Genomic DNA, 41,633 nt, shown 5'->3' with positions numbered 1-41,633 from the left:
CCGAACGCCTTCGCCCAACAAACTCATCAAGCCCGGAAAGTTGCATAGGTCGTGGATCACATATGGCGGCAGGTCCACCCAACCCTGAATTAACATCACACCCGGATCACCTTCATGGGGCAGGCCACCGATGCTTTCTCCTACAATGAGAGCATCGAACGATGCGCTGCTCTATGAACGGATCATCGGATTGATCCCAAAAGGGCAAGTCCACTTTTCACGTCCGAGGCTCTAACGCTCAGCGTTCAACGACTGAAACAAGCCAGCGGCGTCATAACTTGAACATGGCTTGCCCAGATGGAGCGCCAGTGACAAAACCCGGCTACTTTGCGGCAGCCGAGTTTCGGGACTACGGGTAACGGGGTCAGTTGACCCGTCGCGGCAGGATTAGAGAAACAGTGGCAGATAAAGTCCGCCGATCACGAGCATCAGCACAAGCACTGCAGTAGCGGACGCCCAGAAGGAGCCTTGGTCATTGTCGCGGTCCATAGGCTTTTCCTCACTCGTGTAACGGCGGCGCAGCTGTGCCGATCCGGGTATCGGCTTCATGCGCTGCGCTCACGATCATCGCGACAGCAGCAGCCAGTTCGTCCTCGCCGAACTCGTAGCATCCGATACTGTCGATGGATGCCTGGTGCGGCCAGTCGAAGACCTCGATCCAGAATGGCGGCAGGCCATGATTGGCTTCTGGCAGACGCAGTTCGGCGAGGCGGACCTCAAGCGACCCGAGCCGCATCACGACAACAGATCGCGAGCTGTCTGTGTCAACCGCCTGAAACACGAGCTGGATATAGGCCCGGACGATGCGCTGCTCGATCTCATCGGCGCAGAGATCGGACAAGAGAGGGTAGTCGACGCATGCTTGCTCTGCGACTGTGTTGGTGAACTGTACAACTGCGGGGATGAACATTGTTGGTCTCTCCAAATGCGATATCGAAAGTGCCGAGGGCTATCGCTGCGAAATTCATTGGATCGCCTGCTGCCGATGGCATCTTGATTACCTGTCGACTGCTGATGTCACGACGACCTGATTGCGCAGCCAGACCCATGCGAGGCTCATGTCGCCTTCGCTCTTGATGTAGACGTACCCGGTCTGATGCCACGGCAGGACGGCATCTCGCTTGTTGTCGAGGATGAAGTCCCCCCGATCGGTGCGGGCGGCTAGCACGGCATGACCCTGCCCTAATTCATCCAGCACCACGACCATGCGCAGGGCGCGACGCGGCAGGCCGGCTTCGACCAGCAGGCGGCGCTTGAGAAGCTGGTAGTCCTCACAATCACCATAGCCATCATCCGGGTAGTCCCAGCGGTCGATCGCGCCCCAGTGATCCATGTCCTCACGCGGAGACACGGTGGCGTTGACCCGCTTGTTGATCGCTGTGATCGCATTCCACGCGCGCTCATCGAGTTGGATCGTGGCAGGCTCGGCCGGATCGACGGCGCACTCGCCAGGGCTCCGCTCGCAGAACTCACTCCAGGCAACAGTTGGCTGGGCGCTCCCGTCCGCGACCGGAATCCAGGTCGCGTCGAGATGACGGGTCTCGGCCGCGCTGGCATGCGAGCCATGGACGAGGGCGAGAAGCAGAAGGGTGGTGATCGCGACCGTCCGCAGAAGCCAGACAAGCTCCCCGCGGGAAGCGGCGTTAGACTCAGCGGCGGGGCTACGCTCGTACTTTCCTCTGACGATCCAGGGCATGTGAGCCTCCGTAGCAGGTGAGGATCCGGCCTTTCGGTCGAGCCCTAAACGATACAGGTTTGTATCGTATGGAGGCACAAGTAAACCGATCTGTATCTTTTAGCAAGACCGTAACCGCTGGCAAAAATCACAGGAAAGCCTTGCAAACCTGCAGAGCCAACTCCCGTCACCGTCGCTAAGCTTCGCTTCAGGATGCCGTCATAACAATACGGACTTGTTTCTTTTCGTGCCCTGAGGCAGGCGGACGACGCCAAGCCCTACAATCCCTGGTCAAGACTCGCCTTGGATCCGACGGTAGGTGTCCGTGGACTCTCGACGAAATGAGCCTCATGCGGCCCAGAGCAAGCGGGAATGGTCTCACTGATCACGACCAAAGGTTCGTGGCGGCCGCAGCGAATCTGGTACTTGGTGCCAAGCGGCATCGTAATCGAAAATCCGAGCGCGACCTCCACGACATCATCGTAGTCGTCCCGCTGAGGCCACATGCGACCGTGGCCGGACAGGAAGTACCAGACTTCATCAACGGTGTGGTGGGCAATGGCGCGTGAGACGGCTTTCGGCGGAAGCAGAAACGTGGCTAATCCTCCACGCTCCAAGCCGCGCAGGATGCGAACCTCTGATCCGTCGGGCGCGATAGCCATTGCATTCTCCCTTGGTCGTAGCAAGACGGAATGCGGCTGATCGGGCTTCGATGCTTGGTCCATCCTTCAGGCTGCGAACCGGGAGCCCAACTCGTCCAGTTCCGCATTCATCATCGCCATGGCACGGGCGCGACAGGCGACCTCCATAGCCGGGCCAAGATCCGGGTGAAGGAGCTTGGCGACGCGCCGGCGGATCCGGTTGATGTCGGACCGGGTTGTCGGGTGTTCCGCATCAATGATGGATCGCGCCGTGGAATAGTACTGCTGGACGCAGGTGGAGGTCGCGGCGTTGTCGTCGGAGGATGCCACAGCGTTCGGAAGCGTACCGGCGACCGCAATCCTGCAGGACCAGGGCTTCATCTCGAATTCCAGGCTTGTGCCTCTTGTGTCGCCAACAAAGACGATCAGACAATGGCGGCCATCCGTGATGAACCGGGCGGAATAGGCGGTGGAGGTCTGATCAATGACTGTTGCCCCGTAAATTCGTGTGCCATGCCAGAAGGAGGGATGCGGCATCAGATACAATCCGAAGGAACGGGTCTCGCCCGAGTTCGGGATCGTGATGTCGAGCGTCAGAAATCTCTTTGCACGCGGACGAATGTTGCCGCCGGCGACTCGAGGCCTTTGGCGATGCACGGACCACGACATCTTGCCTGCCACGCGAGAGTGACGTTCAAGCCGTGCGATGCGTGTCAGAATGGAACCAATCAATAGCATGATAACGTCCTCGAACCCGCTTGCTGAAAGCCAGATTGCCTGCACACATTTGGCATCCTTTGACGTTACCCAGTCGTCACGTTCTTGCGACTTTGCCTTCCAGAGTGTCGCAGATCTTGGATTGCCTGTTGTCGCGGGTCTCCTGTAACGCAATGGACAAACACAATAGCAGGGATACGCTCTGCCTTCCCTTTTGAAGTCCAAGGAATGGATGCCTTCATAGCCGGTGAAGGTCGGGTCCTGGCTGCCAGTTCATCAGAGCGGCCGGTTTGCGACATGCCGTGAATTGCGCTTCCTCAGTGCAATCGGGTATTGGCATGTGACTGCCTGCCCGTTGCTCCCCTGCGATCACCGCGACAGAGGTCTGTCGGAGGAAATTGGCTGCGGCCATCGGGCCGCGAGCCACCGGCTACGATGGCCCGAATTCTTCCTTCAGCGAAATCGGCCAGCAAGCTTTGGCGCGATAAGGCCCGCAGGTCCTCCATGACGACCCGCGGTTCATCAACTGTTGCGCCCCGAACGAACTGGCGCTCGACGATCGATCTCAGGTCCTCACACCGCATACTTCCTGTCTCCCGGCGGAAATGGAGAAGTCTTCCACCCTTGACGATCATAGCGAAACGCTGCGTCCAAAGCTTGCGGCGCAGCCTCAATGGAGGTTTCCGCGCAGCGTATGACGGCAAGGGGCAAAATAGCGGATCTCCTTGCGTTGCAGAATCTCCGAAACCGGCACGAGACTATTGCGCTGGGAGGAATAGTTCTTCTTATCTCGGTCAGCCGGACTTCAAGCTGACCCAAGCGCGTCACCGTCACAGTACGAAAGCCAATGGTCTTTTCGGCTTCGAATACAAGCCGAATGTAAGCTCGAATAATGCGTTGCCCGATTTCGTCAGCGCGGAGTTCGGGGCACAGGGACGTTTCGCGGCAGCTTGCCATCTGAAGATCCGGTGCATGCTTGTTCATCTGGTAGACACCCTGCTTGGTGAGATCGTGGCCGAGGCGGCGGCGAATACGACTCCCGTGACGAGCAAGCTGCCCAATCCGGCACTCAGCAACTTCATGGCGCTTCTCCTTGTGTGGTTCTGCACGGGCGAGGCAATGGCGACGAACGGCCCATTGCGAGGGCTGCGACGATACCGAGCGTCGACACGACGGCAATGACGAGGCAGGCGTCATTGAACGCAAGAACCCATGCCTCCCGCGGTGCCGCGAAAGCTCCGGCAAAACTCGTGATCCGGTCGACATCGAAGGCGTGGTAGAGCGACGCGTTTTCGGTGATGACGCTGGCGTGGAGCTTCTGACGCTCCGCGACAAAGCGGGAGACGAGGCCGACGCCCGGGGTCGCGCCACTGATCGTGCTCACATTCAAAACAAGCGGGGCGGTTGGAAGGTCTGCGGGCTTCAGAATGCCAGTGCCGACGACCATATAGCGGCCGACGCGCAATGCCCTGATGAACAGGCTCAAGGTGACGATACCGGCGAAGCTGGCCATGATGTAGACGGTCAGAATCCAGGAGGCCTCGTCGGGAGTGGAGGAAAGTCCCTGCTGAATGTCCACGATATTGGCAGAGGGAAACTGCGCCGACAGGTTCACGAGGAAGGAACCTGCCAGACCGGTGGCGAGAAACAGAATCTTGTCTCGCGTCACGGCGGCGGGCGTGGTCATGTCAGCCCTCTTCGAGCGTTGCGTCGGGCCGACCCTCGGCCATCGGCCCGAACTCACTGGCCGTGACAGCCCGCAGGAGCGCCCGCAGGTTCGACGAACGCTCACCGCCGAAGATGGCCTCGAACCGGGCCTGGGCTTCGGCCCGGGCCTTGGTCGCATCCTCAAGCAGTGCGGCCCCTTTGTCCGTAACATGCAGCTCCTTGCTGCGGCGGTCGGTCCGTCCTTGCCGCACGGCAATAAGGCACTCCCGGTCAAGAGGCTGAATGTTGCGCCCGAGCGTCGTGCGATCCATCACCATCGCTTCGGCCAGCGCGTTGATGGAAGTCGGACCCATGCGCTGAAGCTTGCTCAGTATCGAGAACTGGGTGGTGCGTAGCCCTGCCGGCATTAGAAACCGGTCGTAGAATTGAGTGACATGCCGCGTCGCCTGGCGGAGCGAGAGGCAATTGCAATCCTCGGGGCGGAAGTCGCTCGCTGTGGCCATCGGGAAAGGTTCTTCGCATGACATGGGTGCATATGCACGCAAAGCAAGCGCATATACACTCATGTCAACTGGGCTGCGGTTTGCCAATGACTGAAAGATATCTCGAGGACTTCGCTGTCGGGCAGACCTTTGGCTCCGGCCGCGCTGTCGTCGACAGACAGCAAATCACGAGGTTTGCCGCCGAATTTGATCCGCAATCGCTCCACCTCGACGAGACGGCTGCCCAACAGACGATCTTCCAGGGACTGGCGGCCAGCGGCTGGCATACGGGTGCCCTTACAATGCGGCTCCTTGTCGACAGCGATCTCAAGCCCGCAGACGGCATCGTTGGCGCCGGGCTTGATGAACTCCGATGGCCACACCCGGTTCGACCAGGAGACGAGTTGCGCCTCGAATGCGAGGTGCTGGACGTGCGGCCATCAAAGTCGCGTCCGACCCAGGGCTTGATCAAGGTGCGCACGACCACACTCAACCAGCATCATGAACCGGTGCAGATCCAGATTGCCAGTCTGCCCGTCCTGCGCCGTCCATCCGTATAAAGGGTCGGTAGGAGGCCCACACGGGCATTGTTCAACGTCGGGTCGGCTTGTCCTCGACCCATGCCTCGACGGCAACAGGGCCGGCATTTTCGAACGCAAGCGTTACAGGGAACTTCTCGCCGACGAGGAGTGGCTGCCGCAGGCCGGATCACGCATCAGGAAGATATCGACAAAGCGGGCAGACGATTAGCCACTCTGTCGAAGAGACAGTTTTTCAGAACTGGGAACAATCCGACCCGCGTGCTCAGGTTAGAGACAAAAGCCTGCTAGCGAGTTTGAGGGACTAGTCCGGTTCCAGGTTCGTCTTGGACCAGCCGACCGTGATCGCCGCTGCCGATGAATTCTAACGTGCTTGGTGCACATTTGGATAAGCCGCTTCGAGGCACGCGGATCTCGCGGATCTGCTCCAGGTTGGCGGCCCTAGAAAATAGATAGTTAATGTGTCCTGGCGCTCTAAAGCTGCACCAGCATTCAATTTCGGTGGCTTGAGACACAAAGGAGATACTTGAGGTCGATCATCTCTCGCAGGGATTAAGCCAGTGGAGAGATGTATGTCTGACGAGATTAATCACCGCCGCAGCCGCCTTGTGGAGACGGCGGCCATGACAATCACCCGCGCCGATCAATCGTCAGTCTCGCGCACCGATTCATACTCTACACAATCTGTCGAGACACATGGGATGTCTGACAATGGTATGAACCGGATGCTCAGAACCGATAATACGCTCTACCCAGCAGCCGTATTGGCGGAGTTGAGCATCTTGGTGCGCAGCATACAGGCGACTTCACCGGATAGTGCTCTTGCGGCTATTGCTGAAACAAAGATCGGAAGAAGCCTCGCACTCAGTGACGGCTATAACCCGTCGAGGCAAGGGGGTTCCCAATGCACTGCGCAACCGGATCTCGTGTCTTGTTGAAAGGTAACGCTCGGCTACCTTCTGCGACGAACAGAGCTAACGTTACATACGGGGGTGGCTTTCAGAACAGGGATGAGGGAAGTCATGCAGGGCACAGAATCGTCCTACTGATTATTATCATTTTAGCGTTCGTGAACGTTGCCTCGACGGTGCTGATGCTGAGAAGTTGGTCAGATGGTCAATTTCCGCCCAACGATGTGACTGGAGCGATCCTCGGAGACGCATCGACCGAAGAACGACGCTGAGTTCAAGGACGCGTCAGGGTCTATCAGCCCTTAAACCCAGGCGAGGTTCTGTTGACTTCACTCCGGAAAGCGGAATGTGGAGCCTGCTCGCCTGGCTCGACAGACACTACCTCCTGTACTTGGCAAGTTTATGCAAAAGGGCTTCGCTTGACCCCTGCCTCTTTGTTTGTCGGGTTGTGCGCCGGTGCCCGCGATTCGGAAGTAAGTGATCAATAATCACCTAGAGCCTCGAACCCAAAAGCGGAATGCACTTTTGGGTCCGATGCTTCCTCCATAGAGTAGCGCATCGTTTTGCACGGAAGACCGGACCACGTTTCACTGGCGTGGCCCTTCGGGTCGCTGACGCGGACCTTCGGTTCCGCACGAGGCGCTAAGACGCCGGCGAGTGCAGCCATGGTGACTGCCGTCTGCGTGTCAGGCGCGATCAACATCCACCACGGCCTGAGCAAAGGCCTGCGGCGCTTCTTGCGGCAGGTCGTGGCCAATACCGCCGGTGATCAGCCGATGTTCATACTTGCCCGAGAATTTCTTCGCATAAGCCGCCGGGTCTGGATGTGGTGCGCCATTGGCATCCCCTTCCAGCGTGATCGACGGGACGCCGATCATCGGGAACTCGGCGAGCCGCTTTTCCAGTTTGTCATACTGACGCTCACCATCGGCCAATCCAAGCCGCCAGCGGTAGTTATGGATCGCGATCGCGACATGATCCGGGTTCTCGAATGCCGCCGCGCTGCGATCGAATGTGGCATCATCGAAGTTCCACTTCGGCGAGGCGATCTGCCAGATCAGCTTGGCGAAATCATGCCGGTATTTTTCGTACCCGGCGCGGCCGCGTTCCGTGGCGAAATAGTACTGATACCACCATTGCAGCTCGGCCTTGGGCGGCAAGGGCATCCTGTTGAGCTCAGGGCTGCCGATCAGATAGCCGCTCACCGAGACCATTGCCTTGCACCGTTCCGGCCAGAGTGCCGCCAGGATGTTGGCGGTCCGTGCACCCCAGTCGCAACCCGCGATGATGGCTTTCTCGATCCTGAGAGCGTCCATCAGGGCGATGACGTCCACGGCGATCGCCGATTGCTGGCCGTTTCGGGGCGTGTCGTCCGACAGGAAGCGCGTGGTGCCATACCCGCGCAAATACGGTACGATCACCCGATAACCCGCACCGGCGAGCAGCGGCGCCACATCCACATAGGTATGGATGTCGTAGGGCCAGCCGTGCAGGAGGATCACCGGGGCGCCATCGGCCGGGCCGGCTTCTGCATAGCCGACATTCAGGACGCCTGCGCCGATCTGCTTGAGCGAGGCGAACGACGTGTTCGTGCCCGGCGTGACCGCCAGAAGACGGGGCGGCGCCTGGTTGGCCGGTTGAGCTTGCGCGACATCCATAACCTCGAGCTGAGTAGCCGCAACGGTCAACGCTGCCGCCCCCACCAAGCGCCGGCGTAGATGGTTGATTTCCTCTGTCATCCATTTCTCTCCCGCTGATGAATCGGAGGCACAGAAACCGACGTCAATGTGTCTCCACTGTGTTCCCGCAGCGGAGTTTTGAACGATCGTGTACCAACGAGCCGGATAGATACACTGGGATACAGATATGATCCTTTTGAATTTGCTTGTCGGAGAATAGCCGAGAACGTTCAAGTTTCGGCGCCGCCATTGGCGATGCAGGAGCTTTTGTAAGATCTTGTATCAGATCCCCTGAAAGCGACGATGGCTTACATTTTGAGCCGATCTGAAAACATGCCGGATACTTGGACCGGACATTTGTCGGCTTCGCTGAAGATACGACCAACAGCGTCACAGCAAAGGAGCCTACACCATGACGAAAATTGAAAAGGTGCTCTATACAGGCAAGACCCGCACGTCCGGCGGCCGCGACGGCGCGTCCCGCAGCGACGACGGCCGTCTTGATATCAAGCTGTCCCATTTCGGGAGTACGGGGAGCGGCACCAATCCGGAGCAGCTCTTTGCAGCCGGGTGGTCGGCCTGCTTCCTCAGCGCGATAGGCATCGCGGCAGGCAAGAGGAAGATCGCTCTTCCCGAGGACCACGCGGTCTACGCGGAGGTTGACGTTGGACACACTGGCGACGCCTATTTCCTCCAGGCCCGTCTCAACGTGAGTCTGCCGGGCATCGACACTGCGACTGCGCAGGCGCTTGTCGACGATGCACACCAGACGTGCCCTTACTCCAAGGCCACGCGCGGAAACATCGACGTTGCGATCGCGCTCGTCTAAGTGACGGCGATTTGTGGAGCCGACATGTGCAATGTCGGCTCCGTCCGCGGATTCGTTTGAGGTTTCGAGTGGTAATCTGCTGAGCTACCCGTCACTACCGAGACAATGGACGACCGGGTGAATGCTGCATTTACCGACAAAACAATCAGCCTGATCGACCCGTACGAATGGTTCTTGCCCGAGATGCACTCTTCTTCCAGCGGCCTAATCGGAATTCATAACCTGGGAGAACTCTACCAGGAACCCGGACCGCTGGCAGTAGCCGACGTGGATCTCAAAATTCAAAGGGTAGGATTTTCATTCTCATGGGAACTTCTGGCAGCGGAAAATCCCCGCTGCTGAGGCATGTCACCCGATTGGTGGAGCCAACCTCCGGTTCAGTGCTCATCGACAGAGGAAGGGAAGCTCAATGCGCTTTTTCGTAGCGGCCATTGTGGTGTTAGCGCTTGCCGCGGCACCGTGTGCCTGGGATAGTGACCCGCGGGAACTGCCCGCGATCGTAGCGCTTTTTGCCAAGTAACTGCCTCTGGCCAACGCCAGCTTGGTGAAAGCGACGCTACCCCCGAATGAGGCCTCCCTGCCGGCTTCATGGATGTGGATTCCATCGCCGAAAACCCAAGAAGCGATTGAGTCTCAACTCTTGCGTGCCCGAAAGAGTGTCTGTCCGACAGTGCGTATTCGCACCGATATCGCCTCAGCTTAAAATTCGTCTCAGTGGTGTTCGGTGCAGGCCTACTCAGTCCACTTCGCTGCTATGGAGAAGATCAATGATGGCACCATCATCACACCTGAGCCGGCGCGACCTCCTGGCTGCCTCTGCTGCTGCGGGTGCGTTGAGCCTGTTTCCCACGGACTTGGCGAAAGCAGCCGACGACACCACAATTCGCCCCTTCACCGTCCACGTACCCCAAGCCGAGCTCGATGAGCTTCGGCGCCGAATCGCTGCGACACGGTGGCCAGACCAGGAGACGGTCAACGACAAGTCGCAGGGCATACAGCTCGCGAAGATCAAGCCGCTCGTCGAGTATTGGGGCACCGGCTACGACTGGCGGAAGGCGGAACCGAAGCTGAATGCCTTGCCGCAGTTCATGACCAGGATCGACGGCGTCGACATTCACTTCGTTCACGTTCGCTCGAAGCATCCCAACGCGCTTCCGCTGATCATGACCCATGGCTGGCCGGGATCGGTGTTCGAGCTGCTCAAGACTGTCGGCCCGCTGACCGATCCGACCGCGCACGGAGGCCGCGCGGAGGACGCCTTCGATCTCGTTCTCCCCTCGATGCCCGGCTACGGCTTCTCCGGCAAGCCAACTGACACCGGCTGGGGCCCTGAGCGCATCGCGCGAGCCTGGGCGGAGCTGATGAAGCGCCTCGGCTACACCCGCTACGTCGCCCAGGGCGGCGACTGGGGCTCGCCTGTCTCCAGCGCGATGGCACGCCATGCGCCGACTGGTCTGCTGGGCATCCATATCAACTTGCCGGCGACGATCCCGCCCGAGGTGGACCAGGCACTGGCCGCCGGTGGGCCTGCGCCGGCGGGACTATCCGAGAAGGAACGCGCGACCTTCGACGAGCTCAGCGCCTTCTCGAAGATGGGGAACAGGTCCTATGCTGTGATGATGGGTACGCGGCCGCAAACGATCGGCTTCGCCATAACGGATACTCCGGCGGGTCTCGCGGCGTGGATGCTCGGGCATCCGGGCTTCGCGAAATGGACCTATAGCCACAGCGATCCGGAAAAGACCCCAGACGAGGTCCTGGACGACATTTCGCTGTACTGGCTGACGAACTCCGCGACCTCGGCCGCACGGCTGTATTGGGAGAACAAGTCCAACATCTTGTCCGCGACCGCGGAGAAGGCCGCCGAGATCTCGCTGCCGGTGGCGATCACGGTCTTTCCGGGGGAGGTCTATCGAGCCCCGGAGACATGGGCTCGGCGCGCCTATCGCAAACTGATCTACTTCCACGAGGTCGACAAGGGTGGTCATTTCGCCGCCTGGGAACAGCCGGAACTCTTCAGCGCCGAGCTCAGGGCCGCGTTCCGATCGCTCCGTTAGCCATGGTCGTCAAGGCTAAGTCGGGATCGCTGGTGTGACGCCCGTTCTGAACCCTGATCCGGAATTGCCAGACGACGCATGGCTTCGATTACGCATGCTTGAAGGACGAAAGGAGATCCACATGAAAACGACTCGAATGATTGCGGCAGCGGTGCTGTTCTTCGGCAGCGGATTGACGCTGCAGCTGGCGCAGGCGCAGCAGCCAGAAAACCAGATGGCACGGCCTTCAGGCATCGGGCGCACCGAGGTCCTGCGGCACGATCTCGGCCAGCCCGGACGCGAGGTCATCCAGGTGCGTGTCGACTTCGCCCCGGGGGCGGCGTTCGGAATGCACACGCATCCGGGCGAAGAGGTCGCCTATGTCCTCGAAGGCTCGCTGGAATATCAGTTCGAGGGTAAGCCGCCGGTCACGCTCAAGGCCGGCGATTCCTTGTTCATCCCGGCTGGAACGCCCCACGCGGCAAGGAACGTCGGCAGCGACAATGCGGCGGAGCTCGCCACGTACCTAGTCGAGAAAGGGAAGCCGCTCGTGGCGATCAAGTGAGCGATACGGTCCTCGTCCGGCCCGAGTGCCTTTCCTCGCCCATGAAAGGTTCCTGACATCGTTGCCAATGTATAACCGGACATCCGCTTCTGGTCGCAAGATCAGCAGCACGCTAGCGCATCGTGGGGAACCGGAGGTCCGCGTCAGCGAAAAGTGGACCCGGTTCTCCGCACGATGCACTGCTCCAGAGAATGAGCATCGGCCCCAAAAGTAGAATCCACTTTTGGGGCCGATGCCCTTGGGCCCGCGTTCATCATGCAGTCGTTGCGTGCAACGGAGACAACTATGCCTGAGAGGATCGTTCGAAGAAACGCCGCCATCGCCTGCTCAAAGGTTGGTGAGATGCGCGTTCTTCTGCCTTAACTTCGGGTTGGAGAAGTGTTTATCCGTGAGGCTCACCATGCAAGGAGGGTTTCCTGATGTCAGTCCGCAAGTTTGCAGCAATCGCCGCTGCCGTGGCTCTCGCCGCTTTCACTCCTATCTCGCCGACCTTGGCCGATGAGCCCGTGAAGGTGAAAGTGTTCATCGGCTCGATGTTCGAGATCGGCCAGAACACCGGCGACCGGGCCGGCGAGTTCCAGCACTGGTACGAGCGCTACTTCAGCCAGAGCAAGCCGATCAGTGTCAAAGGGGCCATCAACCCGGTGTACTGCAACGATGAGGGTGTCTGCGGATCCGTTCTCGGCATGGGCAAGGTCGCGTCATCGGCGTCGGTGCAGGCGATCATCCTGAACCCGCAGTTCGACATGTCACAAGCCTACTTCATCATCAGCGGGGTCGCCGGCACGCCGCCCGAGCGTGGGACCATCGCAGATGTCAGCTGGGCGACCTGGCTGGTCGACTACGATCTTGGCCATCGCTGGGCTCCGGAGGAGGGACAACCTGGTGCCCCGACCTTCATGCCGCGCAAGGGCTATGAGAAGGTCCGGCTGTTCCAGCTCAATCCCGATCTCGTCGGCTGGGCGATGCACCTCACGAGCAAGACGAACCTGAAGGACTCAGAGTCGGCGCGATCCTATCGGATGCGCTACCCGCAGGAGGCGGCCCGGCGGGCTCCTACGGTGAAGACCGGCACCCATGTGACGGGCGACACCTTCTTTCACGGCCCCGGCATGTCAGCTCAGGCGCAGTACATCGCCAAGCTCTACGGAGCGGATGATTACCTCATCACCGAGATGGAGGTGGCCGGCATCGCCCAGGTAATCCAGCGGACGCTGGGGGACCGAAGGCTCCTGAGCTTGCGGGGAGCGGTGAACTTCGACCAAGGCAATCCCAACGAGACCACGCTTCAACATCTCGATCCGGCCCCAGGCCAGACGGCGGGCGGCTTCGCCGAGACCGTCGACAACATCGCCGCGGTGGGAAGCAGGATGGTGGATCACATTGTGTCCCATTGGGCGGAGTGGAAGAACAGCGTTCCTCCGCTGCCACGGCAGTAAAGGCTGCATCGGAGCCCGTGCTCGTCGAGAGGCCACGAGGCGGATGCTTTAGTGCTTGTGAGATCCAGCCTCGGGTACGGTGAACGTCACCGTCTGTCCGGTGAAGACCTGATGCTCAGGGCTGGCCAATTCGATCTTCACCTTGTGCTGGCCGGGCGGCAGCCCAACCACAACGATGGTATTGGTAGCATTCCCCGTATCCGCCCAGCGCCAAGGCGAATCGTCGACGGTGACGTGCAGATGCCCGACCCGTGGAGAGACATTGCTGGCAGCTGCCCCGAACACCGGCAAGATGCGGAAGTTCTCCGTCCGGTACGGGATGAGGACGGCGCCCCGGGCCAGCGGTTCGGCAAGTGGGGGATCCACGATCAGCTTGGGTGCGGGCTCGTTCTTGATGGGAAAGAACACAGGAGGATTGCCGGCATCCCCGGCGCTCTGGGCGAGGGCGCTCGTGGCGAGCACGGCGGTCGCCGCGGCTGCGGCAAGCGTCTTGATGAGCATGGTCATTGCATTGTCTCTTTCGGATTGAATTAGGAAATCCTTATGCCTCATGGACGAGCCCGTGACGGACATGCCCATAGACGTGGTCAGAGGGAGGCCGAACAGCCGTGTCTCGGGAGACACCTTTTCACTTATGAGCGAGTGGCTCTCGCGTGGTGACCCGGTCTCGCGGCCGCTGTTTCCTCAAACCTTCGGTGAGACTGACGCGCGCTCGTATCTCAAGTGTGTTCGGATACCCCAAAAACTGTATCGCCATGTAGAAGGAAAGCCGATCGGCTTCACACGGCAAACGGCGCTGCACCGGGATGCAGCGCCGCTCTCGTGAATTCCATGCACAGCCTCACACCTGTGTCGGCGAGTGACGCCGCATTCAATCGCGCTCCAGATCAGCCCGCGCGTCCCGCAGCCAGCACGGGTTGCGCCCGGTAGAGGGCAGGGAAGAGACGCCTCAGGGCTTCGATCTTCGGCCGCTCATGGACGGCGATGTAAGGCTGGCCGGGATTGTTGTACATGTAGTCCTGATGATAGCGCTCTGCCACATAGAAAGATCGTCCGGGCTCAACCGTCGTCGCAATCTCTGAGTTGAACGATTTGGCCTCGTCCAGTTGTTCGATGTAACTTTTTGCGACTTTCGCCTGCTGTTCGTCCAAAGGAAAGATCGCGGAGCGATATTGCGGACCAATGTCTGGCCCTTGACGATCCAGCTGCGTTGGGTCGTGGGCGGCCGAGAAGAATATGCGGAGCAGCGTCCCATAGCTGATCTTCTGAGGATCGAACACGACACGAACCGCTTCAGCGTGGCCAGTCAGCCCGGTTTCTGTCTGCTCGTAGCTGGCAGTCTCTGCACTTCCTCCGGCATATCCGGATGTTGCGCTGACGACGCCCTCGACATGCTGAAACACACCCTGGATACCCCAAAAGCAGCCTCCGGCAAGAACGGCCGTCTGCAAGCCGCCCTCCTTGGGTACGTCGACCAGGGCAGCTGGCGCCAGTCGCAAAGCCTCCGCGGCCGACGGTACCCGGCCGACGATGGCAAAGCCGATAAGTCCGAGCATTGCGCCAAAAACAACCGCTTTGCTCGATCTCCGGCGAGGAGTGGCAAGATGCCGATCGTCAATAAGCACTGTGTTTCCTCCTTAGCCGAACGTGAACACGTAGGCTTCGACGCCGGCATCGAGGAACCGGATTTCGAAGGTGCGCTCGCGTATGTCACCGTCCTGACGAACCAGCTGGTAGAGCCGGGTTTCCGAAACCATCCCATTCCCCGCTGTATCGATGTCCGCTCCATGGTTTGCTCCCGGGGCTTTGCCGTCGACGGTTACCTGGAACCGCACCGGTTTGCCGTCCGGACCGGGGCCGAGAACGAGATGCAAGTCCCTCGCGCGGAACTTGTAGGAGATGGCCCCTCCGGACTGATTAAGCGCAGCCTGCTCGGCCCCGACCGTCCAGTTCCCGGCCAGGCCCCATTCATTGAGCCGCAACTGTCCAGCGGTGTAGTCCTGCGCCTGGTCGGCGCCAACCTGTTCGGGTGAACTGAAATTTGACGCCCGCATGTAGCCGATATACGTCTCGCCGGACCGGACGCGGGCAAGATCCGGCGCGGCTTCCGCGCCCTGCGCGTCCGGCGTCACGAAGCCGCTGTCGTCCTTTCGGCTTCCCGCTTCCGCCAGCAGCTGCTGGATGACCCGCTCCGACTCCTCGTAGTCACCCTCACCGAAGTGATGGTGCCTGATCCGCCCCTCCGCATCGATAAAGTAGTGAGCAGGCCAATAATTGTTCCTGAATGCGCGCCAGATCTTGAAATCGTTGTCGACTGCTACCGGATAGGTGATCTCAAAGTTCCGGATCGCGCGCTTCACATTGTCGATCTTCTTCTCGAAAGCAAACTCAGGTGCGTGAACGCCGATCACAACGAGTCCCTGATCCTTGTACTTCTCAGCCCAGGCCCGCACGTAGGGGATTGTGCGAATGCAGTTGATGCAGGAGTACGTCCAGAAGTCGACGAGGACGACCTTGCCGCGTAGTTGCTGAGCGGTCAGCGGTTCGGAATTCAGCCATTGCACGGCACCATCAAGAGATGGAAACGTACCCTCGATCGGCAGGTTGCTGCGGTAGCCCTGGCGAGCGTCGTTTGCGGCCAGCCTCATGCTGGGGCCTGCGGAATTTGTTGAGGCTGCGTCGGAGTTATCATGAACCCGGTCCAGCAAGGATTGTTCGATCCCGGCTGTGCTCGCATAGGACAGGCGCGTCAGAAGTCCGGTGTCGAGGCCGAGGGTGATGGTCGCAACGCCCGCGAGAACGGCGGCGCCCACGCCCTGCCGAATGCGATGGCCGAGACCAAGAGAGCGTTTCATGGCCGCGAATACCCGTCCACCTGCCAAGACTGCCAGCGCCAAGGATGTCGCCGCGCCAGCGGCGTAGGCCCCTAACAGCAAAGACGTCTGCGGATTGGCTCCCTGGAGAGCGGCTCCTGTCAGGACCAATCCCAGGACCGGACCAGCGCAGGGCGCCCAAAGCAGGCCCGTCGCAGCCCCGAGCAGAAGCGATCCGCCGACACTCGGCTTGTCCGTAGCCGCTGTACCAGACAGCCGACCGCCGAGGGCAACGATCGGACGGGTCAGGACTGCGGCAGCGCGTGATGAGACGAGAGTCACGCCAAACACGGCCAGCAGCACAATGGCGGCAGAGCGTCCGATCTCGTTCGCGTGCACCGCCCAGCCTCCGCCCACGGCAGCGAGCGTCGCGACAGCGGCGAAGGTGGCCGCCATGCCGGCCAGCATCGGCAGAACGCTGCGGGCGAAGGGCTGGCCTGCCCGGGAAAAGACGAACGGTAGGATTGGAAGAATACAGGGGCTGACGATGGTCAGCACTCCCGCCAGATAAGAAGCGACAAACAATGTCATGGCTGATCCCTTCTGTGCGGCCAATGCAGAGCATTGATTTGGCCGGTGTTTGAACTTCATGCGCATGTGATCAGCACAAAGTATCCGGCATGTTTTTTGGCGGGGCAGAATTGTAACCAAGTGTAGGGGAAGCCACCCATCCGTCTATCGCGGGTCAATGATTGCCGACCGGTCGACACGATGTCTCGATCTACAGCAATAATACCCGTGACCCTGCGCCCCGCGGTGTCGGCGAACACACCATGCACAAGGATGGCTGTCTTGAACTCGGCGGCCGGGCGGACGACCAGGCACCAGCCCTCGACCACTTAAGACCAACGAATTCATGAGTGCCGCTGTCGTTCCGGTGGTGCACAACGGTGGGATCAACCGAGGATTATCTCGGCGGCAAGTCCCCCTTCAGGCCTGTTTTTGAGATTGAGCGAGCCGCCGATTGCCAATGCCAGCTGGTGAGCTATGGCCAGTCCGAGGCCGGTTCCACCGGTATTGCGGTTGCGGGACTGTTCGAGCCGATAGAATGGCTGCAGGACAGCCTCGAGCTGGCCTTCGGGAATGCCCGGCCCATTATCGAGCACGGTGATGCGGGTTCGTCCCTCAGGTGTTCTCCCGACGTCGACTTCTGCTTCCCCGGCGAACTTGAGCGCGTTATCGATGAGGTTCGTAACGATGCGCCGGAGTGCATGTGGCCGCGTCACCACCACGGCGTCGATCGTCTTCGGAGCCGTCACGGCCTTTCCAGTGTCCTGATAATCGAAGACGATGCTTTCGACGAAAGAACCGATGTCGATACGCGCCGGCTTCTCGCCGGTGCCATGGGCTGTTCTGGCATAGGTCACACCCTCGCGCACGAGCCTCTCGATTTCCGAAAGATCGCTGATCAGCTTTTCCTTTTCCGGACTTTCCTCCGCCATCTCGACACGAAGTTTCATGCGCGTAATAGGAGTCTGAAGATCGTGGGAAATGGCGGCGAGGATCTGCACGCGCTCCTCCAGGTAATGGGCGATCCGGTCCCGCATGGCGTTGAATGCCGTCGCGGCATAGGCGACTTCGGTCGGGCCGGTCTCCTCCAGCCGATCCGCCTTCTTGCTGGGATCCAATGCCTCGGCTGCATCGGCGAGCCGAAGAAGGGGTCTGATCGCCAGACGCACCGCAAACCAGGTGCAAAGAATGAGAAGCAGCAGCTGTGCGATCAGAACATAGGGAAGCCACGCCGCGAGAGGCATGATCTTTGGCCTTAGGTCGATCGTCACTTGCGTGCCGTCGCTGAGCGTCACATGGGCCTGTAAGCGTTGCGGGCTGCCGGGAATGGTTTCAACCGTGACCGGAAAGCGCCGTCCCGCCGCCTCATTGATGGTTTCGGCAATCTCGGTGCCCAGAGCGCTGAGCTCGGGAACACCGGGGAGACCTGGACCGAGTTCATATCGGTAGTTCCCCCGTTCCAGCATGGCGACCCATTGAGGGCGTTCGTTCGCGGGGAGGCGATCGAGCAGGGCAATCGAGGTGCCGACGTCCTTTTCCAGATTGCCAAGCATCATCGTCTTGGCGGTCATGTAGCGCTCGAGAAACAACACGCCGAAGGAAAGGGCGTGCGCGGCTGCCAGTCCGGCAAAGAGGATGAGAAAAAGCCGCCACCGCAGGGTCCGCGGAAGATGAAAAAGCCTGCGAAGCCAGCCGATTGCGTTCATGGTCGTGCCGTGGTGATCTCAACCGGCATGGCGAGGACATAACCTTCGCTGCGAACGGTTTTGATATAGGCTGGCTCGCGTGCGTCGTCGCGAAGGCGCTGTCGCAGCCGGCTGACGAGCAGGTCGATCGAGCGGTCGAACAGTTCGGCTTCGCGTCCTTGGGTCAGATTGAGCAACTGATCGCGGGAGAGGACCCGTTGCGGATGGTCGAGGAAGACGCGCAGCAGGCGGTATTCAGCGCCGCTCAGCGCAACAGCGGTTCCGTCCTTGTCGAGGAGATGCCTCATTGTCGTATCAAGTTGCCATGCGCCGAAAGTCAGCAATTGCCCGACTTCCGTCACCTGAAGGTTCGGCGGCAGCATGCGGGTGCGGCGGAGGACCGCCTTGATCCTGGCGAGCAGTTCGCGTGCGGCGAAGGGTTTGATCAGATAGTCGTCGGCTCCCATCTCAAGGCCGATGATCCTGTCGGTCTCATCGCTCCGCGCGGTCAGCATCAGGATCGGCGTGGATTTGTGCTTGCCCGCCCGGAGCTCACGGCAGAGCACGAGCCCATCATCGCCAGGCATCATCACATCGAGGACGATTAGGTCCACCCTGTCGGCTTCGAGAAATGACCGCATTTGCCGCCCATCCGCAGCGACAGTCACACGCAGGCCATTTTTCTTCAGGTAGCCGGAAACAAGTTCCCGGATCTCTCGGTCGTCATCAACGATCAGGATGTGGTCTGCATGCTCCATATCCATCACCCTCAGATTGGGCCCAACTCGCTTTAACAGTTCGGTCGATGATATAAATCCACCTGCTTTGAGAGATTTGTATCAGTATGTATCTGCTCACTTGACCGTTACAGAGGCTGACAAACTTCCCGTCAGTCCCTTGCCTCCGCCGGCTCACGTTGGCACCGATGAGCGGCACCGGAGGCCCGGGATCGCGGGCCGACGGGAGAGTTCCGCATCAGCGGAGGACCTTGAGGAGCTCCTGAGCGGCCGCACTCGACGAGGCGGGGTTCTGACCGGTAATCAGGCGGCCGTCGACAGTGACGAAGCTTTCCCAGTCGCCAGCCTTCTCATAGCGTCCTCCGAGCCGCTTCAGCTCGTCCTCGACGAGGAATGGCACGACATTGGTGAGCTGGACGGCCTCCTCCTCGGAGTTGGTGAATCCCGTGACGCGCTTGCCCTTGACGATTGGCTCACCCTGATAGGACACACGGTGTAGGACGGCTGGCCCATGGCACACGGCGGCGACGGGCTTGCCGGCATTGTAGATCGCCTCGATCAGGGCGATCGAAGTCGGATCATCGGCGAGATCCCACATCGGGCCGTGTCCGCCCGGATAGAAGACGGTGTCGTAGTCATCCGCCCTGACGTCCCTGAGCTTGACGGTGTTCGCCAGGACCTCCTGCGCCTCTGGATCGTTCTTGAACCGCGCCATGGCCTCGGTCTGGTTGCCGGGCTCGTCGCTCTTGGGATCGATCGGTGGCTGGCCGCCCTTGGGCGAGGCGACGGTGATCTCGGCGCCGGCGTCCTTGAAGACATAGTAGGGCGCGGCGAATTCCTCGAGCCAGAAGCCGGTCGGCTTGCCAGTATTGCCAAGCTGATCATGCGAGGTCAGCACCATCAGGATTTTCATGGGCGTACTCCTTGGTTGGATCGCATCTAACTGACTGACAAGGCCGTGCTTCAATGGTCCCGATCAGTCGAATAACCTCTCAAAGCCATTGCACGGTTCCTCGGATGGTCCGCTTGGAGGTTTCGGGCCAAGCGCGGCAAGTCATTGGAACACGGACAATCCTAAACCGTGCCGCCGCTCCCGGGAATGCCTAAGGATCGGCATTCACCGTTCCCCTCAGCGGAAAAATGGAGCGATCCAATCGACAGGACCGAGATCCTTGTCTGAGCCGCCCACGATCGCAGCCATCAGTGCCGGCGCAGGCTCATGATCGCCCCTGGCAAATCCGTCATGGGAGGCGCGGATCCTTGAAGACAGCGCCCTCCGCGATTGTTCCTCCTTGCGTAAGGGTCTCGTGCCAGCGTCGGGAATTCTATGACGCGACAAACGCCATTAAGTTGTTCCCGTCGCCAGTCGGTCGGACCAGGAGGTTGTCATGACACGCAATGTTCGGACGACCGCAAAGGCCCCCGAAATGCATCCATTCCCAGTAAGCATCCTTGAGGCATTGATTGTGGTGGCAATCTACGTGGCCTGGCTGATCGTCAGCCTGATGATGCACTGACATGCGAGCACCAAGCTCAGACCGGTCACCTCCAGATGGTGAAGACCAGAGTCGATGACATGCCGAGGAAGCGGATTCGAGCAGACCGAGGATCGTCGGCTCATTGCGGAGAAACACTATGAACGCCGCCAACCCACAACGTATTCTCATCGCAGATGATAACCCGGACTTCCGGGAAAGGCTCGCACATTGCCTGCGGGCCCGCGGCCATGACGTCATCACGGCGGAAACGGGAGAGCGAGCCTTCCTGGCGCTGCGCGACTGGAGACGCCCCATCGACTGGCTTTACACCCGGGCCACTCTGCCCGGCCTGATCGACGGCTGGATCCTTGCCGACGAATATCACGAGACGCACCAGAACAGAGCGGCCGTCATATCCGGCGCCGAGACCCGAATCTCGTCACGAGGCGACATCGTCCTGAAGCAGCCGATGCCCCCCACGGCGTTCGAAGCCATTCTTGGTGCCCTATCTTCGGCTTCGCAACAATAGCCAGAGAAGCGCACAATGAGCCCGGTCGAATGGGGCGGTCAGGCAGGAAGGCTGACGAACCGCGGTTCGCCACACGCCCCATGCTCCGTCGGCATGAAGTGATTATGACGGATCAGACTCAAAGCGCCGGGGCGCTCGTCATTACACGCGACAGACCGCCGCCCGTACGAGAGATCCTCGGTAAACCGCACCTCGCTGATATCGATCGAGACCAGCAGGACATCCAGATTAGGCCTGTGTCGGGGCCGCACAGATAAGAGGCACGGTCATGCGGCGCGGGTTCGGATCCTGGATCAGGCCCTTGAGGCCCCAGAGTTCCCGCCCGTGACGATCGTCGCTTCCCCAAGGATGACGGATCGCCAGCGGTCGAGGCCACCGTGAGCTCCCCCATGTTAACGTTATGCGAGCGAATGCTGTCTACCGCCTGTTCGAGTTTGGCCTGATCCCGGCCGGAAATGATGACGCTGGCCCCCTCGGTGGCGAGCTTTCGGGCGATCTCAAGCCCAATGCCGGCACTTGATCCAGTGACGAATGCCTTCTTGCCTCTGATCTGCAGATCCATGACGAATCTCCGTCGGTTTCTGTGCTTTACACCTGTGACACTCGAGGATGAGGACGCGGACGGCGGGAAGACGGGGAGGAAACCGTCCGCGTCCCCTCGCTCAGCGGAGCGATCTGAACGCCGTCCGCAGTTCCTGAGCGAAAATCATCGGTTGCTCCCAGGCGGCGAAATGGCCGCCCTTTTCAACTCGGTTGTAATAGATCAACTTGGGGTAGGCCCGCTCGGTCCAGCTCCGCGGAGCCTCATATTGTTCGCCGGGGAAGACAGTCACCGCCACCGGAATGGAGACACCCTTGGCGTCGAAGAAGCCACCCTTGTATTCCCAATAGAGACGCGACGCAGAGACACCCGTGTTCGTCAGCCAGTAGAGTGTGATGTTGTCGAGGATCTCATCCCGCGTCAGTTCGCCCGTGGTGCTCGTAGTCCGGTTCAGAGACGTGGCGACCGCCGCTGCCGGCTGGCCATCAGCGTCGTTGTGGTCGAGAAGCCAAGCGGCGAGGCCGACGGGTGAATCGGCAATGCCGTACAAGGTTTGCGGGCGCGACCCCATCAACCTGGCGTAGTCGACTTGCTTGAAAGTTCTCACCAGCTGCTCATAGGCGCGCTGTTCGTCAGCGGAGAGACCCGATGGCGCCGGGCCGCCGGCCAGGAGCGCCTTGTCGACGTCAGCGGGAACGGTCGCAGGCATATTGGTGTGAATGCCGAGCAATCCCGCCGGTGCCTGCAAGCCCATCTGGTCGACGACGAAAGCACCCCAGTCGCCGCCCTGGGCGACGTAGCGGGTGTAGCCGAGGCGCTTCATCAGCTCCGCCCAGGCTCGCGCGATGCGCTCAGGGCCCCAGCCGGTGCTCGTCGGCTTGCCGGAGAAGCCGTAGCCGGGCATCGACGGGATGACGACATCGAAGGCGTCTTCGGCCTTCCCGCCGTGCGCGGTCGGATCGGTCAGCGGCCCGATGAGCTTGATCTGCTCGAGCACCGAGCCCGGCCAACCATGCGTGATGATCACCGGCAGCGCATTCTGATGGTTCGAACGGACGTGGATGAAGTGAATGTCCAGCCCGTCGATCTCAGTAATGAATTGCGGTAGCGCATTGAGTTTCGCTTCGACCTTGCGCCAATCGTAATCGGTTGCCCAATAGCGCGCGAGTTCCTCCATCGTCGCGAGCGGCACGCCCTGCGACGAATCCGCGACGGTCTCCTTTTCGGGCCAGCGCGTGGCGGCAATGCGCCGGCGAAGCTCATCGAGCGCGGCTTGGGGCGCATGGAAGGCAAAGGGACGGACCGCGGTATCATCGGCCGCCGTGCTCAGAGTTGTGGGTGCTGCGGCCAGCGGCGTGGGCAGCAAGCTGACCGCACCTCCTGCCGCCGAGGTGGCAAGAAACACGGCCACCGATCTGGTTAGAAAGCTGCGCCGGGTAGACGGCAGTGATATTGCCGACATGTTCATTCTCCAAAATAGAAAGTGAGCCGTGACGGCCCAGTCGAACTTGGCCGTCGGGGCGAAACCTTCATCGGAGACATGAGATGACCGGTCCAAGTGTCCCGCGTGTTTCCAGACCGGTCAGGAGCTGTAAGACAAAGTCAGCTTCAGCGCGCTTGATACATGAGTGTACAAAGTTTTCAGCTTGCCTGTGGCAACACCGAAGCGACGCCACAAAGGGTGAGGGCGCCTGAAGAAGCTGAAGGCTGTAACACAGTGTGCCCGATGCGGAGGAGATCGCTGCACGAGCCAGGATGCGCGCGTCTGTTCCTGAACCGCTGCCACCTTGATACTCGCCCTACAGCAGAATTCCTCAAGTAACGCCGGTATGACGTTCGACTCGGAGGCGGCGCTTCTCGAGTCTTTCGACAACAGAGACACCCGGGGAGCTGCCGGGTGTCTCGCCGTTGATTTCACTGCCCGGGTTAAGGCAACGAACCCTCCGAAAGACGATGCGACCTCCGGAGAGCGGGAAGCCGTCCTGTGGCGAGAACGATCATGAATGCAAGGAGGGTCGGGACCGCTCCCGTCCAACCCAAGTCACCCGGCGTTCCAACATTGATCACCGCGCCGCCGACAACGGACCCGAGCGCCACGCCCAGATAAAGAGCCGAGGCGTTGAGCGACAGCGAAACGGGGGCGCTCGCAGGTTGGAGCGCAACAAGGCGGCTCGCCTGCGCCGGCAGCAGCATCCAGCCCGCGATCCCCCACAGAACGGTCAGCACAATGAGGACCGGCCCAGCAATGGTGGGACTGAGGAGCTTGGCGGCCAGCGATATGATCGCCAGGATCACGCTGAGGCCGAAAAGAGAGAAGATCGCGGTGGCACGCGCACCATACCGGTCTGCGGCTTGGCCGCCGATGAAATTGCCGAGAGCGGCGCCACCGCCCCAGGCAAGCAGCAGGCCCGGGATGACCATTGCCGGCAATCCCGTTCCGTCGACAGCAAGCGGCGCGAGATACGTGAAAACGCTGAAGCCCCCGGTCATGGCCAAGAGAGTCGTGGCCAGAATCGGCAGCATTCCGGGCTTCACGACCGTCATTGCACGCTCACGCAGAGGGATGCGTGTCCCCCGCAGATGAGCGGGAATCTTGAGAAGAATAGCCACTGCTGCGACGGCACTCAGGGCCGCGATGGCCGCGAACGTGCCCCGCCAGCCCGTCAGGGTCGCCAGCAGCGCGCCGATCGGAGCACCGAGCGCCACCGCCACCGTGGTGCCGCCCACCACCACGGAAATGGCGCGCGCACGCCGTTCGGGTGGAGCGAGCGCAATGGCCGTGGCCTGTGCGGTCGCAGCATAAAGGCCTGCAGATAGTGCCATGACCACGCGAGCCAGGAGCAGAGCCAGGAACGAGGAGGTCAGGGCCGCGGCCAGGTTGCTGGCCGCGAAAAGGACCATCGTACCGGCCAGAATGCGGCGCCGGTCGACCTCGCCGAGCAGGGTCGCAAGGACAGGTGCGCCGAAAGCATAGGAGAGGGAAAATGCGGTGACGAGAGTTCCGCCCTGAGCGACAGAAATCCCTGCTTCCGCGGCAATGTCGGGCAAGATGCCTGCGATCACGAAGGCTTCCGTCCCGACGGTAAAGGTGCCGAGCGCCAGCCAAACCAGAGGTGAGATCACATGAATTCTCCGTGCTAAAAGGTTACTGAACAGCGGCAATTCCCAGGCCTGGAGCATCAGACTCAAAAGTGGACTTGCACCTTTGGGATCGATCCGATGCTCATTCTCGAGAGGAGCGCATCGTCTTGTGCGGAAAACCGGGCTCCCTTTTCGCTGACGCGGTCCTTCGGGTCACTGGCGTGGCCCTTCGGTTCCGCACGATGCGTCAGTAGTGGGCAGGCTCCCAGGAGCCGCGGCTGCCCTTTTCACTTCCCACATTGTACCGGGTGGCCGGCTTCGTCCTTGAGAGCTTGCCGGCCATCGCCCGGCGGGCCGCGTCGTAGGCGTCCCACTCGGATTTATCTTCAAGTGCGGGGATGGTGACCGTCTCGCCTTGGTCCAGACCGGCGAGCGCGGCGTCGACCAGATCCTGCGCCGACATGACGATTTCCGCAGGGAGATTGTTCACCGGTAGTCCGGCGACGTCCCAGAACTCCGTCGCCGTGGCGCCAGGCAGAACCGCCTGGATTCGCACGCCCTTCTCAGCCAGTTCGTGCTGGAGGGACTGGCTGAAGGCCAGGACGAAGGCCTTGGATCCGCCGTAGACTCCATTGAGGGTTTCCGGCGAGATGGCGACGATGGATGCAATGTTGATGATCGTACCGCCGCCGCGCGCCACGAAGGCCGGTGCGGCCGCGTAGGTCAAGCGGGTCAGCGCCAGGACGTTCAACCGGATCATCCGGTCCATCGCGTCGACATCGGAGGCCAGGAGCGGAGCCGCTCCGCCGATGCCGGCGTTGTTCACGAGCATTGAGATCGTGTCGTTCGTCCGCAGGACCGTCTCGACCCGACGGAGATCGGCCTCGTCGTTCAGGTCGGCGGGCACGATCTCGACCGAACGGCCGGTCTCGTCGCGCAAGCGGGCCGCAAGCTCCTCGAGGCGGCTCTGGTTTCGCGCCACGAGGATCAGATCGTAGCCGCGCCGGGCCAGGCGATCGGCATAGATGGCACCGATGCCTGACGAGGCGCCGGTAATCAGGGCGGTGCCCTGGGAGGTCAGTGTGCTCATGTGTGTCTCCTAATGCTTGGGGTTCTAGCGGCCGTGGATCTTCACGGCCGCAATGAACGTGGGTTGCAGGTCCTCATCCTGTCCTGGTCGGCTGCGAGGGCGCGCCTCGCCGAACCGATGCCTCTTAGTCCGCCGCGCCGCTCCTTCGCCGGCGAAACTCTGCCACAGGAAGGCCGCCCCAGCCCCAGTTATCCGTCTCCACCTCCTCGATGATCACGAAGGTGGAATCGACGGGCTTGTTCAGGACGTTGAGCAGCAACTCACTCACGCCCTTGATGAGCGCGGCTTTCTCCTCGGCGGTCACGGAATTCACGCCGGGTTGTGTCCCCTCGCGGGTAACCTGGATCGTCACGATTGGCATTGTGGTTCTCCCTGCAAGTGTGTCCGGAGCGCGGGCCAGAGCCCCCGCTCCGGTGTGGAGTCAATGACCGGCGCTCTGGCCGCCGTCGACGTGGAGGATCTCGCCGGTCACAAAGCCGGCCGTCTCGAGGTAGAGGACCGCCTCGACGATGTCGGAGACCTCGCCCATGTGCCCGACCGGATGAAGAGCCCCGAAGGCCGCATGGGTTTCGACCGGGTGCATCGACGACTTGATGATGCCGGGTGAGACGGCATTCACCCGGATACCGCGCCTGGCATACTCGATCGCGAGTGACTTGGTCGCCGCGTTGAGGCCACCCTTGGTCAGCGACGCGAGTACGGAAGGCACGCCGTCAATGGCGTGGTCGACAAGACTCGTTGTGATCTGCACGATATGGCCGCTGCCCTGCTTCTCCATTTCGGCGAGCGCGAGCTGGGTGATGTGGAAGAAGCCGGCGGTGTTGGTGCGCAGAACCGCGGTGAAGTCGGCTTCGGTATACTCGGTGAACGGCTTGGCGATGAAGATGCCGGCATTGTTGACGAGCGTGTCGATGCGCCCGAAACGAGCCACACCTTCGGCGATCGCCCGCTCCGCCGTCTTCCGGTCGGCAATGTCGCCGGGGATGACGAGAACGTCGGGGTTGCTCGACGGCTTGACGGATCGCGCCGTTGCGATCACCCGGTAGTTGCGGTCGAGATATCCGTCGACGAGTGCGGCGCCGATGCCTTGCGACGCGCCTGTGATGATGGCGACTTTTCTGTCGATGCCCATGATAGAGTTCCTTCGTCCTTGCTGATGGTGGTGCTGCTGCCCGTCGGGCCATGCAGCGTTGTTGGGAACAGAGGTAGCCTCGTCCGATGCGGGTGCGAATAGCCGCTAATCGAGAGACACTCTTTCGTTGCGCGATAGAGTGCAGGCCGGTGAGGACGTTGGGCCGCGGATTGTTGCGCGCGGGCCATCTCGTGGAGGGTCGACCGATCCTCCACCATAGCCTCTCGATCAGGCCGGTCTTGCTCGGCTGTAAACTGACAAGCCGAGTCAGATGGGAGAGCCGTTTGTGGCTGACCCCATGCACGGCCCAGCGGGTCTTCGCCCGGAAACCCCGAATTATCTCAGCGTCAAGAAGGCTGTCGCGCAGTCATCCAGTGTCGCGGCTCGCATGGGCGAAGTGGCTCCGGAGCCGAGGGACAGCCAAGTCGACAAACGCACGCACTTTCGGCACGGAGAGCCGCCCTTGGGGCGCAATCAAGTGCAAAGGAAAAGGCCGGTCATCATGATTCTTGAGAATGATCTCCAATGACCCTTCGCGCACCTGGTCGGCAATTTGGTACGAGAAAATCCGCGTCACGCCGCGGCCGCTGACGGCCGAGACGATGGCTCCCCGGATGCTGTTGACGATGATCCGTGGTGTGAAATGCACGATGTGGGGAACAGACGATCCATCAAGCGGCGGGAAGCTCCAGGAATCCAACCCGAAGTCTGTGAACGCGATGATTTGATGTTTTGCAAGATCCGCCGGCTCCACAATTCGGGGATTCTGGGTGAGGTAGCGCGGTGCCGCCGCCACAACGCGCCGAATTTCGCCGACCCGGGTCGCTACTAGGCTTGAGTCGGCGAGTTGCCCGATACGCAGGGCAATGTCGACGCCCTCATCGATGAGGTTCACCGGCCGATCGAGCAGGTACAGACGGACTGATACGGCCGGGTAGGCATCCATGAAGGCGTTGAGGATCGGGCACAACACGGTCTCGCCCATGAACACCGGCGCGGTGAGGGTGAGCGTGCCACGCGGGGCCGAGCGCTCGCCGGCCGCCAGCAGGTCGGCCTCCTCAAGATCGGTGAGCACGCGCCGGCAGACGGCAGCGTAGCGCTCCCCCGCCTCGCTCAGTTTGAGCGATCGTGTCGTTCGGTGAAGGAGTTCGGCGCCGACATGCTCCTCCAGGAAGGCAATGGCCCGGCTGACTGCGGCCGGCGAGCGGCGGAGTTTGCGGCTCGCGCCGGCGAGGCTGCCTTCGTCGAGCGCCACCACAAAGACTTTCATGGCGTCGAGGCGGTCCACGTCTTCGTCCTCCCCTTATTCTTCCGGCCGGAGGAGTAATGGCCGCCAAATCATAGCTATTCACTCGCCTTGCGGCAATTCTGCGGTCCTCGTCGCCCCGCCACGGGATGCGCTCTGCGCACACCCTCACCGGATCTGATTGGATGAGAGTTGCTCCGGCTGTGCCTATGCGTTCGCACGTGACTGGGCAGGGTCAAGGCTGTCCTGCCTCATCGTGAAACGCCCGTCCCAGTCGGCCTGGAAGTGGCCACGCTGCCCGTCCTTCGGGGGCGTAGAGACTCTACCGCATGGGCACTTCTTCTCTAGGGCGAGTGACATCGCCACCGAAGCGTATTGATCAGGCGCTCAGTCCAGGCGGCATCCGACAGCTGCAATAAGGGAAATCCCATGGGAATGACATCGTTGCTGGTTCCCGGGGCAGCCCTGGAGCCATTCGCTCACAAGGTGAAAGGGTGTCTTCCAGGATCCGGCTATTCGGTCCCTCTCCGATCGCGCCCATGTTCACGTCCATCACCAGCCATTCCATGAGGCCAATGGCTTTTTCCGTTGATCCAAAGGAGAGACTGCAATGACTAGCCTCATCAAGACTACAGCGTCGGAACCAGAGGCATATGGGCTTGCAGGGCTTGGCGTCGTCGCAGCGGCTGCCGCCATTCGCAACGGCGACATCTCGTCGGAATCATATACGGCCGCGCTCCTCCAGCGCGCCCGGACGCACTCCGATCTAAATGCCTTCATCACGATAGATGAGGCAGCTGTGCTGGCTGCGGCCAGAGATGCGGACAAGGCTCGCGCCGCTGGTTCCACTGCTCCCCTTCTGGGCGTTCCGCTGGCGGTCAAGGACAGTTATCTAACCCAAGGACTCCGCACGACGCTTGGAGTGCGGAATTTGGAAGGTTTCATACCGGACGAGGACGCCGACGTCGTTAGCGCGATCAAGGATGCCGGTGGCATTGTCTTTGGCAAAAACAACCTCGTTGAGATGTCCTACGGCTTGACCGGCAACAACAGCCTCTATGGTCAGGTGAAAAACCCACATAACCGTGATCATGTCTCTGGGGGCTCCTCCAGCGGGTCTGGCGCATCTGTCGCGGCCCGGATCGTGCCCGCGGCCTTAGGAGGCGATACGGTAGGTTCGATCCGAGTGCCTGCGTCGTTCTGTGGTGTGGTTGGCTTCAAGCCGACGACGGGGCGGTGGCCGCGTAACGGGGTCGCCCCGATCTCCCATACCCTCGATACAACAGGCGTGCTTGCGCGCAACGTTGAAGATTGTGCACTGATCGATCAAATCGTCACGAAGGCTGAAGCGACCGCACACTCCGATCGGCCTGACCTGAAGGGCGTCAGATTCGCCTATGCGCCTCGGCAATATTTTGATCTGGTCGAGCCCGACATCGAGGCTCATTTCAAAGACACGGTCCGGCGCCTACGCGAAGCTGGTGCCGAGGTTGTCGAGGTCGATCTCGGAGAAGGCTTTTCCTCGCTCGCCGAGACGGCGACGTGGAGCATCTTTTTCCATGAGACGATGGAAGCCATCTCAGACTTCATTCGTCGCAACAACGTTCCGGCTACATTCGACGAAATCCATAATGGACTTAAACCCAATCTAAAAGAAGCGTGGGCGCACGTCGTCCTGCCAAGTGGGCCCGGATTTATTTCTGCGAACGCATATGAGGCAGCGGTATCTGTCGATCGCTCGGAGATCCAGCGCCGCTTCCGAGAAGCATTTTCTCGCAGCGGGGCTGAGGCACTTATCTTTCCAACCACTCCCCGCACGGCGCCGTTGATCGAGCATCAGTCGAAGTTCTTAATCGCGAATCAGGAGGTCAGCGACCTGGCTCTGGCCAGGCACACTGTCCCTACCAGCTTAGCGGGTTTGCCGGGCATCAGCATTCCTACGGGCCTGTCCAGCAACGGACTACCGATAGGCCTTGAGATCGACGGCGCGCACGGTCGTGACAGGAGCCTCCTTGACCTTGCACGTCGTGTGGAGGCAGCCGTTGGCGCGCTGTCATCACCGGTCTGAAGAACCGGCGTAGGCCCCACCCATAGTAGGCTGGATGAACAACAGCCTACACATCACAGCACTGAGTTGGAAAGATTTCTAGAATGGCAAGTCGAGCATATGTCCGCATGAGATCCGTATCTTGCGCTCAGCCTGGCTGTTCCGAACGCGTCTGCTCACGCCTGCCGCCTCCGCTTGCCTCAACGAGTTCCAGGAGCTTGATGCAGTCCTTCCTCAGCGTCCGCTCGGAATAGTTCGTGGCACCCAGCAGCAAGCCTCGCGGCGCTGGCGCCGACAGGTACCACGGTGATAGCGGCACAGGCGCCAGGCCGTATTGCAGGGCTCGTTCCGACACTGCGACATCATCATAGTAATCAGGAAGGATAAGACGCACGGCAAAGCCGCCATGGGCATCCACATCATAGCGTGATGGCGCCAGTTCGCGGAGCGTGTCGGCCAGCCTCTGTTGCAGGGCGGCATAGAGGCGCTTCATCTTCCTCAGGTGACGCAGGTAATGTCCCTCGCGAATGAACTCGGCGACGGTGTGCTGGACTGCAACGTTGGGTGCGGGAGCAAGGCAGGCGGCGGTCTCCGCGAATGTCAGCGCCAGATGGGACGGCACAACCGCGAAGCCCAGACGCAGAGACGGGCTGATGGTCTTGCTGAAGGTGCCGATATGCAGTACCCGACGATCCTGGTCGATGGAAGCCAGCGCCGGTGCAGCCCGCCCCCGCAGTTGCAGTTCGCCCAAATAATCATCCTCGATGATGTAGGCCTCATGGCGCGCCGCCCAATCGAGCAATGCCCTGCGCCGGGCGAGCGTCATGGTCATCCCGAGCGGGGCCTGCTGGCCCGGCGTGACGACCGCGAGCGCGGCGTGCAGGGAGAGCGAGATGCCTTGCCGGACGTCGAGGCCCTCGCCATCCACCGGCACCGGCACGATGTTCAACCCCGCAATCTGGAGCGCCTTCCTCGTCAGGGGAAATCCAGGATCCTCGAACCAGGCGCTGGCACCCTCCAGCTTCAGGGCTCGCACGGCGATCCCGATGGCTCCGGCGAAGCCCGCCGTCACCAGCACCTGGTCGGCGGTGCACTGCAGGCCGCGGGCTATCGCCAGGTATGAGGCGATCTCCTGCCGGAGCGCGGGGGCGCCCCGCGGGTCCGGGTAGCTGACCGGATGCAGGGCCGCCGTGCGGGCGTTCCGCAGCATCATGCGGGTCCATAACTTGAACGGAAAGGCGTCCTGCGAGGGAACGCCCATCTGGAACGTCGCAGGACGGTTGCTGAAATCCGGGAAGAAGTCAGGAAAGGGATGGTTGATCGACCGCTCCGGCGATGCCCGCGGGGCAATCGGTGCCTCTGAGACCCATGTGCCGCCGGCGCCGCGCGAGACGAGAAGCTGCTCATCGAGCAGGCGCTCATAGACGACCCGAACCGTGCCTCGCGATACCCCCAGCTGAACTGCGAGGTCACGCCAGGACGGCAACCGTGCGCCCTGGGTGAGGGTCCCTTGGTGGATGGCGTCGCGGAGGCCCGTGTAGATCTGGGACGAGAGCGATGCCTTGGCGTCTCGATCAATGCTGAAAGGCAGTGTGTTCATCGGGTTCACCTATCTTTGCATCGGAAGATAGAGACAGTCGCCGGACGCCAGCTCGGCAGGGCAACCGTGAAGCTGATCTCGACCACATTATTCAGCGTCGCGCCGAAATTAGCCAACAACTTGACGACGTTGGCACAGGTGCTGCGGGTATGCAGTTCCATGGTCGATCCATCCGTATTCTTTCTGGATGCATCGATGGGAGCCAGCCAGATTGCCTTCGTCATCGTGGCTGAGCTGGCCCGAAACATAGATCGCTCGACGATGGCTATGACATGCCCGGCTCAAGGCGCGGTTCAACACGTTGGCCGGGTCTCGTTTGCCCCCTCTTGAGACGGGCCACGCAGTGCCCATCTCGTCTCTTGCTTTGGCGATGCAGCCTTCGCCTGAACTGGCTGATACGTGCTCGATCCTAGAGCATCGTGCGGAACCGGAGGTCCGCGTCGGCGGCCCTTCGGGTCGCAATCAACGACGCGCTGCTCTATGAACGGAGCATCGGATCGATCCCAAAGGTGCAAGTCCACTTTTGGGATCGATGCTTTAGCCCCACGCGCCGATCATCTGCTCTTCACGCTTCTCGATCGGGCGGGTGATCGGATCAGGTGAATGCTCGGCAAGGAATTTATCGGCTTCCAAAGCCGCCATGCTCCCCATTCCGGCGGAGCTGATGGCCTGCCTGAACACCGGGTCGATCACGTCGCCGGCCGCCATGCACCCGGGGACGGATGTTCTCGTCGACCAGGAGCCGACTTTGATGTAGCCGGCTTCGTCCATCTCAAGCTGACCACGGAACAGCTTGGTTGCGGGATCATGGCCGATGGCGACGAAAAGGCCGTCCGTGGAGAGTTCCTGCGTCTCGCCCGTGTTCACGTCACGGATCCGAACGCCAGTCACCGACTTCATCGGCTCCAGTTTGCCGATCACCTCGTCGATGACGTGGTTCCAGACCACCTCGACATTCGGCTTGGCCAAGAGGCGGTCCTGAAGGATTGGCTCCGCACGGAAGCGATCACGGCGATGGATGATTGTGACCTTGGAGGCAAGGTTCGACAGGTAGAGCGCTTCCTCTACGGCTGTGTTGCCGCCTCCCACGACGACGACTTCCTTATTTCGATAGAAGAAACCATCGCACGTTGCGCAGGCTGAGACCCCGTACCCGTTGAAGATCTGCTCCGAGGGCAGACCAAGCCAGCGGGCTTGGGCTCCCGTTGCGATGATGAGGGCGTCCGCGATGTACGTATCGCCGGAGTCACCTTGGGCGTGGAACGGGCGTCTGGAGAGATCAACGGAGGTGATGGTGTCGTACACCAGATTGGTGCCGACATTCTCCGCCTGCTGCCGCATCTGCTCCATCAGCCATGGTCCTTGAACGGGATCCGCGAACCCAGGGTAGTTCTCGACATCCGTCGTGATGGTGAGCTGGCCGCCAGGCTGCAGGCCTGTCACAAGGAGTGGTTTCCGGTTGGCACGAGCAGCGTAGATGGCGGCGGTATAGCCGGCCGGTCCGGCCCCGATGATCAGGACCTTGGTGCGATGCGTGGTCATAGTGTGATCTCAAGAATCGAAGAGGTCGAAGGCAAGCGCCCGTCGAATGACGTGGGAGCCGCGCCTGCGACATGTGAAGATTTACCCGGCGGTATCGATCTCGTAGCGGGAGATGCCGAGGTCGACGAGTTCGCGGTCGGAGAAACGGGACAGCTCACGGACGGACGCGCGGTACCGCCGGTAGGCACTGATCCTGGAAAGAAGAAAAGCGACGAACATGGGGAATTCTCCTTTTGAAGTCGAAGTTGAAGCCGAAGCAATGGCTTCTTTTGACGGTGCCGATCCTGCCAGCGGGATGGGCTACAAGACAGGTCTAAGATTGAGTGAAAGAACTGTACCATCGCCCGCTCGATCGCAGCAGCGTATCCGCCTCGTTCTCAATCAGGGTATCCTCGCGCGATGGCATCAGGAATTCGAGGTTTCGACCTTCGTCACGACATGTGAGCGAGCCTCAAGAGTCCGGTGCACCGAGCACTTGTCGGCGATCTCTGCGATCTTCTCCGTCACCGCAGGCCCAGGATCGGCTTCGAAGGTGATCCGACGCTCGAACTGATCGATCTTGCCGCTTCGCCTATCCGCGCAACTGGTGCAGTCGTCAGCATGAACCTTGGCGTGCCGCACCTCGACCGTGTACGGCGGAAGCTGCCATCCCTTGCGCTCGGCATAAAGCTGAAGCGTCATCGACGTGCAGGCACCGAGCGCCGCCGACACGAAGTCGTAAGGACTGGGTCCAGTGTCCAAGCCGCCGTAGCTCTCAGGCTCATCGGCAAGCAGTCGGTGCCGCTTGGCTTCGACGATCTGCTGGAAGCGGCCTGCTCCCGACGCACGGACGAGGACGCTATCGTGATGGGCAGCCGGCCCTGCACTCGACCGCTTCGGCAAATACCGCCCGTACCAGGCGCTGACGACCTCGGCGACGAAGGCCGCATCTTCGTGGCGGGTCAGGAGATGGTCGGCACCGTCAAGGGAGATGAAGCTCTTCGGGTGCCGCGCGGCCGCAACGATGCGCCTGGCATTCTCGATCCCGACGATCTCGTCGCCGGGAGCATGCAGGACGAGCAATGGCCGGCCAAGGTCGTGGATCTTGGCTTCGAGATGCTGCCTGCGCACGTCGTCGAGAAACTGCCGCCGGATGGTGAAGTGACGTCCGGCGAGTTCCACCTCAGCCTCACCGTGGCTTTCGATGACGGCGACATGCGTGCGGAAGTTGTGGATCACGTGCTCTGGATCAGCCGGCGCCCCGATCGTCACCACCGCCCGGACTTCGGGCAGGTCCGCAGCCACCGCCAGTACAGCGGCGCCCCCGAGCGAGTGGCCGATCAGGAGTTCGGCGGGACCGAAATGTTCGGCGAGATAATGGGCCGCTCGCCGGAGGTCCTCTACATTGGAGGAGAAGTTGCTGTTGGCGAACTCTCCGCTCGACGCACCAAGGCCGGTGAAGTCGAAACGCAGAACCGCAATGCCCCGCTTGGCGAGCTCGGACGCGATCCGCCGAGAGGCGAAGAGGTCTTTCGAGCAGGTGAAGCAATGGGCGAAGATCGCGTAGGACCGGATCTGGCCGAGCGGGAGTTCGAGCCGAGCGGCAAGCTGATCACCGCCTGATCCCGGAAAGGCTACCTTGAGGCTTTGCATCTTACTCTCCTGTCAGCATGTGCGACGCGGTTCCTGGATTCGGAACGGTCGCGCCAGTCCGAGCGACATTACGGCCAAAAAATCAGTACCGATCTGTATCGATATCGAGGGAGGTATACAGATCTGTATCGTTTTTCAAGCCCCGTGCGTGAAAAAGATGATGGCGGTATGAAGAGGGTCGTTCAGATGTCTCATCCCTGGCGCGCGGGACCGGCTTGCCCCTGGAGGGAGCAGAGCCATACAGATACAGATCTGTTTCCCCTGACGAAGCGATCGGGCGCCCGCTTGCGGGCGGGTATTTCACCTTGAGCGGCTTCGTGGGAACGGACCGTCCACGCGGCCAATGGACGGGCAGGGATCGATCGCGGGGGCGCTCAGCTGGTCCTGGAACGCGTCGTGTGCCCCACGAACCGATCCAGCGACTGCGCCCGCGACAGGGGTGATCACGCGAGAGCCATTCGCTCACGAGGTGAAAGGGTGCCTTCCAGGATCCGGCTATTCGGTCCCCCTCCGGACACGCCCATGTCATGCCCCGTCACGAGCCATTCCATGAGGCCAATGGCTTTTTCTGTTGATCAAAGGAGAGACTGAAATGACTAAAGTCATCAGGACGCTTGCCGCGGCCGCGGCGGCCGCCGTGCTCGCTACGAGCGCCTTCGCCCAGAGCGCGAGGGAGATCCGCGGCCCTTCACCGTACGTCGCCGTCGAGAACGAGCCCGCACCCAAGCTGATCGTGGACCCCCCGCTTCCCGAGGGGCTGGCCATAGGCGTCTACTGGGCCCAGTACCGGGTGGAGAACCTGCGCATCGTACCAGTGTTCGGGGCGGGCGCTCTTAACGCATCCCCTCGTATTGGGCATCTGCACGTTATTGTCGACGACCTGCCCTGGTGGTGGGCGGATGCGAGCGACAACAACACGGTCGACATCGCCGGGCTACCGCCCGGCCCGCACAAGGTGAAGATCCAGTTGGTCGACGCCAACCACAACGTCTTCCCCGGACAGGTGGTCACTCATACGTTCACCATTCCTGACACTGCAACTCCTCACAAACACTGAGAATTGCGAAGGCTCTGCACGAGAACCAGGGCGACAAAGAACAAGCTCGGCGTGGAATCCGAACTCTCACGCCGAGTGTCAAACCGCTGCGTTCGGCGTGAGAGGCTGAGGAGGCTGTTTCTGCTGAACGCCCGTTACTGCGACGATACCGGGGTGCGGCCGCTGGCAATCAATGGTTTTCCAGCATTTCTGGGCAGTCGCGGCGCAATTTCGCAAAGCCGTGACAATGGAAAGACACCCGACAGGAGTAGAATGACTGAGGCTCGATCACGTGCATAAGGGCGATCCGCCCCACCCGTGATGATAAGAATTTGTATTGCTCTGAACCTGGATCCAATGGGGGTTCCATGAAAAACAATCTGCAAATGGATCGGCGCAGCCTTGTCGCAAAGCTTGGCCTGGCGGTAGCGGCCGCCGGATTGTCAGCGCCACCGGCAGCTCATGCTGCTCAAACGGTGACGCTTCCGAAAGGAGCCGTCACGGTCGTTGCATCTGTTCGGGCGCGCGGCGGCAAAGAAGCTGAACTCATTCGGCTGACTGAGGCTCTGGTCCCGAAGGTGCGACAGGAAGCAGGAAATCTCCTGTGCCAGGCTCACCAGGGTTTAGAAGAGCCGGGCCTCCTGGTGTTCTATGAGATCTTCGAGAGCGCCGCAGCGTTCGAAGCCCATAAAGCAGCCCCGCACACGAAGCAGTGGTCCGTTGATATCCAATCCCTGGCAGCAGGGCCGGTCGAAGTGAAGCTATTCGAAGCCTTAGCGTAGAGCCACCTCTGTTGCATGAACGTGTCGAGCCACAGGATCTAGCAGCTCCCGAGTTGGGTGAACATGCTTCAGTTCGTGCTTCAAAAAGTTGGTGCAACAGTGTCTTCACGGCAGCTGAAACTCTGAAGCAGTCCGTTTGCGACATAGCCTTCAACGTGCCGAGAGAAGGATGTCGGTGTAGAGCTCGGATGTGTCGGGCTCCGGATCGTGCGTGGCGAACTCGGCCGCCTCGTTGACGATCTCGCGCACCCGGCCGTCGATCGCCTTCAGCTCGTCTTCCGACAGCTTCCAGCTCTCCAGCAGACGGCGGCGCACCTGCTCGATCGGATCGCGTTCCTCGCGTATCTGATCCACTTCGTCCCTCGTGCGGTACTTCGCCGGATCGGACATGGAATGGCCGCGATAGCGGTAGGCCAGCATTTCGAGGATGTACGGGCCCTTGCCGGAGCGGGCGTAGTCGATGGCGCGCTGGCCGGCGGCGTAGACCGCGCGGACATCCATGCCGTCCACCTGCTCGCCCGGAATGCCGAAGGACACGCCGCGCTTCGAGAAATCCGTCTGGGCCGAGGCACGGGTCATCTCCGTGCCCATGGCGTAGCGGTTGTTCTCGATCACGTAGACCACCGGCAGCTTCCAGACAGCCGCCATGTTGAAACTCTCGGAAACTTGGCCCTGGTTGGCCGCACCTTCGCCGAAATAGGTCAGGCAGACATTGCCGTTCTCGCGGTAGCGATTGGCAAACGCGATGCCGGTGCCAAGTGAGACCTGCGAGCCGACGATGCCGTGGCCGCCATAGAAATGCTTTTCCTTGGAGAACATGTGCATGGAGCCGCCCTTGCCCTTTGACAGGCCGCCACGGCGGCCTGTCAGCTCGGCCATGACGCCTTTCGCATCCATGCCGCAGGACAGCATGTGGCCGTGATCGCGATAGCCGGTGATCATTTGGTCACCTTCCTTCGTGGCCATCTGCATGCCGACGACAATGGCTTCCTGGCCGATATAGAGATGGCAGAACCCTCGGATGAGGCCCATGCCGTACATCTGACCGACCCTCTCCTCGAAGCGGCGGATCAGCAGCATCTCGCGATACGCGTGCGATTCCTGATCCCTGTTGAATTTCGGTGCCATGATGTTCTCCCAACGTCTGGTGCCAGTTCAACGTCATTGAATTGAGGCCTCCGGCACGGGGCGGCCGAATTACTCCGCTGCGAGAGCTGGCTGGTGCTCACGCTGGTACAATGCAATCCGCTCCAGCATCATTGGGCGAAAGTGGCGGATAAGTCCCTGCACAGGCCAGGCGGCCGCGTCACCAAACGCGCAAATCGTATGGCCCTCCATCTGGCGCGTTACTCGCTCCAGCAAATCGATCTCTTCCGGATCGGCGCGGCCTTCGACCATTCGATACATGACTCGCATCACCCACCCTGTGCCTTCCCGGCAGGGGGTGCACTGGCCGCAGCTTTCGTGCTTGAAGAACGCGCTCAGGCGAGCGATGGCGGCGATCAGGTCCGTCGACTTGTCCATGACGACGATAGCGGCGGTGCCCAATCCGCTTTTGACGTCGCGGAGGCTGTCGAAGTCCATCAGCAACGTATCGCATAGACTCTTCGGCACGAGCGGCATCGAACCACCCCCCGGAATGACCGCCAGAAGGTTGTCCCACCCTCCACGCACTCCACCCGCATGGGTGTCAATCAGTTCGCGCAACGGGATGCTCATCTCTTCCTCGACATTGCACGGCCTGTTCACATGGCCGGAGATCGAAAATATCTTGGTGCCTGCGTTATTCGGTCGACCAAAGCCTGCAAACCAGGCGGCCCCCCGTCGCAAGATCGTCGGCACTGTCGCGATGGTCTCGACGTTGTTCACCGTTGTCGGGCAGCCGTACAGCCCGATCGCCGCCGGAAAAGGCGGCTTCATCCGGGGCATCGCCTTTTTTCCTTCGAGGCTCTCGAGCAGACCTGTCTCTTCCCCGGCAATATAGGCGCCGGCCCCACGATGAAGGTGAAGATGAAAGTCCCACCCGGAACCACAGGCGTTAAGGCCGATCAAACCAGCCTGGTAGGCCTCGTCGATGGCTTGCTGGAGATGAGAGGTTTCCTCAGCAAACTCGCCACGAACATAGATGTAACAAGTATGCGCGCCGATGGCGAACGACGCGAGCAAGCAGCCTTCCACCAGTTTGTGAGGATCATTGCGGAGGATTTCGCGGTCCTTGCAGGTTCCCGGCTCGGACTCGTCGGCGTTGACAACGAGGTAGCTGGGCAGATGATCGGATGACTTCGGCATGAAGGACCATTTCAGCCCCGTTGCAAATCCCGCGCCGCCGCGTCCGCGGAGCCCCGACGCCTTGATCTCATCAACGATCCAGTCCCGTCCCCGCGCAAGCAGAACTGACGTACCGTCCCAATCTCCACGCATCCGTGCAACGGCGAGTCGCCAATCGTGGAACCCATAGAGGTTCGTGAAAATCCGGTCCCTGTCGCTGAGCATAACCAGTTCTCCGCTTATCGTCCGAAGCCACCATGAGGACCGAGCGACCATTCTGGCGCGATGGTAACCCGATCACCCAAGGGACTGCGCTTCATCTTCTCCTCCGGTGCCGCCCGACCGCATGCTCACGGCGTGAATTTTCGGTCGCGTGGCCCGTCGGCCGTTCGTGATCGTTCACTTGGTGTCAACGGCGAGAACGATCTTTCCCTTCGGCGGACGGCGGATGCCTTCCATAATGAGATGAGCCTCGCGTGCATCAGCAAGGGGAATGACTGTGCCTACCCGTATTCTCAGATCGCCACTGTCGATCAGGCCTGCAATCTCCGTCAGGTGCCGGGTTGTGACGTTGACCAGGAAGAAGGTCGCATCGACGCCGTGGCTCTTTGCCAAGTCCTGATCCGGCTGGGAGACGGCCGAGATCAATTTGCCGCCGCGACGCAGGACTTGGAATGAACGCTTTTGCGTTTCGCCGCCGACCAGATCGAGGACCGCGTCCACATCCCGGGCCGCGTCCTCAAACCGCTCGGTCTGGAAGTCAACCACCGTGTCTGCCCCGAGCTCGCGCACGAATGCAACGTCGTCAGTGGCGGCCGTCGCGATGGTTCGGATGCCGGCGCGGCGGGCGAGTTGCACCGCGTAGGCTCCCACATTGCCGGCTGCCCCGTGGATGAGCACCGTCTGGCCGGCCTTGAGCTGCGCCTGATCGAACAGCCCCTGCCAAGCCGTCACGGCAATGACAGGAACAGAGGCGGCTTCGATGTAATCAATCGAGGCCGGCTTTCGCGCGATCATCGCTGCCGACGCCAGCGCATATTCGGCGTAGGCCCCGATGAAGCGTGAGTTCGTGACACCATAAACTTGGTCGCCGACGTGCGGGTCGATGACGTCCGGCCCGACGGCTTGGACCTCGCCCGCCAGGTCTGAACCCAAGGTGAGGGGGAGAGGTTGGGGCAGGGCGCTCCTTCCGGCCCTGATCCAACCGTCCCACGGGCCAACCCCGGCGGCGTACACCTTGACAAGAACTTCGCCGGGGCCGGGACTGGGCACGAGAACGCGCTCGAACTGCATGGTCTCGGGAGGGCCGAACTCATGCACACGCCAGGCCATCATGGACGATTGTGTTTGGTCCTGACCGGCGTCATGGACGATGCTGTTGGTGCCCATCTGGATCTCCTTGCATCTGTCTGGCGCGTCCTGGCAGTGCTCACGCCGCTGCGGCTGAAGTTGCGGCGAGCGGCGGAACGCGGAAGCTGATCGCCAGGCGGTTGAAGGCGTTCATCAGGCCGATGGCGATCGTCAGGTCGGCAAGCTGCTTTTCGCTGAAGGTGGCGCGGGCCTCGGCATAGGCCGCCTCGGGCACATGCGTGTCGCTGACCCGGGTGACCACCTCGGCCCACGCCAGCGCCGCCTTCTCCTGCTCGCTGAACAGGGATCCGGCCTCGTCCCAGGCCGGGACGAGGACGAGCTTCTCGATCGGCACGCCGGCCTTGAGCAGGTCGCGGCTGTGCATGTCGATGCAGTAGGCGCAGCCGTTGATCTGTGACACGCGAAGGTAGACGAGTTCGATCAGGGTGGCCGGCAAGCCGCTCTGGGCCACGTAGCTGTAGACGGAGCCGAGAGCCTTCATGCCGCCCGGGGCGGCGGCGGCATAGTTCATGCGCTGGGTCATGGTCGCGATCCTTACTTCTGTTCCGGGATGGTCAGGGTGTCTGTGGGATCGGTGACAAAGACGGCGAGCAGGCTGGCGGGTTCGCTGGCGCTGGCGTTCTCGCTGATCCTGTGGTGCGAGCCGGGGTTCTCGTAGAAGCCTTCGCCGACTTGGTAGACCTTGGCGGGCTCGGCATCGACCTGGCTGCGGATGGCGCCGGACAGCACGTGGGCGTAGACAAAGGCAGACTTGGCATGGAGATGCGGCGCCGACTTGCCGCCTGGCGGGTAGGTCACCTCAACAGCGATCAGGTTCTTGCCCGGGATGTTCGGAATGGCGCGCTCGAAGACGGGCTTCACCGTCTCGTCGAACCCCGGCACTTCCTTTTTCTGGGAGACAGGGATCACCGTCTTCTGCTCCGGCCCGTGGGCGGACACGGTAGTACTGGCGAGTGCGACTGCAATGCCGGCGGCGCCGATGAAACTGGTTAACTTGATCATCCTCATGGTCTTGTCCTCATGCTGGGATCGGGAATGAGGCGATCCTGCCGCCGTCATCGGCTGCAAAACAGGCCCAAGAATGAGCGAAAAGACTGTACCATCGGCCGATCAGGCGCCATGACGGAACCTGCCCGGGCTGGAAGGTGGAACGCCATGTCCCGACCCTCCAGAGTGCGGTTGTCACGGCTGTCCGGCCGTTCCGCCGGTTGTCTCGGTCGGGTTCTGCAGGTCGGCCGGGGCGGGCCCGCGCTCGCCGGCGCCGCGCTCCAG

Annotated in this window: 43 protein-coding genes; 14 read left to right on the top strand and 29 right to left on the bottom strand. The window is 61.2% G+C overall.

Translation table 11 applies throughout. The features are described from left to right. Positions 1–499: 499 nt before the first annotated feature. From DC522_RS23660 to DC522_RS23630, 6 genes are all read right to left on the bottom strand, one after another. Positions 500–910, bottom strand: a complete 411-nt coding sequence (locus DC522_RS23660; protein ID WP_116531072.1) for a hypothetical protein — start codon at positions 908–910, stop codon at positions 500–502. Positions 911–997: 87 nt separating this feature from the next. Continuing rightward, the gene (locus tag DC522_RS23655) at positions 998–1,696 is read right to left on the bottom strand and encodes a transglutaminase-like cysteine peptidase (RefSeq protein WP_116531071.1); all 699 of its coding nucleotides are present in this window, start codon (positions 1,694–1,696) and stop codon (positions 998–1,000) included. Between the two features lie 257 nt (positions 1,697–1,953). After that, the gene (locus DC522_RS23650; protein ID WP_116531070.1) at positions 1,954–2,337 is read right to left on the bottom strand and encodes a cupin domain-containing protein; all 384 of its coding nucleotides are present in this window, start codon (positions 2,335–2,337) and stop codon (positions 1,954–1,956) included. A 66-nt stretch (positions 2,338–2,403) separates the two neighbouring features. Further along, positions 2,404–3,054: a hypothetical protein gene (locus tag DC522_RS23645; RefSeq protein ID WP_133239354.1), complete on the bottom strand. Its 651-nt coding sequence runs from the start codon at positions 3,052–3,054 to the stop codon at positions 2,404–2,406. A 1,057-nt stretch (positions 3,055–4,111) separates the two neighbouring features. Further along, positions 4,112–4,720, bottom strand: coding sequence for a hypothetical protein (locus tag DC522_RS23635; RefSeq protein WP_116531067.1), 609 nt, complete (start codon positions 4,718–4,720; stop codon positions 4,112–4,114). Position 4,721: 1 nt separating this feature from the next. Next, a complete protein-coding gene (locus DC522_RS23630; RefSeq protein WP_165820275.1) occupies positions 4,722–5,204 on the bottom strand; it encodes a MarR family winged helix-turn-helix transcriptional regulator in 483 nt (160 codons plus the stop codon). A gap of 86 nt (positions 5,205–5,290) precedes the next feature. Here DC522_RS23630 and DC522_RS23625 point away from each other — a divergent pair, with 86 nt between their 5' ends. Together DC522_RS23625 and DC522_RS23620 are read left to right on the top strand one after the other, a co-directional pair. Further along, positions 5,291–5,743, top strand: coding sequence for a MaoC family dehydratase (locus DC522_RS23625; RefSeq protein WP_116531065.1), 453 nt, complete (start codon positions 5,291–5,293; stop codon positions 5,741–5,743). Between the two features lie 551 nt (positions 5,744–6,294). After that, entirely contained in the window at positions 6,295–6,660 is a 366-nt protein-coding gene (locus DC522_RS23620; RefSeq protein ID WP_116531064.1) for a hypothetical protein, read from the top strand. A 659-nt stretch (positions 6,661–7,319) separates the two neighbouring features. On the opposite strand, the gene DC522_RS23610 is transcribed toward DC522_RS23620, so the two are convergent. Beyond that, a complete protein-coding gene (locus tag DC522_RS23610; protein ID WP_116531062.1) occupies positions 7,320–8,372 on the bottom strand; it encodes an alpha/beta fold hydrolase in 1,053 nt (350 codons plus the stop codon). A 352-nt stretch (positions 8,373–8,724) separates the two neighbouring features. Between DC522_RS23610 and DC522_RS23605 the strand changes: the two genes are divergently transcribed. The 6 genes from DC522_RS23605 to DC522_RS23585 all read left to right on the top strand — a co-directional run bounded on the left by DC522_RS23605 (position 8,725) and on the right by DC522_RS23585 (position 13,181). Then, complete coding sequence (locus DC522_RS23605) at positions 8,725–9,141, top strand: organic hydroperoxide resistance protein (protein WP_116531061.1); 417 nt, start codon at positions 8,725–8,727, stop codon at positions 9,139–9,141. A gap of 105 nt (positions 9,142–9,246) precedes the next feature. After that, positions 9,247–9,483 (top strand): hypothetical protein, encoded by a 237-nt coding sequence (locus DC522_RS37100; protein ID WP_165820274.1) that lies wholly within the window; start codon positions 9,247–9,249, stop codon positions 9,481–9,483. Then, entirely contained in the window at positions 9,447–9,566 is a 120-nt protein-coding gene (locus DC522_RS23600; protein WP_116531060.1) for an ATP-binding cassette domain-containing protein, read from the top strand. The genes DC522_RS37100 and DC522_RS23600 overlap by 37 nt, the downstream gene beginning before the upstream one ends. 342 nt (positions 9,567–9,908) lie before the next feature. Beyond that, the gene (locus tag DC522_RS23595; RefSeq protein ID WP_116531059.1) at positions 9,909–11,198 is read left to right on the top strand and encodes an epoxide hydrolase family protein; all 1,290 of its coding nucleotides are present in this window, start codon (positions 9,909–9,911) and stop codon (positions 11,196–11,198) included. Positions 11,199–11,319: 121 nt separating this feature from the next. Further along, the gene (locus DC522_RS23590) at positions 11,320–11,742 is read left to right on the top strand and encodes a cupin domain-containing protein (protein ID WP_116531058.1); all 423 of its coding nucleotides are present in this window, start codon (positions 11,320–11,322) and stop codon (positions 11,740–11,742) included. A 419-nt stretch (positions 11,743–12,161) separates the two neighbouring features. Beyond that, positions 12,162–13,181: a purine nucleoside permease gene (locus tag DC522_RS23585; protein WP_116531057.1), complete on the top strand. Its 1,020-nt coding sequence runs from the start codon at positions 12,162–12,164 to the stop codon at positions 13,179–13,181. A gap of 48 nt (positions 13,182–13,229) precedes the next feature. Here the strand turns inward: DC522_RS23585 and DC522_RS23580 are convergent, their stop codons facing one another. The 6 genes from DC522_RS23580 to DC522_RS23550 all read right to left on the bottom strand — a co-directional run bounded on the left by DC522_RS23580 (position 13,230) and on the right by DC522_RS23550 (position 19,899). Further along, the gene (locus DC522_RS23580) at positions 13,230–13,688 is read right to left on the bottom strand and encodes a DUF6130 family protein (protein ID WP_116531056.1); all 459 of its coding nucleotides are present in this window, start codon (positions 13,686–13,688) and stop codon (positions 13,230–13,232) included. A gap of 380 nt (positions 13,689–14,068) precedes the next feature. Further along, positions 14,069–14,737 carry a peptide-methionine (S)-S-oxide reductase MsrA gene (msrA, locus tag DC522_RS23570; protein WP_116531054.1) on the bottom strand — a complete coding sequence of 223 codons (669 nt, stop codon included), beginning with the start codon at positions 14,735–14,737 and terminating at the stop codon, positions 14,069–14,071. A gap of 81 nt (positions 14,738–14,818) precedes the next feature. Then, complete coding sequence (locus DC522_RS23565; RefSeq protein WP_116531075.1) at positions 14,819–16,585, bottom strand: cytochrome c biogenesis protein DipZ; 1,767 nt, start codon at positions 16,583–16,585, stop codon at positions 14,819–14,821. Between the two features lie 365 nt (positions 16,586–16,950). After that, a complete protein-coding gene (locus DC522_RS23560; RefSeq protein WP_116531053.1) occupies positions 16,951–18,270 on the bottom strand; it encodes an ATP-binding protein in 1,320 nt (439 codons plus the stop codon). After that, the gene (locus tag DC522_RS23555; RefSeq protein WP_116531052.1) at positions 18,267–19,007 is read right to left on the bottom strand and encodes a response regulator; all 741 of its coding nucleotides are present in this window, start codon (positions 19,005–19,007) and stop codon (positions 18,267–18,269) included. Before DC522_RS23555 ends, DC522_RS23560 begins: the two co-directional genes overlap by 4 nt. 217 nt (positions 19,008–19,224) lie before the next feature. Then, entirely contained in the window at positions 19,225–19,899 is a 675-nt protein-coding gene (locus tag DC522_RS23550) for a type 1 glutamine amidotransferase domain-containing protein (RefSeq protein ID WP_116531051.1), read from the bottom strand. Between the two features lie 475 nt (positions 19,900–20,374). Here DC522_RS23550 and DC522_RS36955 point away from each other — a divergent pair, with 475 nt between their 5' ends. After that, positions 20,375–20,503, top strand: coding sequence for a hypothetical protein (locus DC522_RS36955; protein ID WP_256369898.1), 129 nt, complete (start codon positions 20,375–20,377; stop codon positions 20,501–20,503). A gap of 118 nt (positions 20,504–20,621) precedes the next feature. Further along, positions 20,622–20,993: a response regulator gene (locus tag DC522_RS23545; RefSeq protein WP_116531050.1), complete on the top strand. Its 372-nt coding sequence runs from the start codon at positions 20,622–20,624 to the stop codon at positions 20,991–20,993. A gap of 118 nt (positions 20,994–21,111) precedes the next feature. On the opposite strand, the gene DC522_RS36175 is transcribed toward DC522_RS23545, so the two are convergent. From DC522_RS36175 to DC522_RS23505, 7 genes are all read right to left on the bottom strand, one after another. Continuing rightward, positions 21,112–21,555 (bottom strand): SDR family NAD(P)-dependent oxidoreductase, encoded by a 444-nt coding sequence (locus DC522_RS36175; protein WP_245444448.1) that lies wholly within the window; start codon positions 21,553–21,555, stop codon positions 21,112–21,114. A 100-nt stretch (positions 21,556–21,655) separates the two neighbouring features. Then, positions 21,656–22,996 (bottom strand): epoxide hydrolase family protein, encoded by a 1,341-nt coding sequence (locus DC522_RS23530; RefSeq protein ID WP_116531048.1) that lies wholly within the window; start codon positions 22,994–22,996, stop codon positions 21,656–21,658. 464 nt (positions 22,997–23,460) lie between these two features. Further along, positions 23,461–24,657, bottom strand: a complete 1,197-nt coding sequence (locus DC522_RS23525) for an MFS transporter (protein ID WP_116531047.1) — start codon at positions 24,655–24,657, stop codon at positions 23,461–23,463. A 205-nt stretch (positions 24,658–24,862) separates the two neighbouring features. Further along, entirely contained in the window at positions 24,863–25,705 is an 843-nt protein-coding gene (locus DC522_RS23520; RefSeq protein WP_116531046.1) for an SDR family oxidoreductase, read from the bottom strand. 124 nt (positions 25,706–25,829) lie between these two features. Continuing rightward, entirely contained in the window at positions 25,830–26,066 is a 237-nt protein-coding gene (locus DC522_RS23515; RefSeq protein WP_116531045.1) for a 4-oxalocrotonate tautomerase family protein, read from the bottom strand. A gap of 60 nt (positions 26,067–26,126) precedes the next feature. Next, positions 26,127–26,837 carry an SDR family NAD(P)-dependent oxidoreductase gene (locus DC522_RS23510; protein WP_116531044.1) on the bottom strand — a complete coding sequence of 237 codons (711 nt, stop codon included), beginning with the start codon at positions 26,835–26,837 and terminating at the stop codon, positions 26,127–26,129. Between the two features lie 367 nt (positions 26,838–27,204). Continuing rightward, complete coding sequence (locus DC522_RS23505; RefSeq protein ID WP_116531043.1) at positions 27,205–28,125, bottom strand: LysR family transcriptional regulator; 921 nt, start codon at positions 28,123–28,125, stop codon at positions 27,205–27,207. Positions 28,126–28,693: 568 nt separating this feature from the next. On the opposite strand from DC522_RS23505, the gene DC522_RS23500 reads away from it, so the two are divergent. Then, positions 28,694–30,151: an amidase family protein gene (locus DC522_RS23500; RefSeq protein WP_116531042.1), complete on the top strand. Its 1,458-nt coding sequence runs from the start codon at positions 28,694–28,696 to the stop codon at positions 30,149–30,151. Positions 30,152–30,278: 127 nt separating this feature from the next. On the opposite strand, the gene DC522_RS23495 is transcribed toward DC522_RS23500, so the two are convergent. After that, positions 30,279–31,730 carry a PLP-dependent aminotransferase family protein gene (locus tag DC522_RS23495; RefSeq protein WP_116531074.1) on the bottom strand — a complete coding sequence of 484 codons (1,452 nt, stop codon included), beginning with the start codon at positions 31,728–31,730 and terminating at the stop codon, positions 30,279–30,281. A 66-nt stretch (positions 31,731–31,796) separates the two neighbouring features. On the opposite strand from DC522_RS23495, the gene DC522_RS34360 reads away from it, so the two are divergent. Further along, on the top strand, positions 31,797–32,060 hold the full coding sequence (locus tag DC522_RS34360; RefSeq protein ID WP_133239352.1) for a hypothetical protein: 264 nt from the start codon (positions 31,797–31,799) through the stop codon (positions 32,058–32,060). Positions 32,061–32,267: 207 nt separating this feature from the next. Here DC522_RS34360 and trxB read toward each other — a convergent pair whose 3' ends face one another. From trxB to DC522_RS23475, 3 genes are all read right to left on the bottom strand, one after another. Continuing rightward, on the bottom strand, positions 32,268–33,272 hold the full coding sequence (gene trxB, locus DC522_RS23485) for a thioredoxin-disulfide reductase (protein ID WP_116531040.1): 1,005 nt from the start codon (positions 33,270–33,272) through the stop codon (positions 32,268–32,270). Between the two features lie 81 nt (positions 33,273–33,353). Next, positions 33,354–33,491, bottom strand: a complete 138-nt coding sequence (locus tag DC522_RS23480; protein WP_116531039.1) for a DUF1127 domain-containing protein — start codon at positions 33,489–33,491, stop codon at positions 33,354–33,356. Between the two features lie 186 nt (positions 33,492–33,677). Beyond that, positions 33,678–34,904 carry a bifunctional alpha/beta hydrolase/OsmC family protein gene (locus DC522_RS23475; protein ID WP_116531038.1) on the bottom strand — a complete coding sequence of 409 codons (1,227 nt, stop codon included), beginning with the start codon at positions 34,902–34,904 and terminating at the stop codon, positions 33,678–33,680. A 592-nt stretch (positions 34,905–35,496) separates the two neighbouring features. On the opposite strand from DC522_RS23475, the gene DC522_RS23470 reads away from it, so the two are divergent. Together DC522_RS23470 and DC522_RS23465 are read left to right on the top strand one after the other, a co-directional pair. Next, positions 35,497–35,961 carry a DUF6130 family protein gene (locus tag DC522_RS23470; RefSeq protein ID WP_116531037.1) on the top strand — a complete coding sequence of 155 codons (465 nt, stop codon included), beginning with the start codon at positions 35,497–35,499 and terminating at the stop codon, positions 35,959–35,961. Positions 35,962–36,308: 347 nt separating this feature from the next. Continuing rightward, complete coding sequence (locus DC522_RS23465; RefSeq protein ID WP_116531036.1) at positions 36,309–36,722, top strand: putative quinol monooxygenase; 414 nt, start codon at positions 36,309–36,311, stop codon at positions 36,720–36,722. A gap of 150 nt (positions 36,723–36,872) precedes the next feature. Here DC522_RS23465 and pdhA read toward each other — a convergent pair whose 3' ends face one another. The 5 genes from pdhA to DC522_RS23440 form a co-directional block, all read right to left on the bottom strand. Continuing rightward, on the bottom strand, positions 36,873–37,850 hold the full coding sequence (gene pdhA, locus DC522_RS23460; protein WP_116531035.1) for a pyruvate dehydrogenase (acetyl-transferring) E1 component subunit alpha: 978 nt from the start codon (positions 37,848–37,850) through the stop codon (positions 36,873–36,875). Positions 37,851–37,919: 69 nt separating this feature from the next. Continuing rightward, positions 37,920–39,215, bottom strand: coding sequence for an NADH-quinone oxidoreductase subunit NuoF (gene nuoF / locus DC522_RS23455; protein ID WP_116531034.1), 1,296 nt, complete (start codon positions 39,213–39,215; stop codon positions 37,920–37,922). A gap of 174 nt (positions 39,216–39,389) precedes the next feature. Next, a complete protein-coding gene (locus DC522_RS23450) occupies positions 39,390–40,325 on the bottom strand; it encodes an NADP-dependent oxidoreductase (protein ID WP_116531073.1) in 936 nt (311 codons plus the stop codon). Between the two features lie 94 nt (positions 40,326–40,419). Continuing rightward, positions 40,420–40,884, bottom strand: coding sequence for a carboxymuconolactone decarboxylase family protein (locus DC522_RS23445; protein ID WP_116531033.1), 465 nt, complete (start codon positions 40,882–40,884; stop codon positions 40,420–40,422). An 11-nt stretch (positions 40,885–40,895) separates the two neighbouring features. Further along, positions 40,896–41,360 (bottom strand): cupin domain-containing protein, encoded by a 465-nt coding sequence (locus DC522_RS23440; protein ID WP_371680329.1) that lies wholly within the window; start codon positions 41,358–41,360, stop codon positions 40,896–40,898. Positions 41,361–41,633 lie beyond the last annotated feature (273 nt).

Source organism: Microvirga sp. KLBC 81, from assembly GCF_003075415.1.
Lineage (GTDB): Bacteria > Pseudomonadota > Alphaproteobacteria > Rhizobiales > Beijerinckiaceae > Microvirga.
Note: the sequence above shows the minus strand (reverse complement) of the source record. Positions and strands in the feature narration are given on the sequence as shown.

What these genes read in the sequence shown, in the direction of transcription:
- pdhA (WP_116531035.1), bottom strand. Translation starts at nt 37,850, where the DNA reads ATGGCACCGAAATTCAACAGGGATCAGGAATCGCACGCGTATCGCGAG.
- DC522_RS23520 (WP_116531046.1), bottom strand. Translation starts at nt 25,705, where the DNA reads ATGAGCACACTGACCTCCCAGGGCACCGCCCTGATTACCGGCGCCTCG.
- nuoF (WP_116531034.1), bottom strand. Translation starts at nt 39,215, where the DNA reads ATGCTCAGCGACAGGGACCGGATTTTCACGAACCTCTATGGGTTCCAC.
- DC522_RS23500 (WP_116531042.1), top strand. Translation starts at nt 28,694, where the DNA reads ATGACTAGCCTCATCAAGACTACAGCGTCGGAACCAGAGGCATATGGG.
- DC522_RS23530 (WP_116531048.1), bottom strand. Translation starts at nt 22,996, where the DNA reads ATGTCGGCAATATCACTGCCGTCTACCCGGCGCAGCTTTCTAACCAGA.
- DC522_RS23565 (WP_116531075.1), bottom strand. Translation starts at nt 16,585, where the DNA reads ATGACATTGTTTGTCGCTTCTTATCTGGCGGGAGTGCTGACCATCGTC.
- DC522_RS23480 (WP_116531039.1), bottom strand. Translation starts at nt 33,491, where the DNA reads ATGTTCGTCGCTTTTCTTCTTTCCAGGATCAGTGCCTACCGGCGGTAC.
- DC522_RS23555 (WP_116531052.1), bottom strand. Translation starts at nt 19,007, where the DNA reads ATGGAGCATGCAGACCACATCCTGATCGTTGATGACGACCGAGAGATC.
- DC522_RS23445 (WP_116531033.1), bottom strand. Translation starts at nt 40,884, where the DNA reads ATGACCCAGCGCATGAACTATGCCGCCGCCGCCCCGGGCGGCATGAAG.
- DC522_RS23650 (WP_116531070.1), bottom strand. Translation starts at nt 2,337, where the DNA reads ATGGCTATCGCGCCCGACGGATCAGAGGTTCGCATCCTGCGCGGCTTG.
- DC522_RS23600 (WP_116531060.1), top strand. Translation starts at nt 9,447, where the DNA reads ATGGGAACTTCTGGCAGCGGAAAATCCCCGCTGCTGAGGCATGTCACC.
- DC522_RS23450 (WP_116531073.1), bottom strand. Translation starts at nt 40,325, where the DNA reads ATGATGGCCTGGCGTGTGCATGAGTTCGGCCCTCCCGAGACCATGCAG.
- DC522_RS23645 (WP_133239354.1), bottom strand. Translation starts at nt 3,054, where the DNA reads ATGCTATTGATTGGTTCCATTCTGACACGCATCGCACGGCTTGAACGT.
- DC522_RS23660 (WP_116531072.1), bottom strand. Translation starts at nt 910, where the DNA reads ATGTTCATCCCCGCAGTTGTACAGTTCACCAACACAGTCGCAGAGCAA.
- DC522_RS23495 (WP_116531074.1), bottom strand. Translation starts at nt 31,730, where the DNA reads ATGAACACACTGCCTTTCAGCATTGATCGAGACGCCAAGGCATCGCTC.
- msrA (WP_116531054.1), bottom strand. Translation starts at nt 14,737, where the DNA reads ATGCTCGGACTTATCGGCTTTGCCATCGTCGGCCGGGTACCGTCGGCC.
- DC522_RS23585 (WP_116531057.1), top strand. Translation starts at nt 12,162, where the DNA reads ATGTCAGTCCGCAAGTTTGCAGCAATCGCCGCTGCCGTGGCTCTCGCC.
- DC522_RS23515 (WP_116531045.1), bottom strand. Translation starts at nt 26,066, where the DNA reads ATGCCAATCGTGACGATCCAGGTTACCCGCGAGGGGACACAACCCGGC.
- DC522_RS23590 (WP_116531058.1), top strand. Translation starts at nt 11,320, where the DNA reads ATGAAAACGACTCGAATGATTGCGGCAGCGGTGCTGTTCTTCGGCAGC.
- DC522_RS23545 (WP_116531050.1), top strand. Translation starts at nt 20,622, where the DNA reads ATGAACGCCGCCAACCCACAACGTATTCTCATCGCAGATGATAACCCG.
- DC522_RS23560 (WP_116531053.1), bottom strand. Translation starts at nt 18,270, where the DNA reads ATGAACGCAATCGGCTGGCTTCGCAGGCTTTTTCATCTTCCGCGGACC.
- DC522_RS23470 (WP_116531037.1), top strand. Translation starts at nt 35,497, where the DNA reads ATGACTAAAGTCATCAGGACGCTTGCCGCGGCCGCGGCGGCCGCCGTG.
- DC522_RS37100 (WP_165820274.1), top strand. Translation starts at nt 9,247, where the DNA reads ATGGACGACCGGGTGAATGCTGCATTTACCGACAAAACAATCAGCCTG.
- DC522_RS23465 (WP_116531036.1), top strand. Translation starts at nt 36,309, where the DNA reads ATGAAAAACAATCTGCAAATGGATCGGCGCAGCCTTGTCGCAAAGCTT.
- DC522_RS23620 (WP_116531064.1), top strand. Translation starts at nt 6,295, where the DNA reads ATGTCTGACGAGATTAATCACCGCCGCAGCCGCCTTGTGGAGACGGCG.
- DC522_RS36955 (WP_256369898.1), top strand. Translation starts at nt 20,375, where the DNA reads ATGACACGCAATGTTCGGACGACCGCAAAGGCCCCCGAAATGCATCCA.
- DC522_RS23595 (WP_116531059.1), top strand. Translation starts at nt 9,909, where the DNA reads ATGATGGCACCATCATCACACCTGAGCCGGCGCGACCTCCTGGCTGCC.
- DC522_RS23630 (WP_165820275.1), bottom strand. Translation starts at nt 5,204, where the DNA reads ATGGCCACAGCGAGCGACTTCCGCCCCGAGGATTGCAATTGCCTCTCG.
- DC522_RS23475 (WP_116531038.1), bottom strand. Translation starts at nt 34,904, where the DNA reads ATGCAAAGCCTCAAGGTAGCCTTTCCGGGATCAGGCGGTGATCAGCTT.
- trxB (WP_116531040.1), bottom strand. Translation starts at nt 33,272, where the DNA reads ATGACCACGCATCGCACCAAGGTCCTGATCATCGGGGCCGGACCGGCC.
- DC522_RS23610 (WP_116531062.1), bottom strand. Translation starts at nt 8,372, where the DNA reads ATGACAGAGGAAATCAACCATCTACGCCGGCGCTTGGTGGGGGCGGCA.
- DC522_RS36175 (WP_245444448.1), bottom strand. Translation starts at nt 21,555, where the DNA reads ATGGATCTGCAGATCAGAGGCAAGAAGGCATTCGTCACTGGATCAAGT.
- DC522_RS23625 (WP_116531065.1), top strand. Translation starts at nt 5,291, where the DNA reads ATGACTGAAAGATATCTCGAGGACTTCGCTGTCGGGCAGACCTTTGGC.
- DC522_RS23550 (WP_116531051.1), bottom strand. Translation starts at nt 19,899, where the DNA reads ATGAAAATCCTGATGGTGCTGACCTCGCATGATCAGCTTGGCAATACT.
- DC522_RS23635 (WP_116531067.1), bottom strand. Translation starts at nt 4,720, where the DNA reads ATGACCACGCCCGCCGCCGTGACGCGAGACAAGATTCTGTTTCTCGCC.
- DC522_RS23510 (WP_116531044.1), bottom strand. Translation starts at nt 26,837, where the DNA reads ATGGGCATCGACAGAAAAGTCGCCATCATCACAGGCGCGTCGCAAGGC.
- DC522_RS23605 (WP_116531061.1), top strand. Translation starts at nt 8,725, where the DNA reads ATGACGAAAATTGAAAAGGTGCTCTATACAGGCAAGACCCGCACGTCC.
- DC522_RS23580 (WP_116531056.1), bottom strand. Translation starts at nt 13,688, where the DNA reads ATGACCATGCTCATCAAGACGCTTGCCGCAGCCGCGGCGACCGCCGTG.
- DC522_RS23655 (WP_116531071.1), bottom strand. Translation starts at nt 1,696, where the DNA reads ATGCCCTGGATCGTCAGAGGAAAGTACGAGCGTAGCCCCGCCGCTGAG.